Here is a 57,671-nt window from a genome sequence, read left to right as displayed (position 1 = left end):
GATTCGGCCTCTGGCTTCACGAACGAACACCCGCTCGCGACGCCCGTCGACAAGCAGCCAGAAGGGCGCCTCAATAGCGTGGTCCGCGATCTTCAGATCAGGAAACGGTTGTGCCGCGGTGCGAATGCCGTGTCGTTTCCGATACTCAGCGAGGACCGAGTTATGGACGTGGGCAAACCGTCCTGCGTCCGAGATCAACGCGGCGGCGAACTCGAGATACGCGGCAGACCGGGACAGCGAAGAGACGGGCAGTTCGAGATAGGTGTTGCGGTCCCCTTCGTACCTCCTTCTCGTGGCGGTCAAAAACGATCCCATGTCGCCGGCGCTCACACTGGCGGCATACATTGCGCCGCTAAAGCGTTCGAGGCGTTGATGAAGAGCTGTCGCCTCAGGAAAAGTCTTCAGCGTCGTGCGCGCCTGCGCTAGAAACTCCGCGATCGAACGCTCGCCGGGAACGGATGTCGCGCGAGGATACGTCCCAGTGGTCGCGCTGCAGAGTCCGATCGCGGTTCGAGACACTTCCCCATCCGCACGCGGCAGGGTGGCCGAGATCTGCTTGACTGAGTCCGTGTCGACAACGAGGTCTATCGCGATGGCACCGGTCTCATCGGAAACGCGTTGAATCGCAAAGTACTTCACCCACACTCCGGGATGGACAAAGCCGGGCTGGTGTCCGGCAACCACTATGGGCGCCCCGGCTGCGAGGGCGGACTCTGCTCCCTCACTACCACCGCTTTGAACGACTCCGAGACCACTTGAGTACGAAAAGGCAAGTTTGACGAGTTCCAAGCGGGCGTCGGCAATCGCCTCGGTTACCGGGCGTCCGCACACCTCGAAACCTGACGATCGGGCGGCAAGCAAACCCTCGCTCGCACGCGCCCCCCACGTCCCAATCGGCGGAACCGCGGCAAGCTCGCCGTTGGCCGCGGGGACCTCAGGAAGCCGGTCCACATCCACCTCACACGAGCGTCTCGATCGAGCGTACCCCGATCAGCTCTTCGCTGAAGAACGGCTCACCTGCCGCCACTCCAATCATTGCGCCCCACGCCCTCGCGGCGGCCTCGATCGAATCGATCGCACCAGCATTGCGCTCGTTGGCGACAAATTGAGAGCGATAGGCACGCAGCGCGAGAAGCTTCGCGTCTAGGTGCGCCGAGACGTCAAACACAAACGCTGGCGCACGAGCGAGCCGCAGGTGGACCGCCAGGTAACGGTAGAGCCGCGGCACATAGTGAGGCTCGCCTGTCATCGACGTCTTGGTGAACTTGGCATAGAAGCGGGCACCGTCCACGATCGCCGCCGCCGCCACATGGTCGGGATGAGCGTCAAGGGGATACGGCGCGAACACAACACGAGGCCCAAGTTCGCGTAACACCTCGGCAAGCTCGATCCGGGCCTCCACAGAGTCGAACACATAGCGGTTGGGGAGCGTGAGCGTCCGCCGCTCCGTGACGCCGAGCAGACGCGCGGCCTCTTTCGCCTCGGCGATTCGTGTCTCGACAGAGCCAGCCGGAGTAGGCTCACCATCGGTGAGGTCGATAAGCGCGACCTCGTGACCTTCGGCGACCAGCGCCGCGATCGTGCCGCCCATCCCTATCTCCACATCGTCGGGGTGTGCCCCGATACACACGATGTCGACCACGCTCATCCCCCTTCTCCGTCATCGCCGAGAAGCGCTGTGTTCCACACGCGCATGTAGTACTCCATCCGGGTTCGAGGGTCGTCGAGCGCACCTCCAAACGACCGGCTATGGTCACGGTAGATGCGAGCGATCGGACGCTCGGTGACTCGCAGTCCCTCCCGGTACGCCTTCGCCCACAACTCGATAGGCATGGCGTACCCCGGTTCCTTGAGAGAAATCGAGGCGAGTGCGCTAAGCCTGTAGGCCTTGAAGCCACAGAACGCATCGGTGAGTCCCCACCCGGTTACCCGGTTGATCACCTCGGTCACCTTCTCATTGACGGCGCGCCGCTCCGCAGGAGCATGCCCGAAAGCCTCGCTTCCGGGCAGATACCTGCTGCCGGAAACCACATCGTAGCCTTCATCGAGCACAGACAGGAACTCCCGTATATGTCCGGGCTCATGTTGACCGTCACAGTCCATTGTCACGACCCGGCTCACACCGCGCGCTCGGGCCACAGATATCCCCTCGGCGAGAGCACGGCCATAGCCGAGATTTTCCGGGTGCGTGATGACCGAGATGTCCTTCCTTCGTCCAAGGACTTCGACTGTAGCGTCAGTCGATCCGTCGTCGATGACGAGGATATCTCCGTCGAAGTGACAAGCGACAGCGTCCAGAACCGAGTCGACCGTCAGCTCCTCGTTATAGACCGGAAGCACAACAGCATCAGACATCGCGAAACAGTCCCGGCCTCCCCGTGATCACTGCTGCACGGCTCCCTCGGCCAGCGCCTCCCTGATCTCGAACGTCGTCGTCATTCCGACCTGGGGTCCAAACATGCCCTTGACCGAGCAGTACTTCTCCTCTGAAAGCTCGATGGCGCGGCGCACCGCCTCAGGGGCCACGCCGTAACCCGTCACCACAAAGTGGACTTCGACACGCTCGTAGTATCGCGGATACTCCTCGGCGCGCTGGGTGCCGTTCACGCGCACCTCAAGCCCGGTGATCGCCTGGCGCTTCTTCTCCAAGATCGACACGACGTCCATGGCGGTGCACCCGGCTAGCCCGTACAGGACCATCTCGATGGGCCGCACCCCCGTGCCTTCACCAGCGTACTCGGCGGTCGCGTCCATAACCACCCCGTGACCAGCCCTATCCCACGCGACGAACTGCCGGTTCCCACTCCAACGCGCGGTAATCGTATCCATGACGATCTCCATCCTGCCGCATCGCGTTGCCTCCGAGGAGCGGGACAGCGTCCGCGCACGGCACCGTATGACGGCTACAGCTTGCGGCCAACCATCTGCGCGAGCTCACGCGGACTCTGCGCCTTCGCGATGGCCTCCTCGAATGTGATCCTCCCCGCCTGCAACAAGTTCTTGAGGTGCTGGTCGAGGGTTTGCATACCAAGTGACGCGCCTCCCTGAATAATGGTGGGCATCTGGTGAGTCTTGCCCTCACGGATGAGGTTCGAGATCGCCGGAACGCCGAGCATGATCTCCATCGCGAGCACGCGAGTCCTCCCATCAGTGGAGCGGAGCAGGACCTGCGACAACACGCCCTCCAACGTGCTTGAGAGCTGCATCCTGACCTGTTGCTGCTGGTGTGGCGGGAAGACGTCGATAATGCGATCCACGGTCGCCGGACCGCCGGTTGTATGAAGTGTCGCAAGCACAAGGTGGCCCGTCTCGGCAGCCGTGATCGCCGCCGAGATGGTCTCGAGATCGCGCATCTCACCGACGAGAATCACGTCCGGGTCTTGACGCAGCACACGCTTGAGCGCCGCCGCGAATGACCGCGTGTCCTCGCCGACCTCACGCTGATTGACGTATGCCTTCTTGTTCTTGTGCATGAACTCGATAGGATCCTCAAGGGTGATGATGTGTACCGCACGGTGCTCGTTGATGTGGTCGATCATCGCAGCGAGCGTGGTCGACTTCCCCGAACCCGTCGGACCGGTGATGAGAACGAGCCCGCGGGGCCTCTCGGCCAGATATCGGGAAACCTTGGGCAGCTGGAGCTCACTGATGGTCGGGATTTTGAGCGGGATCACCCGGAAGACCGCTCCGAGCGAGTTGCGCTGCTGGAACACGTTAGCTCGAAAACGCGACACTCCCGGAATGGTGTAGGCGAAATCGAGCTCGAGTTCGGTCTCGAACTTGCGACGCTGGTCCTCAGATAGCAACGACAGGATCATCTCGGTGGTATCGCGCGGCTCTAACACCTTCGTGTTCTCAACAGGAACTATCTCGCCCCTGAGACGGATTCCGGGTGGGCTTCCCACGGAAACGTGGAGGTCGGAACCGTTTCGATCGATCATGAGCCGGAGCAAGTCGTCGATGTGCGGAGCGCTCGAGACGGCCGGTGCGCCAGGGCGCGTCACTCCCGTCGAAGCCGGTGTGGACGCTACGCGATCTACCGAGACAGGAACGCCGTATGCGCCCTGAGGCGAAACCTGTGGGGCGGGAGCCGGAACGGATGCGGCGACGGGCGGCGTGATCTCCTCACTTCGCGGCGTCGGCGTGTCATCCGCTCCGGCCGCGCCCATCGGTGAAGCGACGCCGGGCCGCGGTTCCTGTGGGATAGCGGGAGCGTCTGGGGCACTCGCGGCCCCATTTCCATCCGTTCTGAGCAATTCGAGAAGCTTGGCGGAGAGGGTGCCGTATGGAGCGGTCGACGGCAGGTGTGCCGCCGCGCCTACTTGCCTGGCCCTGAGCGCTGAGGACTCACTCGGTGCGAGCGCGACGATGACCACGGGAGTCGCCGCTCCCGCCGGGTCGGACTTGATCTGACTGGTGAGCGCAAAGCCGTCCATCCCCTCAAGGTCCGCGTCTACCACTATCACATCAGGCTTGTGCGTACCGAGCAGGCCGAGCGCACGCGGACCCGAGAGTGCGCTCATGACCTCGGCCTCGGATCCCGCTACTCGCAACGCTCCTCGGACTTCCTCGATGAATCCGGCATCATCGTGCACTATCAAGACTCTGTTGCCTGACATGCCACGGCCCCTCTCGGATCATCGGGCGGATCTTCCACCCCTCCGCTCAACACCACTCGCAAAGCAATACATCTATAACTATCGGCACGTTGCGCAACGCGTGCAAATACGTGCACCTTTGTGTGATGCTACCATGCTCGCGACGCGACCGCCGCTCACCCGCACGCACACGCATCTGCGCGCCACGTCCTTCGGAGCTTCCAGTGATATCGGTAATCATCGAAAGTCTTGCGTACGGTGGCGACGGGGTTGCCCGCCTGCCCGGAGGACGAACCGTGTTCGTCCAAGGAGCGTGTCCTGGAGACGAGGTCGCGCTGGCCGAGATCGAGGAACACCAGAACTGGTCGCGCGCCACAATAGATCGCGTCATCGTTCCCTCACCTGACCGGATCACTCCTCCGTGCCCGTACGCCGGGGCGTGCGGAGGATGCCAGTGGCAACACATTGCCTACGAGCGCCAACTTGATGCCAAGCACCGTATCGTGGCCGACGCGTTTGAGCGCATCGCCCGCCTGGATGGCGTCGTGGTCGATGAAGTTCGCGCGTCTCAGTCTCCACTCGGCTACCGCAACAAGATCGAACTCGTCTGGGACGTTTCCAGCGGCAGGGCAGGTCTGGGATACCATCGACCCCGCTCCGAGGAGATCGTCGCAATTGACAGGTGCATGCTCCTCCCTGAGCGCGCGCAGGGACTCCCCCGATCGTTGACCGGAGCGCTCCGCTACCTTTCAGGTCGGTTCGGGGACCTCGGCATACTCCGTGTGGGAGTGCGCGCGGCCGCGAAACGCGGCGACCTCGAAATCGCACTATGGACGCGTCCGGCGTCCTTTCCGCGAGCAGCGGTTGGAGCCACACTCACCGACGCGGCAGGGGCAACAAGTGTTGTCCGTGTGCTAGCTCGAGACACTGAGGCTCGCCGCCGTATCGCGGGCGTCGAGGTTCTTACGGGTCGCGGAAACTGGGTTGAGACACTCTCGGGATTTGACTACGCGATTTCAGCTCCATCGTTCTTCCAGGTCAACACCGCGTCAGCGAACTTTCTTGTTGAACTCGTCATGAGCGGACTCAATCCAGCCGCGACCGACCGCGTAGCCGACATGTATGCAGGCGCTGGCACGTTTACCCTGCCGCTCGCTCAAGCCGCCGGTGAGGTGGTGGCATTCGAGGGCTCACGCCATGCCCTTGCCGACCTGCGCCGTAACCTTGATCGCGCCGGTCTTCCCGCGGACATCGTGGGAGGGGACGCCGCGCGTGAACTCTTGACTGCCGGAGCGTTTGACCTCGCTGTCGTCGACCCGCCCCGACAAGGCCTCAGCCCCGAAGCGCTTCGCGCTGTGGTCTCGGCAAACCCGCGCGCCATCGCGTATGTGTCGTGCGACCCCGCAACGCTCGCGCGTGACTCCCGGGAGCTGGTAAACCGGAACTACCGGATCACACGCGTCACGCCAGTTGACATGTTTCCTCAGACGTACCATGTCGAGACGGTCGTGATCTTCAGGCAAAACGGCGAGCGGCTACCTTAGACGACTGTTCCTACTACGGGAAAGTCCAATATGTGCTCGTCGTGCGGCGCGTCTTCGTGCTCGCCGGTGAGATCGGCACCGGCGGCATGCATCGCCTCGTGGTCACCCTCATCCCACATCGCGCTCTGCGTGAGATCGTAGACCGTACCCTTGTATGCGACGAATGCGGGCTTGCCGTCCTTACCGTTGAACGCTGCGAGTTCTTCGAGTGTGAACTCTTTCATGAATCCCTCCTGGCCTCGGCGACACTGCCACATATATCCCCAAACGCGTCAGCGATACATGGCGCGCGCGACATGCGGCAGTGCGGCATCACGACTCGTGCAACGGCGTGAGTTAGCCTTTCCCGCAGTCAGGCGGAACCCATGCGCTCGCGCAGCGCTATCACGTCAACGACGAGCGTGCGACCTTTCGACCGTATGATGCCGTCTTTGGTGAGCGCCGAGATAACCCGGCTCGCCGTCTCGCGGGACGTTGCGGCCAAGGTGGCGATGTCGTAGTGCGTCATCCCCTTGACCATTGGGATACCTTCCGTCTCATACCGGGCGGTGGCGATGTTGAGCACAACGCGCATGACGCGAGCGGTCGCGTCGTTGAACGCGAGGTCCTCAAGCCTGTCGACGAGCTCGCGAATCCGCCGCGCTTGCGTCGCGATGAGCGAGAGCACAAGCTCAGGTTGCACCCGCACGGCCGCTACAAGGTCCTTGGCGTCAAGCGCAAAGGCCTCGACATCCGTCATCGCGATCGCATCGAATGACCGGACTTTCTCGTCCACGAGCGCCATCTCGCCAAAGTGCCCGGGTGCCTCCATGTGCTCTAGCACAATCTCCTTGCCGTCCGGCGAGGCGACCGAGAGCTTCACCCTTCCCGATACAAGCAGGTACATGCATGTGCCCGGATGACTCTGCGTGAGGATGAACGAGCCCTTACGGAACCTGCGCAACACGACGATCCCCGCAAGAACTTCAAGTTCATGGCGCTCTAACGCGGCGAACAGAGAGTTCGCGCGCAATCTGTCTTGGGTTCGTATGTCCACCGTCGTTGACTCCATACGCAAGATATCGGCCCGCCTCGACTGTGACTTGAGACACACACGGCCACATCGATCGCCTCATCGATCGCCTCGCACGCACAGTCGCGCTCAGGTACCATCGTGTACGGATGAGGTTCTCACGCCGTCTGTCGCGGCGCCACCCACCATCGGAGGTTTGAACCCCTCATGCAAGGCATCTTGTTCGACCTCGACGGGACACTGCTCGACATCGACCTCAGATCATTTATCGGCCGATACTTTATTGCCCTCAGTAACGCGATGCGGCGTATCGGCCCACAACACGGCACCGGTGAATCACTCATGCGCGCAGTACACGAAGCGACCGAGGCCATGATGCTCCCACACCCCGGTACAACGAACCAGGAGAGATTCAACCAGGAGTTTGAGCGGCTGACCGGGGTCGATCTCAACGAGTATCGCGACGTGTTCGATCAATTCTACGATGAGGAGTTCCCCGCGCTGCGCGACGGCTATGGACCGATGCGTGGAGCGCACACCGCCCTGCAAACGTCACGCGAACTCGGGCTTAGAATCGCCGTAGCTACAAACCCCCTGTTCCCCCGCAGGGCCGTCGAACACCGTCTGGCATGGGCCGGACTTGATGGGTTTGAGTTCGACGTTGTCACAAGCTACGAGACGATGCACGCGTGCAAGCCGTACGCCGAGTACTTCAGGCAGACCGCCGAAGCGCTCGGCGTCGAACCAACCAGCTGCCTCATGGTCGGCGACGACCGCGTCCTCGACCTTCCCGCCTCCGATGTCGGAATGAAGACGTATTACGTAGGCACGGATCCTGATGCGCCCGCTGACTACCGAGGCGACCTCGAAACTCTGGCTATCACTCTGCCATTCCTCATCGAGCGCAGGTAGACACGCTGCCACCGGCAAAGCGGCGCTGTCACTCCGGCTTGCGTCTGATGAGTGCGACCCATGCGCCGTCAGTGCGCCGATCATAGAAGTACTCGAACCTCCCGCGAGTCTCCTTGCGCAGGTCGATTCCGTAACCAAGAGCTACCGGCTCATGATCACAGATCACCACGAGACTATCTCTGGCATCGAGCTGGAGTAGTTTGTCAACGATGCACACGACAATCTCTCGGCGAATGGCGGGAGAGCACCCGCGAACATCGACAACGAGCCTGCTTCCCACGCCATTAGGGGGCGAAACAGAATCGTGCAACACGTCGGGGCTCCATTCACCGGTTCACGCACGGCCAAAATCACAGTGGTATCGTGGCTAAGGCCGCTCACATCCGTTAATCTATCATATACCGTGGCCAACTTTGGCGGGCGCAAGGGTTGCGGGTAGAATACCAGTATCGGGACGGGGGTGTTCTCGCGAACGCACGTGTTCTCACTGCATAATGCTGACTACTTTCCGCTCGTCCCGGGGGGAAGGAGGTGTGGCCCTCTCGTAGCCTGGGGATTACCGCGACAATGCGCGCGATTACTCCCCGGCGTAATCTGTTCGCACTCTATCGACGGTACAAGGAGGTGTATAGCATGGCGCATGAGGACCACGACGCGATCTACGATCTCCTGGCAGCACGGGGGGTGTCGCGTCGCGATTTCCTCAAGTACTGCGGATCGATCGCAGCACTACTCGGGCTCTCGGAAGCATACGTCCCCCAGATCGCTGCTGCGGTCACCAAGGGCGCAAAGCTTAAGCCTGCGGTCTGGCTCCACGGTGGCGCATGCACCGGTTGCACCGAGTCGGTCGCTCAGGCTGACACGCCCGATGTGGCCACCATCGTGCTTGAGCTGCTCTCGCTGAACTTCTCGGCGACGCTCTCGATGGCGCAGGGTCAAGACGCCCTCGACGCGGCGGAAGCAGTATTCGAAGAGCCTGGCTACATCTTGATTTACGAGGGCTCGGTCATGAAGGGCTTTGACGGCAACACGCTGCGTGTCGGCGGGAAGACCGGTCTTAAGGAACTCGAGCTCGGCGCACCCAACGCGGCGGCGATCATCGCCGTCGGTTCGTGTGCGGTTGACGGCGGATTCGTGATGGCTCGCCCCAATCCCGCAGACGCAACAGGCGTGTCGATGTACCTGGAGGAGAAAGGCATTGCCACCCCGGTCATCAACCTGCCCACGTGTCCAGTAAACCCCGAGTGGGTTGTCGCGATCGTTGTTGACGTCCTTCTTCTTGGTTCGCTCGAAACTGGCGCGATTCTGAACAAGCTCAACCGCTTCGGCCAGCCTAAGTACATCTTCGGGCAGACCATCCACGACAACTGTCCACGTCGCGGCCACTTTGAGAACGGAGCGTTCGTCTCGGAGTTTGGCACTGAAGAAGAGGCGCTCGGCTACTGTCTATACAAGGTCGGATGCAAGGGGCCGCAGACATTCACCAACTGTCCGATCGTTCGATGGAACCGCCGTACGAGCTGGTGCGTCGAATCTGGTGCTCCATGCATCGGCTGCGGGAGCCTGAACTGGGTCGACGTCGGCGCCCCCTTCCTCAACCGCCACCGCGACCTGCCGTTGCCAAACATCGGCAACACACGGCCGGTTACTATCGCGGGAGCTGTTGCCGGTGTCGCCGCGGCTGGCCTCATCGCTCATGGAATCGGGATGAAAGTGGCCGGACGTATGGGCGACGGAGCGCCGTACGAAGCGGCGAAGGAGCACGATGCGAAGCGGATGAAGAAGGGAGGCGGTAAATAGTGGCCCGCGCGGTAATTGATCCGTTGACCAGAATTGAAGGACACCTGCGTTTCGAGGTCGAGGTCAACGATGGCGTCGTAACCGACGCTTGGGTTTCCGGCGGACTATATCGCGGACTGGAGACCATCCTCCTCGACCGTGAACCCGCCGACGCATTCTACATATCACAGCGCATATGCGGCGTGTGCCCGATCTCCCATGGTCACGCGTCAACCATGTCGACCGAGAAAGCGCTCGGAATCACCATCCCTAACAACGCCCGGATTATCCGCAACCTGATCGAGGCGGCGCAGTACATTCACAGTCACATCCTGTGGTTCTACACGCTCGCCGCGCTCGACTACGTGGACCCCGTAAAAGCGCTCACCGCTGACATTGCCGACACCTACGCGCTTGCGCATGAGGCTGGTACCGGCGTGTCGGACTTCGGAGCGGTGGCCAGGCGTCTCCAAGCGTTTGTCGACAACGGCCAACTCTCGATCTTTACCAACGGCTGGTTTGGCCATCCGGCCTACGCACAGGACATGCCAGCGGAGCTGCACCTGATCGCAGTGGCGCACTACCTTGAGGCACTTGAGATGCAGGCCGTCGCAGCTGAGGTCATCGCCATCATGGGCGGCAAGTTCCCACACTTCATGACTTCGCTTCCGGGCGGCACGACATTCGTCCCGACCGAGCAGAAGCTCGACGACATTCTCTTCCGTCTTATGCGCCTCAACGACTGGGTCACCAACACAATGATCCCTGACACACTCGCGATCGCCCCGTTCTACGCAAGCGCGCTCGAGTACGGCGGCGGCCATGGCAACTTCCTTGCCTGGGGTGTGTTCAACACCGAATCACCTGAGCTTACGGACCGCTACATGCCAGGCGGTGTTGTAGTGACCAGCAAGGGCCTGACGGTGGAAGACCCGGACGAGACAAAAGTCGCCGAGTACATCGAACACGCGTGGTACGACTCCCCCACCGGTCTTAACCCGGCAGTGGGAGAAACAAATGCCATGTTTGACGAGTACAACACGGACGCACGCTACTCATGGAACAAGGCGCCCCGCTACGACGGCCTGCCTATGGAAGCTGGCCCCTTGTCGCGGATGCTTGTGGCGTACCTAAGGGGCGTCTCTCCCGTTCAGGACATCATCGACAGCACGCTCACCGCGCTCGGCGCTCCTGGCAAGCCCGAGGTACTCGTCTCATTGCTCGGCCGTGTCGCGGCACGCAACCTTGAGACGAAGGTTGTCGCCGACTGGTCGCTCCAGTGGTGCCACGAACTCATCGCCGCCATTGCTGGCGGCGACTCAAAGTACTTTGAGCCCAGCAACGGCGGCGATGGTCAGGGCGGTGGCCTGTGGGAGGCGCCTCGCGGCGCGCTCGGTCACTGGATCGACATCAAGGGCGGGAAGATCGACCGCTACCAGGTCGTGACCCCGTCGACGTGGGACGTCTCCTCGCGTGACGCTGACGGCGTCCGCGGGCCGATGGAAGAAGCACTTATCGGCACCCCGATTGAAGAAGTCGAACGGCCGCTTGAGGCGTGCCGCGTCGCACGCAGCTTCGATCCTTGAGTAGGGTGCGGGGTTCACGTGTTTGAACCCAAGACCGGCAAGGAAGCCACCGTCTACACCAAGCCGATGGGGGTGAGGTAGAGATGGCTCATCCCGCGCACTACCGGGAGGCGCATCCGTTCATCTTCGTGATGACTCATTGGATCAACCTGATCTCCATAGTAGCCCTCGTAATTTCGGGCTTCTACATTCACTATCCGTTCGTCGACGGCTTCATGGGTGTCGCCCGCGGTATGCACTTCGTCTTCATGTTCGTGCTCCTCATCAACCTTGTCGTGCGCATCGTCGCCGCCTTCTTCGTGAAGACAGCCACACGTCTCGGCTCGCGTGAGATGGACACGGACATCAAGAACTGGCTTCCACAGAAGCTCAATAGACACCAGTTCATCCCGTGGCTCAAGTACTACCTGTTCCTGAAGAAGGAACACCCGATCGGAGCCAAGTACGGCGTGTTACAGAAGATCGCCTACATTGCGACCGTTCCACTGACGCTGGCGGCAGCCTACACTGGCTTTGCAATCTATGCGCCAGTGATGAACTGGGCTATCTTCACGGTTGGCACGGACGCTGTAGGCGGACCGATGCACATGCGCATCATCCACTACTACATCATGTGGGCGTTCATCGTGTTCACCGCGATCCACGCGTACCTGGCCAACGTCGAAAGCAGGGATCCCTCCAAGCTGATCTTCTCCTGGAAGGAGAGTGAGGGCCTTCAGTTCGACGCGGAGGGAAAGGTCATTGGCGGTAAAGGCCACTAGCCCTGCGCGCTGAGCCCTACCGTAAGCAAGAGAGGCCCCGGAGCCACATGGGTCCGGGGCCTCGTACGGGCCACTGCCGGAGACACTTGCCCGCACACCGGATGAACTTTCCAACAAGAATGTGAGAACTGCATGATCTCTGAACGGTTGATCACCGGTGCCCTCCGAATCCTCAACCCGCGCTACCTAGAACTGAAACCCGATTCGATCACTTCACTTCCCGGACCCGTCGAAGGCCGGGCGTACGTGCTCTACGCGCACGTACCGTTTTGTGAGCGCCTCTGCCTGTACTGCTCGTTTAACCGCTTCCTCTACCGGGAGGACCGTGCGCGCACCTACTTTGGCGAGTTGCGCCGCGAGATGCGCATGGTCGCTGATCTCGGATACGATTTCCCATCCCTCTACATCGGCGGGGGCACACCAACGGTCCTGCTCGACGAACTCGCTGAGACTATCGATCTTGCTCGTAGCCTTTTTTCGATCCGCGAGGTGTCGTGCGAGACAAGTCCCAACCACCTCGGTCCGGATCTCGTTTCAGTCTTGTCCAAACGGGTGCAGCGCCTCTCCGTGGGAGTTCAGAGCTTCGACGATGGACTCCTCCGGCAGATGGACCGATACGAGAAGTATGGGGACGGACGCGCCACGCTCGACCGGCTCCGTTCTGTCGCCGGCGAGTTCCACTCGCTCAACGTGGATATGATCTTCAATTTTCCATCCCAAACTGAAACCATCCTCGAGCGTGACATCGCATTTGTGAAGGCGAGCGGCGCCAACCAGACGACGTTCTACCCGCTCATGGCCTCACCCGCAACACGCGTCGAGCTCGCCCGCGCGGTAGGACATATCGATTACGCAAGAGAAGCCCGCTACTACCGCCTAATCGCAGATCGTCTGGCCGGTCACTACGTTCCCGCATCAGCATGGACATACTCCCGCGATGTCGATGCAATGATCGACGAGTACATCGTTGATTACGGGGAGTACGTTGGAATCGGTTCTGGCGCGATCTCTTTTCTCAACGGAAGGATGTATGCGAATAACTTCTCGCTCAAAGAGTATTCTCGCGCAATCACCGAGGGCCGAATGTCGGTGTGCAAGTCTGGACGACCCTACTCTGCGACCGCGCGCCGACGCTATCGTTTTGTCACCGATCTTTTCGGGCTCAAACTTGACAAGGAACGTTTCCGCCGCGACTTCGCAATGCCTGTCGAACGGGCGCTCGCCCCGGAACTGGCATTCATGTTCGCAGCGGGCGGAATCGCCGGTGACGACGGGCGCTATATCACGCTCACGGAAAAGGGCCGCTACCTGCTTATGGTCATGATGCGGGAGACGCTCGCATCCTCAAACGACCTGCGCGACAAGGCCCGAGAAGCGCTACCTCTCGAAGAGCGGCTACTCCTGTTGGAAGGCGAGACCTGCTACTCACCAACGACCGAGCGAGCCGCAGGCTAAACTAGGACCGATGCGGATAGGGAGTTTTGATGACTGAGCGTACCCTCATTCTTGGCATTGGCAACCCGCTAATGAGCGACGAAGGGGCTGGCGTGCGCGTCGCGGAACTCCTCATGAACGGTTTCGACTTCCCAGATGGTGTCGAAGTCGTAGACGCTGGCACGATGGGGCTTGGCATGCTCAACATGTTCCGGGACACCCGGCTCATAGTGGTGGTAGACGCAATTGATCGCACAGGACACCCCCCCGGGACGGTCGTGCGGCTCACGCCCGAGGATCTCGCACCCAATCAAATCATGCACTCGCTGCACGACATCCGTTTCGTCGATGTCCTTCAGGCAGCCGAGTTGTGCGGCCTGAAACCCGACGCCGAGTGCGTCGGCATTCAAGTCGGCAGCATGGAGCAGTGGGTCACCGAACTGACACCTGAGGTTGAAGCCGCGCTTCCAACCGCGGTCGATGCGGTCATCACCATTCTGGCCGAGCGGGGAGTATCCGCGCGGCAACGCACGAGCCCCGCTGCGACCGATGATGGCGCGATCATCAGCGCCATCAGAACGAAAGATCAGATGCCCAGCGCTTGATTCGGTGGGCGCTACCGTTTGCCCAGAGCGTCACGCACGGTCCTTGCGATCCCCTCGGCTGACATGCCAGCCGTCGCGAACAGATCGCGTGCCGGACCGCTCGACTTGTATGCGCCGTGACCGATTCGAATTAAGGCACGCGCATGGCCGCGCAACGCCAGCCACTCCGCCACCGAACCTCCGAGGCCGGTCCTGACGTGGTGGTCCTCGACGGTGACGAGAAGTGGGGTGGCAAGCGCGCGCTCCATTCCAAGATCATCGAGATCGAGCGGTGAAGACACGCACTCGACTGCGATATCGAAGCCTTCCTCACGGAGCTTGTCCGCGGCCAGCACCGCCTCGCCGCATGGAGTGCCTGCCACCAGGATGCATGCTGCGGCTCCTTTGCGCGCTGGAGTCATGCGTCCATACTCGAACTCGCGCAAACCACCAAACAACGGCGTCCCCTCGCGGTCACAGATGACCGGAAGCCTGCTTCGCCCCATCGCAATCGCGACGTTACCTGGGACGCGAGCCATCCAGCGTATCGCGCGGTCAGTCTCGTTGGGGTCGGCTGGAACGATGACGCGCCATCCAAACATGTTACGCAGCAGCCCGATGTAATCAAGGCAGTGATGGGTCCGGCCATCCTCGCCCACGTCGACACCGCAGTGGGTGAGGACGAGCTTGAGCGCGGCGCCGTTGATGTCGTTTAGCCGCTGCTGGTTGTAGGCTTCATCGATCCCAAAGACGCCAAAGTCCGCCCAGAACACTAAGGTGCCGCTCGCCGAGGCTGCGCCAGCCGCAGTCGCGGCGTTGTGCTCTCCCACGCCGCATTGCACGAACCGCCGAGGAAAGCGTGATGCAAACGCCGCGGTCTTGACCGACGCCGCGAGATCACAATCGAACACGAGCATCGGCACGTCCGGATTTGCCTCGGCGATATCGAGCAACGCCGCTCCCCACGCTGAACGATTGTCTGTCAGATCGTCAGGTGAGTACTCCCTTGGCGGACCGGCCGCAAGATCCGGCGGCGCGACGTGGTGAGACACCTCCGAGACCTCGAGCGCGCAATCTCGCCGAGTCTTCGCCACGGCGAGGCGCGACGGAAGCCCAAGTTGAGCCATCGCCCGCTCATACTCTTCGTCCGTCAGGCCGCGACCGTGGTACTCCTCATCATCGAGCATAAAGGAGACTGGCCACCCGATTCGCGTTCGAGCGAGGATCGCTACCGGCCTACCGGAGTCAGATACCGCCTGGGAAATCGCTGAATGAAGAGCGGCAATGTCATGGCCATCGACCTCGATCACTCCCCATCCGTCCGCCTCAAAGCCCGCTTTGATGTTTACCGGCATGACCTCAGCGGTTCTGCCGGAAATCTGAATGCCGTTGCAGTCGATGAGAACCGTCACGTCCGATAGCCCCTCGCTCACCGCAAGTCGGCGAGCCTCAGCAATCTGACCCTTGTTCTGTTCGCCGTCGCTCATGACCACGAAGGTATGCCAAGCGTGCCCGGTTACCCGTGCCGCGAGCGCCATCCCTATGCCAGCGGACAGCCCCTGTCCCAGATTGCCCGTGGACCACTCCACCCCCGGCACGCTGTGCTCGATGTGACCCTCAAAGATGCTGCCAGCTTGACGGAAGTGTGCTTCGACCTCGGCTGGATCGAAAAAGCCCGCCTCGCCGAGCGCGGCATACAGTCCTGGTGACGTGTGACCATGACTCACCACTATTCGGTCACGTCCGTCCCACTGAGGCCTGTCCGGCCGCAAACGTGCGCATCCCAACAGGACGGTGTAGAGCTCCATTGAAGAAAGCGAACCGCCCGGATGCCCGGAAGCGGCGACCGTAGTCGCCGTCAGCGCAACACCTCGCGATCGTAGGGCGCGGGCCGAGAGTTCCTCGGCCGCCGCGGGTGTGAGTGAGTGGGCGAATCCGCGGTTAAACATCCGCTACCTCCATGACCTCAGAAACAGATAGACTGAGCAATCGACCCCGCTTGCTGCAATCATTGCGCCTTGCGAGCAGGAACACAACGATCTTAAGGCCTTCATCCATAAGGAGGACGTGGTGCAAGAGGAGCTCGCAGCAGTTATCGCGGCAGCTACAGCGGGGGCTGACGTCATCCGTGCCGCCGACTCGGACAGGAAAGTGACGCGTTCGAAGAGCTCATCTATCGACCTCGTCACTGAGACGGATATCGCCGCAGGTGTCGCCGTGTGGGAGGCGATCGTTAAGCGCGACTCTCAGGCGCGCCTCGTGATCGAGGAGGAAGAAGTATACGGACTCGCGAGCGCCCGTCGTGGTTCGCTCGACGACGACGAGGTCTGGTGTGTCGATCCACTCGACGGAACGACATCGTTTGTGCATGGCTTTCCGGCGTATTCGGTCTCGGTCGCCCTGCTCCGACGGGGAACGCCCGTCGCGGGAGCGGTGGTAAACGTGCCATCTGCCGAGATCGTTGCGGCCGCCGCCGGCATCGGTGCCACCCGCAACGGGGCACCGATCCAGTGCTCTGCAGCTGGCGCGCTCGGCGAATCGCTACTCATCACCGGCTTTCCCTACGACCGCGGTGCGCCTCTCGACCGTCAGCTCGCAATTCTGGGGGCGTTCCTTCGCGTTCCCGTGCATGGGATCCGGCGTACCGGCTCCGCGGCAATCGACTGCACTCACGTTGCAGGCGGACGTGCGGATGGATACTGGGAGTTTGGCCTCAAGCCGTGGGACATGGCCGCGGGGGTCATCATCTGCGAGGAGGCAGGCGTACACGTCACCGGCATCAACGGCGAGCCGTGGTCGGTCGCGTCAACCGGAATCATCGCTGCCAACCCGAGTCTCCACAAACGGATGACCGCTGTCATCCTGGGGGGCTGAAGACCGCCGCGCGACGCCCGGAAACGACTGCCGCTAGTAGTAGCGCTTGGGCTCCTCAGAGTCCTCGGCCATGCTCATATTCCACTCGCCGAGAACCTTGCTTACGCCCGCCTCGCCGCCCTCGATGCAGTTGGGAATACCCACGCCCCGGTACGACCCGCCACCGAGCCACAGTCCCGGAATCTCGCGGGCACGCGACTCGATCGTTTCGACGCGGTCGAGATGGCCGATCGTGTACTGCGGCATGCCAAGATGCCACCGGTAGACTCGGCTAAACAGCGGGTCGCCCTTCACCCCCAGGATGTCACGCATCTCTGAGAGGACTATCTCGACGAGACGCTCGTCGCTTTCCTCCATGATCGACTGATTGTGAGGACCACCCACAAAGCCGCGCAACAGCACGCGACCGGCGGGCGCGCGACCCGGCCACTTGGTCGACGAGAACGAAGCTGCCATCATCTGACGGTTCTCCACGATCGGACAGAGTAGTCCAAACGCGTTCATGTCGATGCCGACCTCGTCTTCCTTGAAGCCAAGCGAGATCGTCGCCGAGGAGGACGACTCTATGCCGGCAAGCGCGTCGGCGATCTTCTCATCGACGGTACGCATGAGGGGCTCGGCAGCCCAACACTCAGTGGCCACAATGACGGCGTCGCCTTCGACGCGCTCACCGTCTGCCAAGGTCACAACCCACCGATCACCGTTTCTTTCGACCGCAACGACCGCCACGCCGATCCGCATAGAGTCGCGGCCAGCGCGGTCGGCCATGACGTCAGTAAGGCGCTGCATGCCAGAGTCAAACGAGGTAAAGAAGGTGCGTGGCTTTGCGCCTGGCTTGGGCGGGTACTTCATTCGAATCTCTTCGACCTTCTTGCGTGCCGCAAGAAAGCCTTTGATCATGCCGCCGTACGTCTGTTCCATATCAAGCAGCCGCGGGAAGGTGGCTGCAAGACTCATCTTGGCCGGATCGGACGCATGAACCCCGCCCACGAGCGGTTCGGCGATACGGTCAAGACACTCACGCCCCATCCGGCGCACGACAAAACTCTCAAGTGTCTCATCCCTGCGCTCGCCCACCGGCCATGTCCTTCGGGGGATGAACAGGTCCAGGCCCATTCTGATCTTGCCCGGCCACGAAAACAGTTCTGTCGTCGCGAATGGGACCAGTTTGGTTGGCGCGAACATCATCACGCCGTCAGGAAGATCATGAAGCTGTCCGCGCGAAAGGATGTGGGTTCGCTTGCGTGCGTCATCGGTCGGCAGCTCCTCGTCGAAGATGCCAGCAAGCTTGGCGATACGGTGCACTCCGGGCTTCTCGGTGAGAAAGCAATCGGGGCCCCCGTCGACTATGAAATCGCCCGCACCCTCGGGGTCAGCGACCATTTCCGAAGCGATCTTCCCGCCAAGACGTGGATCCTTCTCGATGAGTGTGAAGGTCACGTCGTGGCCTTCCTCGGCCGCACGTTTGACCTTGTACGCCGCGCCAAGACCCGCAGCGCCCCCACCGATCACAATTATGTGCTTCATGGACGCCTTCTCCTTCACGCTCCAAACGGTCGGCCGTCTTCGATCACTGCCATTCCGCTACACGAGCGGCTCCACCATATCCGTGATCGCGTCGAGAATCAGCGGATCATCGTTGGGAAGGGCTGCTCTGCTGTACTCGATATCCGCTCCGAGAAGACGATCGGCAGAGGCGACATCGAGGTCGTACCGAGTCTCCATGTTGTCGATCGCAAACCCTATAGGACACAGCGCGACACCCTCAAAGCCCCCCTGTATGGCGGCACCTATCACATCATCGAGATCTGGGCCGAGCCAAGGACCTGGCTTACGACCCTTCGACTGATACGCGAACACCCAAGGCTGCGGATCGCCGAGATTGCCGTACGCCTCGATGCCCGCAAGCTTCTCCGAAGCGCCATCGAGCTCAGTTCCCTCGGCCATCAGGAGTCCGGAAACGATCCTGTTGAGCACGCTCCGAAGCTGGACGACGTACGAATCGTCGTCATCGATGTCGGACACGGGCAGACTGTGCGCCGTGAAAATGACGAGTTTCGAAGCAACGTCCTTGAGCTCATGGATCGCGGCGGCAGCTCCGCCGATGAGTAGTCCGCTGAATGCGGGAAGCGTGTGCAGCAGCTCGGTGGAGATCACTTCCATGTCTGCCAATTCCGCACACGCATCGTCGATCGCATCACGGCACGCACCCGTCGAGATCGCGGACTCGTACGGAGAAAGCGACACCGTGACGACCTTGCGAACACCCCTCTCGTACATGGCGCGAAGAACATCTCCGATCATCGGAGGAGCGTAGCGCATGCCGATAGCCACCGGAATTTCGTGACCCCGTGTGAGAAGTCTCTCTTCGACGCCCTGGGCGATCAGCTGAGCGATCGGAAGCATGGGGGAGCAACCGCCGATCGTGAGATATCGCCGCTTGACCTCCTCTAGGAGCTCCGGTTCGGGAGTCCTCCCCATGAGCCGGGCGATGAAGGGCTCGACCGCGTCGAGGCAGTGGGGACCTCCGTAGCCGATCAACAGGACCGCACTCGTGGACACACTTCCGTCAGCCGCTATCAACGACCGCTCCTGATACGATCGGAGTGCTCGTGCACGAAGCGAATCATAGAGCGGGCCTTCTCCGGATCGCTCGTCTTGTGGATCCCATGGCCGAGGTTGAAGATGTGACCAGGCCGGGTTCCGACCGCCTCGAGAATCTCGACCACCATCTTCTCAAGCTCATCGTCGGGCGCGAACAGTCCAACCGGATCGATATTGCCCTGGATGCCAAAACTCGGATCGATGATGTCGACGGCCTTCCTCATATCGATTCGCCAGTCAACACCGATGATATCTCCGCCAGCCTTCTGTGCGAGATCGAGCATCGAAGTGGCGCCGTTGGGAAAGTGGATGACCGGTACGCCTCCGTCAACCACCGCGTTACCGTGCGCCTTGACCTCGGCGAGAACCCGCGCGGTATGAGGCAGCACGTAGCGTTCGTAATCTCGCGGAGCCATATATCCGATCCAACTGTCGAACAACTGCACCACTTGGGCGCCGGCGTCGATCTGCGCCTTCAGATACGCGATGGTAGTGTCGCCAAACTTGGTCATGAGCAGGTCCCATGCGGCCGGTTCACCCCACATGAGTGCCTTCGTGTACTCGTAATCACGCGTGCCGTGACCCTCGATCGCGTAGCTTGCGAGCGTGAACGGGGCACCCGCAAAACCGATCAGGGGCACCTTGTGCTCGAGCTCGCGCCTGAGCATCGTGATCGATTCCATCACGTAGCCGGTCGCTTCGTAGGGATCGGGAACGACGAGCTTCTCGACGTCGGCGACACTGCGGATGGGGTTGTGGATGACCGGCCCTTCTCCCTTCGCGAACTCGAGGTCCAAACCCATGCCCGGGAACGAGACCAGGATGTCGGAGAACAGGATCGCCGCGTCGACACCCACGAGATCGACAGGTTGCAGCGTCACTTCGACCACGAGGTCGGGCGTTCGGCACATTTCGAGAAAGCCATACTTGGCGCGAATCGCTCGATACTCCTCCATGTACCGGCCAGCCTGACGCATCATCCATACCGGGGTGCGCTCGGTAGATTCAAGACGTGCAGCACGCAAGAACAGGTCGTTGAACGCCATAAGGGAAGTCTTCCTTTCGCATCGCGAAACTCACGTAAAGCCGCACGAAAGTCTATCACGAACCGAATAGCCGTGGGTGTGGTACGCCGCACAGAACGCCGCACAAAACAGACCCCGGCGCGCCTCACGGAGGAGGTACCGCCGGGGTCCGTATCCCGCTGACTTCGACTACGGGTTACTCAGCGGGACGCGTGTCGAGAATCGTACGCACGATCGCGGGATCAGCAAGCGTCGAAATGTCACCAAACGCTTCCATGTCCGTCTCCCCCGCCGCGATCTTGCGCAGGATCCGCCGCATGATCTTTCCGGAACGGGTCTTGGGCAACTCGGGGACAAAATGAACGTGGTCGGGACTCGCGATCGGCCCTATCTCTTTGCGAACGTGGCCGATGAGAATCTTTCGCAAGTCTTCCTCGACGGCATCGACTCCTCCCTTGAGAATGACGTACGCGTAGATGCCCTCACCTTTGATCTCGTGCGGAAAACCAACAACCGCGGCCTCGGCTACCGTCTCATGGCTCACCAGCGCGCTCTCAACCTCGGCGGTGCCCATTCGATGACCTGACACATTGATGACGTCGTCGACCCGGCCAAGGAGCCAGTAGTAGCCGTCTTCGTCCTTTCGAGCACCGTCTCCCGTGAAGTACATGCCGGGGAACGTCGAGAAGTAGACCTCCCGAACCCTCGCGTTCTCAGGATCACCCCACGTGCCTCGCAGCATGCCAGGCCACGGGTACTTGATGCACAGGCGTCCGCCGGATCCCGCCGGAGTCTCGCTCTTGTTCTCATCGAGTACGATCGGCTGTATCCCGAAAAACGGACGAGTAGCCGAGCCGGGCTTCATCGGGGTCGCACCTGGCAGGTTCGTTATGACGTGACCGCCTGTCTCGGTCTGCCAATACGTGTCGACGACCGGAATCCGCTCACGGCCTATGTTGCGGTAGTACCACATCCACGCCTCGGGATTGATCGGTTCACCCACCGTGCCGAGAACTCGCAGACTCGATAGATCGTACTTCGCGGGCCACTCCTCGCCTAGCTTCATCAAAGCTCGAATCGCAGTCGGCGCTGTGTAGAACTGGTTCACGCCGTGCTTCTCAACGATCGCCCAGAACCTGCCGGCGTCCGGGTACGTAGGAACACCTTCAAACATGAGCGAGGTGGCCCCGAGGCTCATGGGACCGTACACCACGTAACTGTGTCCCGTGACCCACCCGATGTCGGCCGTGCAGAAGAATACATCCTCATCGTGGTAGTCAAAGGTGTACTTGAACGTGATCGTCGCGTAGAGGAGGTATCCGCCGGTTGTATGGAGCACGCCCTTCGGCTTTCCGGTAGATCCCGACGTGTAAAGGATAAAGAGCGGATCCTCGGCGTCCATCCACTCGACGTCGCAATGATTCGAGATGTCGGCCGCATGAACCTCCTCGTGGTACCAGTGGTCTCGACCGGGCTCCATGTCAACACGCGTCTGTGCTCGAGAGACAACGATGACCGACTCGATCGATGTGCACTCCAGGAGCGCTTCATCGACCATCGCCTTGAGCGGGACAACTCGGCCACCTCGGATGCCTTCGTCAGCGGTTACCAGCAGCTTCGCCCCGCAATCCTGAATTCGATCACGCAGCGCCTGAGCGGAGAATCCACCAAAGACGATCGAGTGGATCGCTCCGATGCGTGCGCACGCGAGCATGGCGACCGCGAGCTCGGGAATCATGGGCATGTATATCGCGACGCGATCGCCCTTCTTCACTCCGTGCTTCTTCAACACATTCGCGAATCGGCATACTTTGTAGTAGAGCGACTGGTACGTGAGAATCTTCGAGTGACCTTCATCGGACTCCCAGATGAGGGCCGCCTTGTTACGCCGCCATGTCTTGAGATGTCGATCGATGCAGTTGTACGCAACGTTAGTCTTACCGCCTTTGAACCATTCGACCCGAGGCGTGTCGAACTCCCACTCGACGACCGAGTCCCACTTCTTGTGCCAGTGGAGGTACTCCTCAGCCATCTGAGCCCAGAACCCTTCCGGGTCTTCGACGGAGCGGGCATACATCTCCTCATACTCTTCCATGGACTTGATGTGCGCCCTCTCGCGAACCCAGTCAGCTGGCTCAACGACGCGCAGCTCCTTCATCAACGATTCGATCGAAGTCTTCTCATCAGACATTCCTGAACCTCCCTGTCATCAGTCAAATCGCACGCATGAACTTGATTCCCGGCCGCAACCCTTACGCCGGTTCAGCGGCTAGGACGGTCCTCGGCGATCGACGCAGATATGTGCCCAGCAATCGTAACGGTTCATTGGTCGCGAAATACCCTTCACATCAGGTAGACGGCCCTGATCGTTCGGTGGGCGGCGATCAAACCGAAATCGCACACTCCTCAGACGGGACAGCGAACGATCGGTGCCATGGTAACAGGCCCAGAAATCGAAAGAATCTTGTAACAAATGTTGCAGTGAATCCAATCATCAGGTACATTTCGCTCAGAACGGTTTCCCTTCCCAGCAATGCTCTTCGGGGGATCCGAAGAGCGACAAGAGGCGGGCGTCGGCGACCGGCATCCCGATTCGCGGTGGACAACCAGGCTGTTGACCGTGGTGGCCCGCAGAGACTCAGGGGTAAGCAGGGGAAGGAATGTGAAGATCCCGGCCCGAAGGCCGGGATCTTCGTCTATTCCGGCATGTACGGCTTGAGCTGGAGCGCCGACATAAACGCCGCCGAGAAGCCCTCACCCGCGGCAAGGTCAACATGTTTGGCGGTCTGCGCGAAATGCCGCGCCGCCTCAAGAGCACAGTCAGACACGAGCATGGCGGCCGCTCCAGACAAGACGGCGTCTGGCATGACCACGATGTTGCCCGCCACGCTACTCGGCAGCAATCCCAGTCTCACCAGTACCTCACTGTCGATCGCGGCGCCCAACGCCCCCGATACTATGGCTCCTTGAGCAAGCTGGTGTTCTCCGGCGGCGTCAAGCACCCCCGAAACCGCCACCGCGACCGCCGCTTTTGCTGACTGAACGGTCCGAATGTCAAGCTGCGTGAGGTAGATGGACCTGTCTTCCGGCTCCTCTCCCAGCGCAATCGCCCGAATCCCATCGCTGGCAAACAGACGGTCCGCGAGCGGTCCGCGAGGCCGCAGAGTGCCGTCGGCGTCAAGCTGCCCGCAACTTCGGAGTGCATCAAGCGCGGACAGCATTCCAGAAGATGTGAAATGAGTCGCGACGAGACCTCTCGTCTCAAGGGCTATGCGGCTCCCGTCGATGCTGACTCGCGTGATACCACCCGGACCCGCGCCTCCGCCGCACGAGATCCCTACGCCCTCAAACGCCGGACCAGCCGGGGCCGAGGCGGCAAATGTCGCATGCGGAAGCGCAAACGCGACCTCAACGTTCGTGCCGATGTCAACGTAGAGCAATCCATCGGCCCCCTTGGTGAGTCCCGCCGCGACTGCGCCTGCCACAAGGTCACCGCCTACGAACGCGTCGATGGCCGGAACAACATGCGCTTCGGTGACTCGCAGTGATCGAGCAAGCGCCGCCTCGTCGCCATCTTGCAGCGCCACAACGAAAGGGTGTGCCGCCATCGTGCTCACATCGACACCGAGAAGGAGCGCCGCCATCGCGGGATTTGCCGCGATCAGCATTTTGTCGAGCAAGACGGTGTTGCCGTTAGGCACGTCCATAGCAGCCGCCAGCGCCGACATGATAGAGCTCCTCGCCGCTTCGGCAAGCGGCGCCGCTTCGCCCGAGATGGCCGCCTCGATGCGGCTCACCACGTCCGCACCGTATGCTGCCTGGCGATTCGGCGCGTCACCGTCAGCGAGAACACTCCCGGACCGCATATCGATGAGACGTAGAGAGACGTTGGTCGTCCCCAGGTCGACAGCAGCGCCGATCGCGCCGCCGACCCCGTGCCTCACTCGCGAAACCACCCTCGCGTCCCCCTGCGACAGGAGTGGCATCACTGTGACCGGGCGATTCCCTACGAGCGCTCGACACGCGAGCCGAATGCGCTCATCGCGTCGTCGAGTCTTCGCGAGGACCGCCGATTCCACGTCTCCGGGCGCATCTAGTTCCCCCTCCACGACCCGGACAGCGCACAATCCACACTGTCCACGGCCTCCGCACGGTGCCACGAGCGACACTTCGGCGGCTCTCGCTGCGGCAAGCAGCGGTGTTCCGGGTACGACGTCCACCGTCGAGCCACATGGCAGGAAGGTGACAGGCACTGCCTCGGACGGCACGCTTATTCCTCAGGAGGAAACACGGCCGCCCGGACGACGCCGGTGTGCGCAACTAACACCGAGCCGTTCTCGAGAAAATGAAGCGCACTCACGCCACATCGCTCTCTATCGCCACCGTCGTCTTGATCGGCTCCGTCATGGCGCAAGCTCAACCATGCCGTGCGACATAGGCGCCCCGCCGATCACATGAACGTGCAGATGGCCCACGGTTTGGTTGGCGTCTGATCCGTTGTTCACAATGACACGGTATCCGGACGCAGCAACTCCTTTGAGTCGGGCGACCGTGGGAACCGCCGCAAACAATGCCGTGAGCACCGAGTGCTCCACATCATCGGACAGGTTTTGATAGTGCGCCTTGGGTATCACGAGCGTGTGCACTGGCGCCTGCGGGGAGATGTCATCGAAGGCGAGCACGAGATCGTCCTCAAACACCGTTTCCGCAGGTATCTCTCTTGTTGCGATCTTGCAGAACAGGCACTCGGTCACCGCTACTCCCTCCCCTGGGTGAGGTCAGCTACACCCGCTGATCATCGCCTTCACCGGTGTCAAGCTCGCCGAGGAGCATGGTCACTTTCTGCTGGGCGCCTTCGAGCTTGCCCTGCAGCGCCTTGAGCAGCACAACTCCGCGCTCGTATCGGCTCATACTCTCTTCAAGTTCGAGTTGACCGCCTTCGAGTGCGCGGACAATGCCCTCGAGCTCCGAGAGGGCATCACCAAACGTCATCTCGTCCGGGCTGGGATGTCGTTCGTCACTCATGACAGAGTTCCTTCCTCGGTAGAATCCACGATACATCGTAGCCGTCCCTCACGCACGCGAACCCGGACGACATCGCCGGGAGCGACCTCGGCCGCAGAGCGGATCACCGTGACCTCGTCCGGCCCGAAGACCACGGCGTAGCCTCGGCCGAGAATCGCAAGGGGCGACAGGTCGTGCAAGCGAGACGCGTTGCGGCCGATGTCTTCCCCTGCTCGGTCAATGAGGCGGGGACCGATCCGGAAAAGTCCCTCTCGTGCGTAGCGCAGCCGGTCCGCATCCCGCTCCATCCTTATGGGAATCGCGCGAGCGAGGGAGGCCTCCGCCTGGTCTACGGCTTGCATCGCCGAGCCAAGAAGCGCTACCGGTTCACGAAACACAGGCCTGTCAGCGAGTAAGCGAACACGGTGCGCCACGTCACGCACCTTTCGCTCCAGCGCTCTAGCTAATTGGCGGGACACCGCGCCAAGCATCGACTCCAGCTCTTCACAAGAGGGCACCACCGCCTCCGCCGCCGCGGTGGGCGTCGAAGCCCTGAGGTCAGCGACGAGATCAGCGATGGTCGTGTCTGGTTCGTGTCCAATCCCCGTGACGACGGGTACCGGACACGCGACGATCGCACGAGCTACCGTTTCATCATTGAACGGCATCAGATCCTCGTACGAACCGCCGCCACGAACCAGCAATACCACATCGACGTCCGCGCGAACCGCTGTGGCAAGACCCTCGCAAATGCAGCTCGCCGCTTCTACACCCTCAATGGGCACTCCCGCGACGAGCACTTCAGCAAGCGGATACCGGCGCTTAAGCGTGCGAATCACGTCGTGTACAGCTTTTCCTCGCGGCGAGGTGACAACGGCGATCCGCTCCGGAAGTGCGGGCAGTTGCCGCTTTCTCACCACAGACATGAGGCCCTCTGAATCAAGGCGCCGGGTGAGCTCTGCCACGCGCATTCTGAGGTGGCCTTCTCCTGCCAGCGCAATCCTGCGAGCGACGAACTGCATCCGCCCCTTGGGAAGATACGCCGAGAACTGCCCGGTCAGCTCGACAAGCATCCCGCAGCGCAGCGTGATCCCGGAAGCCCGGTACGCGTCTTGCCACATGAGACAGCTCATCGACGCTCCTGCGTCGCACACCGTGAAGTAGGTCGCCTTGTAACCGGGCTTGTCCGAGAACTCCGAGACTTCACCGATGACAGTAAGCGTGATCGACTCGAGCGCCCTTTTCGCGACAGACATCGCTTCGGTCACGCTTAAAGTCCGCTCGTTCGTCACGCCCACACCTCCCCCTTGTGTGGCACGGCCGGCACCACAGAGGAAACCGAGTCGCGCACGACGGCTCTCCACGCGTTACGGCTAACGGCGCGCCAGACCCAAGAAATAGAGCAGCTGCAAGACCGCAATAAGTGTAGCCGCGACGTACGTAAGCGCAGCTGCGGTGAGAACCTTACGAGCGCCTCTGACCTGATCGGCTGGCAACACGTTGCCAGCCGTGAGGGAGCTGAGCGCGCGACGCGAAGCGTCGAACTCGACCGGCAGAGTCACCAACTGAAAGAGAACCGCACCGGCAAAGAGAAGCACGCCGAGCGACATCAAGCCAGGAATCGCCATGAACGCGCCGAGCAAGATAAGCGGAAGCGCAGCCTGAGACCCGATGTTCGCAGCGGGAACCAGCAGTTGACGCACGGCCGCAGGTGCGAACGACCGCGCGTGCTGTACTGCATGCCCAGCCTCGTGTGCCGCCACGCCAGCTGCGGCCACGCTGCGCCCGTCGTGCACATCCTTCGACAAGCGCAGTACCCGAGCACGCGGATCGTAGTGATCCGATAGGTGTCCGGACACCCGCTCTATTCCGACACCATGTAGCCCCTCGGCATCGAGCATCGCACGAGCCACCTCGTATCCGCTACGTCCCGTCGCGAGCGGAACCTTAGCGTAGCGCTTGAACGACGAGCTGACGTACCACTGGGTTAGCACGCCCAACCCAACAGCCAAGATCAATATGTATAGGTAAGAACCGAACATCCTTAGTGACCTCCGTAGACTCCGTACCCGGTAGCAGAATCGCCCCCCAATGCGGGGTCTCCTTCTACTGTGCAAACGTCCTGCCAGAGCCCGTGCGGAACGTCGGGCTACACAGCGTCATCACAACCCATTTCCTCTACCACAAGCTTTCCTTCTTCAAGGCGTAGAGCCAAACGCCCGTCGAGAAGGTCTATAAGTTCTTCCCCAACGATCGACCGTCTCCACGTCTCAAGCAACGCATTTCCATCGCGTTCTCCGGCGGCGAGGTTCTTGAGATCGTCGCGCGAAGCGAGCAGGGGCGCCGCGACGCCGTGTTCTTTCGCCCGGAGACGCACCAGGGCAGCCATAAGATCAACTGCGGCATCGATATCGAGCGGGCGGCGGCGGCGGCGTTCGATGTGCGGCAATCGCTCATCGGGCAGGGCGAGCCCATCGGTGACGGCCTCAAGCACTCCGGGATACGAAGACTTCCCGAGCTTGTCGCCAACTCCGCGGATCGCACCGAGCTGAACGGCGTCAAGCGGCACCCTGCGTGCAATCTCCACCAGGCTCTCGTCGCCAATGATCCAGCGCCTGGGAACGTCCCTGCGCCGGGCCTCGTTCTCTCGCCACGCGGTCACGCACATCAGCACGCCAAGCTGCCGAGGGGTGAGCGACGCGACGCGCTTCACCCTTCTGAACTGCTCCTCAGGCAGTAGATCGTACGTCGCTGGGTCGACCATGCGATCGAAGTCGGGTTCGAGCCATGAGAGGCGATTCTCTGTCTCAAGGCGTCCGCGCAGCTCGCGATAGATCATCGGAAGGTAGCGCACATCGTTGAGAGCGTATTCGATCTGATTCTCCGAGAGCGGACGGCGAGACCAGTCAGTGAATGTGTCTGATTTGTCGAGCTTGACACCGAGCATATTTTCGACGAGCGCACCGTACCCAACCTGTGTCGGGAAACCGGCGAGAGTAGCCGCGACTTGAGTGTCGAACACAGGAGCCGGAACCCGCCCCATAAGTTGCCAAAATATCTCGAGATCCTGCGAACCAGCGTGCAAGACTTTGGTCACGTGAACGTCCGCCAAGACGGAGAGCAGGGGAGATAGCTCACGCACCGCCAGGGGATCGATGATCGCCTGCATGTCGTCCGTGGCGATCTGGATCAGGCACAGGCGCGCATAGTACGTTCTATCGCGCATGAACTCGGTATCGAGCGCGATGAACGGCGAACTCTGAATGCGGCCAATGCATTCGCGCAACCCCGCCGCGTCACGTACGTACACGCCTCACCTCCGTTTCGGGTACATCCAACGATAAATCACAGGTCTGACACGACACGATATAGCATGTAAGGCCAGAGCGCTGGCAAACACACCACGCGCACTCGACAACTCGGAGGACGATCCCGTGAGAGTACTCATGGTCGTTAACCTCAGGTCCGGCCAAGGTGACGCCGGCTTGTACGACTATGTGCGAGCCCTCGGGCGCGCAGACGTGGAAGTAACCATGCGCTTCCTGGGCTTGGGGGCGGACCTCGCACACCTGCTCAGGGACGCTGACGCGTTCGACCGCGTCGTCGCCGCTGGAGGCGATGGCACCGTCTCCGCCGTCTGTTATCGCCTTGCCCGCACAGGCATACCAGTCCTCGCTTATCCGGCTGGAACCGCGAACCTCTTGGCCTTGAATCTCGAGATCCCGTCTGATCCCCTCGAACTCGCCCGTGTCACCGTGGAGGGCTCGACGACCGAGATCGATCTGGGAGAGATCACCTACGAAGACGGAAGCACTCCAACCGGTTTCATCGTCGCCGCCGGGGCCGGCTACGACGCCGAGGTAATGGCGACAGCCGAGCGCTACAAACCAACTCTCGGCCCCCTCGCGTATCTCGTTGGCGCCTTGCAGCACTTCGCCCCGACGATCTCGCACTTCACGCTCGACCTTGACGGGCGAACCGTTGAGAGCGAGGGCATGGCTGTCCTCGTGATGAATGTCGTCAAAGTACAGTTTGACCTCGCGCTTACTCGTTCGAGTGACCCGAGTGACGGCTTGTTCGAAGTCGTCGTGCTGCGAACACGCAGCGTGCCCGAGCTGATTCCTGCGGTCTGGGGAGCGTTTCTCGACCGCTTCATCGACAACCCCGACCGCTCCGCCGGACTCGAGGTTCACACCGCGAGCACGGTGCGGCTCGTCGCAAAACCAGCCCTGAAGATTCAGTACGACGGCGAAGCCGTCAGTGCTTCAACTCCGCTAACGGTACGAGCACTTCCACGTGCCACACGAATGATCGTGCCGTGATCAAGATCAAACCGGCATCACCGCGTGGTGGCTGAACAAGATCACTCGCCGAGGTAACCCGCTGTCGCAAGTATCTCAGAGAGTGCTGGCTCATTCGAGTACGACTGACAGTAGTTGATATCGACCCGCGGATCATCGACGTAGATAGTCACGAGGCCTACGCCTGTCGTCTGAGAAAGCGAGTCGAAGATGGTTTCGGCAACCTGTTCTATCGTTTGCCCTTCTGGAACCACCAGAGGCGCCGTGAACTCAGCGCACTCGTCGACCGTCGCCATCGTCCGGGAGATCTTCCCGTCGACAATGCGAACGGTGCCCGCATTAGTGCTAGCTATGAACACGATAGCAATGATCACAACCACGAAGGCGATCGTCGCTGGAACCATCGGAATCTTCTTCTTGGCAGGAGCGGCCTCCACAGGTTGTGACTGTCCGGACCCGTTTGTCTTACTCTTGTTCGAACCCACCGCACACTCCTATCTCGACGGATGACACATACGACACGTAACTATACCAGCATGGACTATGCCGTGTGTGGACCTCCTGTGATGCCTCCCTGGTAAAGCAGCACATTGACATCTTCTACAGTGATGAGTCCGTCACCGATCATCGCGGCGTACACCTCGGCGAGCGCGGTGATCCTGTCGGGGACATCTATCACTTGCACTACCACGGGGAGGTCAACGGACATACGCATGCCGTGCTTGGCGTGCTCGCGGCTCGTCGCGCCAAATCCCATCATGCCGCGCAAGACCGTCGCGCCGGCGCACCCTGCCACCCGCGCCGACTCCATCAACGCCTCGTACAGCGGCTTGTCATCGTACCGGTCAGCTTCACCGATATAGACCGCGAGCCGTTTCGCGGTGCCTGTCAGCGTCATGAGGTCGCTCCTTCCTGTTGCGCGCGTGACGAGCGTGTCGCGCGCCCGCCCGCCACCAGCGCGCTTAGCCGATCACAGATAACCTTCGCGAGCAAACGCTTGGCCATCTCTGGAACCTCCTCGACACCTTCCGCCGAAACGAGCGTAACCGTGTTGCGCTCCGAAGCAAACCCGAGTCCTTCAAGCGTGATGTCATTGGCTACCACGAGATCGAGCCGTTTGCGGACGAGCTTGTCACGCGCAGAACCGATAAGGTCGCCGGACTCGGCGGCAAACCCAACGAGTACACGCTCACCTTTCGATTCACCCATCGCGGCGAGAATGTCGACAGTCCTCTCAAGCTCGAGAGACCCTGCCACCTCGTGCTTCTTGAGCTTGCCGCTCGCAACGTGAACAGGCCGCGCGTCGGCCACAGCGGCAGTCGCGATCACGGCGTCGGCTACCGCGAACGCCGCCATCGCCTCCTCGTACATCTCGGCGGCCGTCTCGACGCGCACCGTGCGCACACCAAAGGGGTCCGGCAGTGAGGTGGGGCCAGAAACCAGTGTGACTTCGCCCCCCCTGCGCGAAGCCTCCTCAGCGATGTGGTATCCAGTCTTGCCAGACGAACGGTTACCGATAAATCGCACCGCGTCGATCGGCTCGTACGTTGGCCCGGCGGTCACGAGGAGCCGCACCCCGTCGAGGTCACGGACGCGGACCACCTCGGCAAGTATCGCATCGGTGATGTCGCTCACCGCCGCAAGACGCCCCTCTCCAACGTCTCCGCACGCAAGCTCTCCCGCGGACGGCGCCACTATGACGGCCCCCCGCTCGCGAAGCACCGCGAGATTTGCGCGCGTGGCCTCGTCACGCCACATGTGCGTGTTCATGGCGGGCGCGATCACCAGCGGCGCTTCAGTGGCAAGAGCGGTTGTCGTGAGCATGTCGTCGGCGATCCCATGCGCGAGCTTCGCGATAACGTTCGCCGTGCAAGGAGCGATGACGAAGACTCCGGCTTCCTCGGCAAGCGAGACGTGAAAGACGCGACCCGCGGTCGGCTCGTCCCATAGCGAGGTCGTGACCGGCTCGCCAGTTAGCGTGCGCAGCGTGAGCGGGCCGAGGAACTTAGCGGCGGCCTCAGTCATCACGGCCTTCACGCGCACACCGGAACTCGTGAGCGCGCGAACGATCTCGCACGCCTTGTATGCCGCTATGCATCCCGTCACGCCGAGCACAACCGTGACGCGTGGCTCTGTCATCGAATCCCTCTCTGTCCCAAGTGGGCGCGTGTGCCGCCATGCGCCGGCCCGATGAGCGCGACCACTTTTCCCGCCGATTATCGCACGCGGCGTCATCCCTCGACGAACGGGAATGAACCACACTGTATCCGTCCGGCGTAGCGCCGCATCGCACATCGAGCCACGTCCGGCGTCCACCAGCCCGCGCCCGGCAGGAAGGTACGACATGTCAGACCACGCGCCCGATACTCCTGAAGTCCGTATCAAGATCGGAGGGCCGGCGGGCTTCGGAATTAAGGCGGCCGGCCAGACACTCGCCCGCCTCTTCGTGAGGGCAGGATATGAGACCTTCGATCTGACTGAGTATCCGTCACTCATCAAAGGCGGACACAACAGCTATCATCTTCGCGTTTCGGCCGAGGAGATTCACAGTCACGTCGAGCCAGTCGACGTGCTCGTCGCCCTCGACAGGCAGAGTATCGAGCTGCACCTTGGCGAGCTGACCGAGGGCGCCGCAATTATCTTCGACCCTGGCGCGGTAGACATAGAGACGATCGCCGATATCCCCGAGCTTGTGTGTGTCGTCCCCGTGCCGCTCGACGACATCGTGCGAGAGTCTGGCGGCAAGAAGATCATGCGCAACACAGCGGCGCTCGGCGCTGTGCTCGGCTACGTCGGATTTCCGCTCGAACACCTTACCGACTCAATTAGGCGGCAGTTCGCCCACAAGGAACCTGAGATCGCCGAGCAAAACGTCGCGTGCGCGACAGCGGGCTACGTGTACGCCGCGAAAAACGAGTGCGCTTTCCCGTTCGCTCTCGCGCCGCGTGAGCGTAACGACGAACGCATCCTTGTCGATGGCAACGAGTCAGTTGGTCTTGCCGCGCTCGCCGCTGGAATAGGTATGTACTGCGCGTATCCGATGACACCCGCGTCCAGTCTTCTTCACTTCATGGCACACCATGGAGAGCGCGACGGAGTCATCGTCAAGCACACGGAAGACGAGATCGCAGCGATGAACATGGTCGTCGGGGCCGCCTTTGGCGGAGCGCGCGCCATGTGCGCCACTTCCGGCGGCGGATTTTCCCTCATGGTCGAGGCGTTCGGTCTGGCGGGCGTGAGCGAATCAGCGGTCGTTGTCGGGCTCTTCACCCGGCCCGGACCCGCGACCGGGATGCCCACGTGGACCGAGCAAAGCGACCTGCGATTCGCCATCCACGCTTCGCAAGGCGAATTCCCTCGCGTCGTGCTCGCTCCCGGCGACCATGACGACGCGTTCACCCTCACCTGGCACGCCTTCAATCTCGCCGACATCCTGCAAACTCCCGTCATCATCCTTGGCGACACATACCTGTCGGACAACCGGCGCTCAACAGCGCCCTTCGATGCATCGAACGTCGCAATCGACCGCGGCGAGCTCATCTGTGAGGGGGAGGTAAGCGATTACCTGCGATACCGCGTTACCCCGTCGGGAGTCTCCCCCCGTGCGCTGCCGGGGGTGCGTGGCGCTGAGCAGATCGTCAACTCCTACGAGCACGATGAGTCTGGCTACGGTGCCGCCGGAGAGATCCCTGAGAACCGGATCGCTCAAAACGAAAAACGTATGCGCAAACTTGCTCTAGCACGCACGCTCGTCCCGCCTCCAGCCACCTTCGGCCCCGAAGACGCGGACCTCTCGGTGCTCGTCTTCGGCACGACAAAAATGCCGGTTCGAGAAGCGATGCGGTGGCTTGAGCGTGAAGGCGTAACCGTGAATCTCATGCAAGTCGTCACCGTCTGGCCGTTTCCTGCCGATGAGGTCTCGGCCTTTCTCGGCAAGGCGAAGCGCAGCGCGATCGTAGAAGGCAACTACACGGGTCAGCTTCAGAGTCTCGTTCGCGAGCACTGCCTTACCGATGTCGATCACACGCTCCGCAGATACGACGGACGACCGTTCTCGCCCGAACAAATCGTCGCGTTCGTAAAGGAGGTGCTTGGCTGATGCCTGAGGTCAAGGAGTACGCGTCGCCCAACAAACCTACGTGGTGCCCGGGTTGTGGCAACTACGGCATGTGGGAGGCGCTCAAGCGAGCTCTCGCTCAACTTGAGATGGACTTCACCGACTACTCGATTGTGTGGGGGATCGGGTGCCACGGCAATGGCGCCGATTTCACCGTGACAGCTGGCTTCCACGCGCTGCACGGACGAGCACTGCCGGTCGCCTCTGCGCTCTCGCTTGTTCGACCGGATCTCAAGGTCATCGTCGAGATGGGTGACGGAGATGGGTACGGGCTCGGGATGGGGCACTTCGCGCACGCTCTGCGGCGCAACGTAGACCTGACCTGCATCGCTCACAACAACCAAGTGTACGGCCTCACGACCGGGCAGGCGTCCCCAACTACCGAACACCTGATCAAGACCGTCTCCACTCCCTCGGGCGTTCTCGAACAACCCGCGAACCCGATAGGACTCGCGCTCTCGCAGGGCGCGCCGTTCGTGGCCCGCGGGTTTGCAGGTGACATTCCTCACCTCACAGAGCTCTACCGCAAAGCACTCAGCTACCCCGGCTTCGCCCTCGTCGACGTGTTTCAGCCATGCGTGACGTGGAACAAGCTGAACACCTTCAGCTGGTTCCGGGAGCGTGTTTACAAGCTCGAAGAGAGCGGCCACGACGCCTCTGATCGCGTCGCCGCTCTCACGCTTGCGATGTCTGCGTTCGACGAGATGACGTGCGCGCCCGACGAGTGCCAAATACCGATCGGCATCTTTTACTTCGACGCGGATGTGCCGAGCTACAACGCTGGAGTGCCCGCCGCGAGTACATCCGCATGGAAGCGTGCCGAAAGACCACGCGACATCGCTGCTGTCATCGACACGTTGCGGTAAGCGAGAGTGATTCTCGCGGCGAGGTGGAGAAGCAGCGCGCCGCCCGGATCACGCCGCTGGAAAGGCATGACGCCCACGCGGCTCGGGAGGGTGTACGGCTCGACGGACCACCGCGATGAGGGCTTCGCCGACGACCGGATCGAACTGGGTGCCCATTCCCAAATCGATCTCTTGCACCGCCGCATCCGCCGAGAGGCGCGCGCGATACGCTCTCGGCGAGGTTATGACATCGTACGCGTCACACGCCGAGATGATTCGCGACTCCAGCGGAATCGCCCCTCCAGACAAGCCGTCGGGATAGCCCGTGCCATCCCACCTCTCGTGGTGGGAACGTATCCATGGCGCGACATGCGCAAGAGCGGTGGAGGCAACAATCCGCTCACCAAGAACAGGGTGCTCCTGTACGCGAGCATACTCCTCGGCCGTCAATCGACCCGGCTTGCCGAGTATCGCGTCGGGCAGTCCGATCTTTCCTATATCGTGCATCAGCGCCGCTTGCTCAATCAGCCGCACGCGCTCGTCGTCGAGCCCTAGATCTCTCGCGACCAACACCGCGAGATCGGCGACCCCTTGGGAGTGGTAGCGCGTGTCAAGATGGCGGGAGTCCACGGCCGCCGCAAGCGATCGGACCGAAGCGACGTGGGCGTGACCTTCGGGGACAGCGGCCTCGCTCGACGGCACGACGGTCTTGCGTTGATCTTCCGAGAAAAACTCTACCCTGTCTTTTCCGTGAACCTTCGCCCATCGAAGCGCCGATGCGCACGCATCGACCAACTCGGCGGTCGCAAATCCATGCTCGGGGAAGACCGCCACGCCCACAGAAACCGTCATCGCAGACTCCTCGCGGACAGCGGCCCTGATCGACTCCGCGATTCGATGCCCTCCCCTTCGCTCGATGCCAGGAAACACGCACGCGAAGAGATCGTCTTCTAAGCGGCAAACCCGGTCCAGGGAACCGATGACCTCTCGTATCGCTTCTGCGACCTGCCGTAACAAGCGCTCTCCGCACTCCGCACCGCTTGTCTCCACGTATCGGTGAAAACCATCTATGTCAACGAAGAGGACACTCAGAGGGGCGCCGTGACGGTGAGAAAGATCGAGCTCGCGGGCGAGCGTCTCGTGAAAGTGCGCGACACTGTGCGCGCCGGAGACGCGATCGACGGTGACCGCCCGCATGATTCCGGCAACTTCGTACCCGCACATGATGAGCCATGCGCCGAGAAGGACGAGCATGATGGTGGCGGCAGACGCATAGAGGGCCTCGTCGAAGGATCCGCTGGGCGCAAGGACCGCTGCCAGGGCCAAGAACCCCGCTACGGCAATCGCGCCGCAAGCGAAGACCGTGGCTATCCACACACGCCCGTAACCTGTTGGGCCGTATCGAATGAGCGGCGCGTGGTCCCTGCCGTCCCCCAGACGGGCGACCGCGGCCGCGAACACGAGTCCCGGACCGACCATGAGCAGCGTTTCGTGAAGCTGTGAGTACGGAGACGGGGCGAGACGAACGACTACGTTGTAGATTGGCGTAAGCGCGAGTGTAGATCCGTAGACGGTGAACGCGGCGACAAACAGCTTCTCCCATGGTCGCCACGCGGATACGTTTAGCCACATCACAGTCGCTGCCGTGCCCAGGAGCATCCCCACACCGATACTCCCGTGCAAGCTCAACCGCAGCACGTGCGTGACCTCGGCGGACTCCCACGCGCTGAAGAGCGGACGGACAAACATCACTAGGTAAGCAACAAATACGGCGGTGAGCACGATCAGACCGCCGACGATGAACTTCAGACGCGCTGGCCAGGCAAGCTCGTCCATCCGCGTCATCGTTGCAATCAGGATGAGAAACAGCGTTGCTGGAAGAATCACGAGGAATAGTGATGCGGTTGTGCCGTCGGTCGGCGGAGGGTTCCCTTGCCACACGGTGAAAGTCCACGGCAGGTCGTATACGAGCACGAACGTGCAGGCAAGGGTCAGCAGCGACCAGAACAGTCGATCCGACACGACGCGCAAAGCGGCGATCCCTGCGCCTACGACCGCAAGCGCCTGTGCGATCGTGTAGAGCACGAGCTCAAACCGGCTCCAGGCAGACCCGTACGCAACGTCGAAAGGAACAGCGATGTGAGCGGCTACGAGTACCCCCACGCCGAGCAAGGCAGCCGTGACAGGCGCTCCCGACGCGTGCCGGTCAAGCGGCCCAGACTTCGTCACATCACCCGCCTCTCCGCGCGAGCCGTCACACTCCGCCGCGAACGGCGCGCGCGGAGCACAAGATGTGGTACTGACCCGCAGTATACGACAACCGAAGAGCGCTGCGCGGCATTGTCACGCGATCAGACCGAGTGCTGAGCCAGCCTCTGCAAACGCGTCGAGCGAATGTCTGATGTCCTCATCCGTGTGCGTCGCCATCAAGCACGTACGCAAGCGATCCATCCCGCGCGGGACAGCCGGATGGACGATGGGGCACACGAACACCCCTCTGTCGAAAAGCATCCGGGTCAGATCCATCGTTTGCGCCTCATCGCCAACCAAAACCGGCACCACGCACGTCTCGGAATCCATCGTGTTCCAGCCTTGCGCTTTCAGGCCGACGCTGTAGCGACGCGTCACGTCATGAAGTCGCGCAACGCGCTCGGGTTCATCCTCTATGACGTCGAACGCTGCAAGTGCGGCGGCGGTTTGCGCAGGCGGAAGGGCCGCCGAGAAGATGAAAGGCCGAGACATGTGGCGCTGGTAGTCCACCAGATCTGATGCGCCAGCAAGGTAGCCTCCAACACTCGGGATCGACTTGGACAGTGTGCCCATCTTGAGGTCGATCGAGCCCACCATGCCGAAGTGTTCCTCGATACCGTGACCGGTAGCTCCGAGTGATCCGATCGAGTGGGCCTCATCAACCATAAGGCGAGCACCGTAGCGATCACACAGCGCCCGTGTGGCAGGCAAGTCCATGATGTCGCCGTCCATCGAGAAGACCGAATCCGCAACGACGAGAACCGTGTTGTACTCGCCGGCGGAGTCCGCAAGCAACTTCTCAAGGTGCGCCATGTCGTTGTGACGATAGGTGCGCCACTTCGCACCCGAGAGCAGGCATCCGTCAACGATGCTGGCGTGATCGAGCTTGTCCATCAGCACGAGGTCTCCGGGGCCGGTGAGTCCCGTGATGATCGCAATGTTTGTTACGTAACCGCTCGAGTAGACGCACGCGTCCTCACGGGCGCAGAACCGGGCGATGCGCGCTTCGAGCCGCTCGTGAAGATCAGTCGTGCCTGTCAGCAGGCGCACACCGCCAGCCCCCGTGCCGTAGGTATCGATCGCCTCCCTGGCGGCGGCCTCAATACGCGGATGTCCGATCAGCCCGAGGTAGCTGTACGAGGCGAGCTGGACCATCTCGCGACCGTCCACCATCCGCACCCGATGATTGGTGCGTCCGGTCGTCGCCTGCAGATAGAAGTAACGATCGGCGTCCTTGAGCGCATCACGACGCTCAACAAACGCGTCTACTCGGGCGTTGATGCCGTCGCTGAGCGCGATCACGGAGTCCGACATCGGGCGTCCCCTCTCTGTGGCCTCGGCATGCCGCTTCGCCATGACGGCGCGCGGTGTGTACAACATTGTGCACAACTATACCGTAACCCGACGCCCTTCGGAACACACGTACGCACACAGCGGGTGCGTTAGCTAACTACCGCTCCCTCCGGCGAGATACTCGATCACCCTCGCACGGTCATCGTCGGAGATCTCCAACCCGTTCGACTCCATCCGGGTAACGACGGCTTCCCAGCCTGCCCGGTCATATTCAGCGGCCCACACCTGCGCCAGATCGTGACAGCCGGAACAGGTGCTCTCGACAAGTGTCCTGTCGGGATTTGTGTCCATCGACTCAGAGTCGGCATCATCTTCTTCCTCAGGTGCCGGCGACTCCTCCGTCTCGGGCGACTCCGGTGCGGCGTTCTCCCCTCCACCCTCGGCACATCCCACCGCACCCAATACAAGCGCCGCGGCAAGACTCATAAGCAAGACCGTGCGGATCCTCGACACATACACCACAGCCACCACCCTAATTCCGGCTCACGACTCCTTGATAGCGTGAGTTACCGTTTCGCAGTTTGTACCCACGCCAAGGCGTGAGAACCGCTTCGAATCTGACGAAGTGCCACGCGCGTGCAACAAAAACCGCCCCGTTCGAACATCTCTGCGGATAATCCGGGGCTTCCTCTCACGGCTACTCTCACAGCCAGTGCGGCGCGCCCCAGGCCGCAGTTGTGAGCGATGATCGCGGGTCAGCCATCCGCCGAGTGAGCCCACATGCGTCTTATCACCGTCGCGCACACCGCTCGGCGAAGGTGGCTACCCGCCGAGTGACAGCAGCTGGCACGCTCCTGTGCGGATGACCTCACGGTCTTCGGTGATGAGTTCGCAGTCGAGTTGCAGCGCGAGAGCGACGAACACTGAGTCGTAGACGGTGAGGCGATGCTCGGCGGCGACGTGCGCCGCATGCGACGAAAGCTCGACCGTCAGATCGAACCACGCAAGGGCGAAGTCATCGAGCGTAGCGGCAATCATCGCGAGATCGGCCGAAGTGGCTTTGCGCTTCCAGAACCCGTTGAGTACTTCGAGGCGCAGGAGGGTGGGCGCAGCCAGCGTGATCGTCTCTGCCCGATGCCGACCGAGCAGAGCTCGGGCGGGGTCAACCCCCTCCTCGGCGGCCTGAGCGAACCACTTGAAGGCAACCGAAGAGTCGACCACCACGAAGGCGCTCACGTGTCGGCACCCACGCGCTCGTCCCGGTCGCGGTCTTCCCGGACTGATGCCATCGCATCGAATGAGCCGAACTTCTCCCCAAGAGCCGCTGCCTGCTCCAGTGCCCGATCGATGCGCTTCTGTCGCTCGGCCCGAGTTCGCTCCTCGGTCAACGTCGCCACGTACCGTGCGGTTGCCTCGGCAACGAAGCCGCTCCGGGATCCATGCAGCTCGACGGCGATGGCGTCGAGCTCTTTGAGCAGGTGGTCAGGAAGACTGATGTTGATCTTGGCCATGTCAGTAGCTCCAGATAGTAGTGCCGACTAGTAGTGCTACCGAGTAGTCTACCATAACTGTCCGTGCGCGGACGGAGACGGGTGTGCGTGGACTCCCGGGCGACCGCAGACGTCTTTGCCCGTCATGTTGCCCCAGGCAGCTTGGGCGAGGATGTCGACGATCTGGGCCTCGGTGAACCGTGCTTGTTTCAAAGCGGTCCCTTTGAACGCAGAGCTCACCGACTGCGCTATCGGCTCCTGCCAGCTAAAACGCCCCTTCGAATATCTCCGCAGAGATCCCGAAGGGGCGTTTCATCATCCATGGTGGGCGATAGAGGATTTGAACCTCTGACCCCTTCCGTGTCAAGGAAGTGCTCTCCCCCTGAGCTAATCGCCCATGGCACGCCATCAAGCGCGACGACGGACATTGTACCAACTCCCGGGCAGAGCGCAACGCGAATCACGCAACCGCCAAGCGCCGGCAGGGTCGCTCGGTGGGATGTTTACTGACAAGACGCTCGTGGTGGTCCGCCAAACGGCAAACCTCGCTCCCAGAAACCAAAGCCCTCAAGCGGCGGCGTACCAGCACGAAACCTGCACGAAAGCGGCTTGCCTCGCCGGGGGGCGATTGCTAGACTACCCTTTGCGCGGACGTAGTTCAGTGGTAGAACACCACCTTGCCAAGGTGGGGGTCGAGGGTTCGAATCCCTTCGTCCGCTCCATCGATTCCATACGAAGGCCGGTCCTGGAGGCTTCATAGCGACACACGGGGTCGGTCTTTTCGGTAGTACGATGTCGCTGGACATCGTTGATGGCGACGTGGCCAAGTGGTAAGGCAGGGGCCTGCAAAGCCCTCATCCCCGGTTCGAATCCGGGCGTCGCCTCCAGAACAGCGATCAGGCCGCCCGGAGTGGGCGGCCTGTCTCATTACTGGGTGACCGGGTCAATCTCAGGCGGAATACTTGATCTGAATCCGCCTCGACTGTTCAAGCCTGAACAGCCCGCGCTCGACGTCACGCGGATCGGCGATGTTCTCGATCGCCCACTGGATGATCTCGGCGGGCACAAGCGGGAAGCGCTTTCGCGCCTGCGACAGGGTCATGCTGCCACCTCCATGCTACGACTAATGCTGCGACGTTTAGTGCTACTGCGAGTACTGAGCGACTTCTATTGGACCCTATGATCGAATATTCTGACGCGATGAGCCTGCGCGAGTCAAGTTGCTCGCGCTCATCCACCCCAACGATCGAACAGCTTATGTTCGATGCCAAGCACGTCGAACACTTTGCCGACAACAAAATTCACCTGATCGTCGAGGGTCTCAGGCCGATGATAGAACCCCGGTGAAGCGGGCGCGACGATCGCGCCAGCTTCCGTCAGCACGGTAAGGTTTCGCAGATGCACGAGCGAGAATGGTGTCTCACGCGGCACAAGAACCAGAGGGCGGCGTTCCTTGAGCATGACATCGGCGGCCCGTTCGGCAAGATTCGAAGCAATTCCCGAGGCAATCGCCGCGCAGAAACCCATCGATGCAGGAATGACCAACATCCCGTCAACCCGGTAAGAACCCGACGCGATCGGGTCGAACAAGTCCTCGCAGCTCGCTACCCGTAGCAGTGCCGCAGACGGCAGCTCAAGAAAGCGTGCCAGAGCCGTGCCCGCGTCCTCAGCCGGCAGCTCGAAACCCGTCTCGTAAGCGGTGACCTCCCGGCCCGCTTCGGTCATAAGAAACGTGACCTCATGGCCCTGTTCGAGCAGTCGCTCGACAGCACGAAGACCGTACACACTACCTGATGCCCCCGTGATCGCCACCGTATACCGACCCATCACACTCCCCTTCCAAAGACTCAGGCGATGAGCCGATCGACAAGCACTCCCGCAAAGATGACCATCGCAATCACACCGTTAAACGTGAAAAACGCGGCGTCCACTCGTGACAGATCCTTGGCCGAGACGATCGAATTCTCGTATGCGAGCAAGACCGCCGCCACGGCGACCGCGCCGAAGTAGGGCCAACCCGCCCCGACCATGACTCCGGCCCCTACAAACACTACCACGGTGAGCACGTGCAGGGCGCGTGTCATCAACAACGCCTTACGGATACCCAGATTTGCCGGCGCGCTGTGAACACCGTCGCGAACATCACACTCGTAATCCATCGTCGCGTAGATGATGTCGAAGCCAGCCGTCCACACCATGACCGCGAGGCCAAACAGCCATGGTGCGGGGTGCGCGATCGGCGCACCGAGCGCGACCCAACCGCCCACGGGCGCCAGCCCGAGACATAGCCCAAGCCAGTAGTGGCACGCCCACGTGAAACGCTTCATGTAGGGGTACGCGATGAACGCCACAAGGGGTATGGGCCAAAGCACGCGTACGATAGGATCGAGCTGCCAGACCCCTGCCAAATACGCTGCGAGCATCACGGCCGCAAAGGCCCACAACTCTCCCGCTTTGATAAGTCCAGCGGGCACTGCGCGGCCGGCGGTTCGCGGGTTGCGCGCGTCGATCTCCTTGTCAACCGCCCGGTTTACGACGAATGCGAACGCTCGCGCACCGACCATCACTACGGTGATCCACCCAAGCGCGGCTACCGGCGGCCATGCCGCCGCGGTGTGTGCCGCGCCGTATACCGCGCCAATATAGGCGTACGGAAGCGCAAACACCGAGTGCTCGAACTTGACGAGTTCGAGCAGCATGCGCGTCTTCTCGGCAAGTCTACCCAAGGCCGAGTTCGTCCCACATCGCGTCTACCCGAGCCTTGACCGCAGGCGACATCTCGAGCGCCTCTGGCCACTCTCGCTCGTGACCTTCCCCGGGGAGCGGTTTGGTAGCGTCGATGCCCATTTTGTAGCCAAAGCTCTCGAAATTGCTCGCGTGATCAAGTTTGTCGAGCGGCCCTTTGCTTATGAGAATGTCACGACTCGGATCCACGTTGTTAAAGCAGCGCCACGCGACTTGGCTGTAGTCATGGCAATCGACATCCTCATCGACCACTATCACGTACTTGGTGAACATCATCTGCCCCATCGACCAGGCGAAGTTCATGACGCGAAATGCCTGGCCAGCAAACTCCTTCTTGATCTGGAATATCGCGCAGTTGTGGAAGACTCCTTCGAGCGGAAGATCATAATCGATCACCTCGGGCATCATCGCGCGAATGACCGGAAGAAATATCCTCTCGGTCGCCTTGGCCATGAAGCAATCTTCCATTGGTGGACGGCCTACGATGGTCGTGGGATAGATTGCGTCGCCGCGCATGGTGATCGCCTCGATGTGGAACACGGGGAATTGGTCGGCAAGCGAGTAGTACCCAGTGTGGTCGCCAAATGGACCTTCAAGCCGAATCTCGTGGACAGGCACGTAACCCTCCAGCACGATCTCTGCGTGAGCGGGCACGAGGAGGTCGTTAGTCACGCACTTCACCACCTCCACCGGCTCTCCACGCAAAATGCCGCTAAACAGGTACTCGTCGATCATGGGCGGCACGGGAGCGGTGGCCGAGAAGATCGTGACGGGGTCGGCACCAAGCGCGACGGATACCGGCATGCGATCGTGCCCCGCCGCTGTCCACTCGCGCAGGTTCTTCGCGCCGTCGTGGTGCTCATGAATGTGCATTCCAGTTGTCTTGCCATCAAAAACCTGCAACCGATACATCCCCAGGTTGGGACGGCCTTTGAGGCTTCGAGTCACCACGATCGGCAACGTGATGAACGGGCCGCCGTCCCCGGGCCACGTGGTAAGTACCGGCAACTTTGTCAGATCAACATCGCCGCCACGTAGCACGACCTGCTGGCACGGAGCTTTCCCCTGCCTGATCTCCTTGGCGCCCGCCCCCGCGAGGTCCTTGAGCCCCATGAGCACGCCCAGCTTGTCCTTCATCGAAGCGGGCATATCAAGGGGCAAGAGCTCCATGAGCTGACGACCCTTCGCGTCAAGATCGCGCCACGTACCAGTCCCGGCGTCGACCCCAAGCGCCCAGGACATGCGGTCGTAACCACCCATAAGATTGATTGCGACCGGATGGCCGTAGCGGCGACCACTTGCGCGATCGACGGGGTTTTCAAAAAGCAGCGCCGGCCCGGCCGCCTTGCTCACGCGGTCGGTGATCTCACCGATCTCAAGCAAGGGATCGACCTCGACTGAAATCCGTTTGAGCTGCCCTTTCGACTCAAGCAGTGCAATGTACTCTCGCAGGTCTCGCAGAGCCATGGTGCCCCTTTCTTGGTGCGATTTCACCCCGGAGATACGCCGCGCGCACTGCCGATACCCTGCACGTCGAACTATACCGGCAGTTCGGCAGGTACATCCACCCAACCCAGCGAGTACTCGAGCAGATCGAGCGTCGCAAGCGCGCTGCCGTGACGGTCGATGCCGTGACGGTCGATGAGGACCGGTCGCAAGCCTGCCGCACTCGCCCCGATAATGTCGGCGTAGTGGTGGTCGCCGACATGAACAGCCTCGTGGGGCAGGACACCAAGTGCCTCACACGCGTGCTCGAAGATGCGCGGATCGGGTTTGTGCAGTCCAACAGCCGCCGATGAGACCACCACGTCGATCATCCGCCCAAGACCCAGTTCCGCAAGTATCGACTCAAGTCTGCTGTCCCAGTTTGAGATGATGCCGATGCCAACACCGCGCGCGCGTAGGCGCTCAAACGCCGACGCAACATCGGCATACGGCATCCACCTAGCAGGATTCCCGAACTCACGATATATCCGATCCGCGAGGGCGGCCGCCACGGCCTCATCTTGTATCCCGAGTTTTCGCGCGAGGAGTGAATACATCCCGATCCACACCTCAGCGGTTCGATTCTCATCGGCCCAGAACGTGTCGTCGCGTCCGTACGCGTCCTCGTAGTACTCGTCGACGAGAGGCATCAATCCCTCGATGTCGGTACGCTCCCGGTCGTGACCAGCGTCGGCGAAAACCTCGCGGCACACCTCGGCCACGCTCGGGTACGGAAAGAGCAAGGTGTTGCCAACATCAAAGAAGACTGCGCGGACCATTCGATCAGTCGAGATACTCGGCGATGTCGCTCTTGTGCGGAGGCGATACAGGCTCGTGTTCAGCGCTGTACCCGAGTGCGATGATCGTGACGATCTCGTGGTCTTTCGGCACGCCAAGGTGTGAAGCAAGCTCGTCGCGCACCCAAAATGCGAACGTGATGTTGCACGCGGCAAGCCCGATGGCTGTCGCCGCGAGCAGGACGTTTTGAATCGCGGCACCCACAGATATCTGCTTGTTGAGTCGTCCAAACGGATCGTCGGCTTTGGGCATCGCGCACACTATGACGACTGGAGCGTTACCGAGCTCTGAGTACCACCGGACCGCTTCTGACATCCGTTCGGGTCCGATCAAGTCTACGTACTCCTCAAGATGAGTGGTCGACTGCGCCATGATCTCGCCTACCCGCCGGCGCGTCTCGCCACTAGTCACATAGAAGAGCCACGGCTGCTCGTTGAGAGCTGACGGAGCGAGAGCGGCGGCCCGCATGATCTTCTCGAGCGCCTCACGCGGTACCGTGTCGGACCTAAAAGCGCGTACGGAGTGCCGCTTCTCTATCGCCTCGAACAACTGCATCGTATCTCTCACCTTCACTTTGTCTCTGTCCGCACTTCCGCGAGAACCCGCTCACAGATCGTTTGGGACGCCGCTGGTTTGCCGAGCGCCCCGGCGTTGTCTTCCATCTGCTGCAGACGTTGCGGGTGTGTTGCCATGAAACGTACCTTCTCGACCACGTCGTCTTCGTCTCGGCACATCAGGCCAGCGCCGTAGTTAACGAGGAAGTCAACATTGTAGAGTTCCTGCCCTGGAACTGGATTGTATATCAGTAACGGAAGCTTCAACGCGAGCGCTTCGGAAACCGTGAGCCCACCCGCCTTTCCAACCAGTATATCGGCGGCTTGCATGACTCTGTTGATATCTTCCACGTAGCCGAACACTCGAACGCGGCTGCCGCCTCTGGCGACGGCATCGAGGCGTTTCTTCAGGCGCTCACTGGATCCGGCCACCGCGAGTACCTGAACCCCCAGATCCTTAAGTGCAGACGCGAGGGATACCGCGTCTGATGTTCCCCCCGCTATGGGAGCGAGCATCACAGTGAATTCCTCGGCTAAGCCAAGCGACGCTCGCGCGGCGCTCTTGCCAGCCTGTTCGGCGAAGCGCTCCCTAATCGGTATTCCTGACACGACAACCCGCTCGTGCGCGATGCCCCGGGCAACGAGGTCATCGCGCACCTCGGAACAGGCCACAAAGTAGAGGTCGGTCGCCGGGTGAAGCCACGTGCGATGAGCTCCAAAATCCGTGATGACCGTCGCGGACACGATCGGCCTGGTCTCCTTCAAATCGGCCACCACACCTCCGGCGACCGGGAACGTAGACACCACCGCGTCGGGATCCCACGAGTCAATGAACTCGGCGGCGCGGGCAAGTCCCATGATACGCAGTTCGTGGACAACAGGGTTTGCCGGAAGTTTGTTCGACAGATCGAAAAAAGTTCCGTATGCCACTGGCAGGAACTGGATGGACTGCTGGTACGCGAATTTCGCGAGCACGTTCAGGCTCGGCACAAACTCCTCGAAAAAATCGATGACCTTCACCTCGACGGAGTCACCATGATGCGTAGCGAGATACTCCTGTACCGCCCGCGCGGCGGACCAGTGACCTCCTCCAAAAGAGGCGCTCAGCACAAGTACGCGTTGTCGACGAGGCACGTTTTGGACTCCTTCGCAGGTCGTTAGACGCCCACGCTACCGTAGAGCACTGGGCGCGTCGACCGCACGATGCTTCACGAGACGCACGGTAGTCCCTCCACCTTCGGCGGAAGCGAAACAGACTGAATCCATGAGCGCCCTCATGAACATGACCCCCCGTCCCCCCACCGCATACAGATCGTCACTGCACGTGTGTTCACCGTCGAACCCGCTACCCATGTCCGTGACTTCGAAGACAACCCTATCGGTGTGAACTGCAATCGCAACAGTCACCACCGCACCATCCTGTCCGCGCGAACCGTGACGCACGGCGTTAGCGAGCGCCTCGCCAAGGGCTACCTGTATATCGAAGAGCGCTGAGTCGGAAAAATCGAGATCCCGGATCAAGGCGACAATCCGTTCTCTGGCTTCGGCGAGACGCTGCACGTCGGCCGCGATACTTAGAGAGTGTCCCCGCTCGACCTCGGTCGTGTCCGAGACCGTGTCGAGGCACGCCATGGCGCTCGCGAGATCATCGGTCTCCTCGAGACATCCTGTAGCCAGGAACAAGCCTGAGAGCTCGAAGATCCGCTCGACATCGCGATTCGCACCCGCCAGAACCGCCTTGCCGCTCCGCGGCTGCAGCTGATGGTCAAGCCAGACCAGCAAGCCGAGAGCGGAACTGTCCGCGTACGTCACGCCGGTCAGATCGATCACGACATTTGAGCACCCGGTCTCTATCACCTGGTCGAGTGCCTGGCGTAACTCAGGCACCGCTCCCAAATCGATGTCGCCATCAACTCGTACCACGCACGCGTGATGCTCTTCTCGGCGGTCGATCGAGTAGTCCATGTGCTAGCCGTCCTCGTGAGTCTAACCTTCGCCGGGCGCGAGCTTCGCGCGGATACGCACGGCTAACACCGCCGCGTCGTCACGGATGGTACCCGGCACGAACCTGTCGAGCGCGGCGAGCAGCTCCTGAGTGACTCCATCGGCATCCCTGCCCCGCTTGAGCGCTGAGCGTACTCTGCCCTCGCCAAAGAACTTATTCCCACGGCGAGCTTCCGTCACTCCATCGGTGTAGAGGAGTAGCAAGTCTCCCTCCTCCACCGCGACGCTCTCTTGTTCGTACGGTGCCAGAGCCATGGCCCCGAGAAGCGGACCCGTTGGCGGCAACCTCAAGATCACACCGTCGGCTTTGCGAAGCAGTGCGGCAGGATGACCGCCGTTCGCGTAGTGAAGCACCCTATTGTCTGTGTCGATTGCTCCTATCCACAATGTGACAATGTCGCTCGGATCACCACTGCTCGCAACCGCCTTGTTCACCTCACTGAGCACGCGCGCCGGCCCGAGTCCCGCGGCCACGAGTCCACGGACCGTGTACTTGATCATCGATGTCTTGGTTGCGGCGGCGACACCTTTCCCGCACACGTCTCCCATGACCGTAAAGATCGATCCCTCTGGACCGCAAAACAGATCATAGTAGTCACCACCGATGTCAGCCTCCACGCCTGCTGGCAGATAGACGCTGCTCGATTCAATTTCTTCAAACTCCGGAAGCGTGTCAGGCAGGATCGATGCCTGGAGCACGGATGCCACCATGTGTTCCTTGCCGTACAGCTTAGCCGTGTCGATCGCCAGCGCGGCCTGAGACGCAAACGTGTGCAGGAGGCCCATGTCTTCGTCCGAGAATGCGCCTTTGGCGGTTGAGAATACGGTCAGCACGCCTATGCTGCGGCCCCGGGCGAGCAGGGGTACTGAGATCAAAGAGCGCATCCCCTGCTCATGGGCGAGGGTGCATACTTCACCACCGTGGGTGATGAGGTCATCGACACGCACTGGCTCCCCTCCGGAAAAGACCTGACCTACTAGGTCGGTCCCTGAATCGGCCGCGTATCGAAGGATCGCAGATGAGACGAGTCCGCGCGCCATCTCAGTACGTAGCTTCTGCGCGTCCGTGTCGTAGGTCATGAGTGAAACCGCATCGGCCTCAAACACCCGCTGCACCACATCGAGTACGCGGTTGAGAACGACCTTAGCCTGAAGCGACGAGCTAACCACCTGACTGATGCGGAAGATGGTCTCAAGACTTTCGGCCTTCGATCGAGCCCGTTCGTAATGAAACGCGCTCTCAAAAGCCAAAGAGACCTGGCTCGCGATCGCGGCGGCGAGCCGATGGTCCCGCGCTGTGAATCGGCGCTCGCCGCGGCGGGCAAATGCGAGAACCGCGCACGGCTCGCCATCGAACTCCACCGCTGCGACAAGCGCTCTTGATGCCTCAAACCCGTCGAGGAATGTGTCGCTTGGACCGGCTTCGCCCCGTTCGAGAACTACCGTCGGGCGACCCGGCGTCGCAACCTGGCGCCACGCCTCCGTAAGCATCTGCTCACGGACGGTGTCACGAGCAGCGGGCAATCCAAACGCCGATCGCTTGAACACCGCCATCGCATCACCGGACGCGCCGAGCAGAATCGACGTCGGCTCCCGTACGCTCCTCAACGCCGCGCCGAGCGCCTGGGGTCGCGAAAGCTGCTCGGCAACCGCGCGAAGCACCTCGGCCTCGGTCCTGGAACGTGTCTCAATTTCGAAAAGGCGGGAGTTATGGACGGCAACCGCCGCCTGCGCGGAGAACGTGCGGATCATCTCGGTCTCCGCGTCAGTGAAGCCGTGACCGGCACTCTCGATAACCACTACCACGCCAAGCGGTTCAGTCCCCACGACGAGTGGGGCGGTCAACACGGTGACTGACCTGCCATACTCGCCGGGAACAAGGGAGGCCATGTCGGCACCGAGTGAGAGGCGCACCTCAGGACCGCTCGAATGCATAGCGTCGACTAGCCACGTGTCGGCCGCGAGGGGAATCGCGGGCGGGCTACCCCCCGCGGACGCGTTGGAACGAGCGAGCGACAGTGTCCCCGACTGGTCGTCAACGAGGAAGACAGCGACGCTCGCGCTACGAACAAGATGCCCGATCGTGGCTACGATCCCGTCGAGCACCTGATCCAACCGAGACGAGCTCGCGAGGAGCTGTGCGAGGTCGTGCAGCGCATTGAGCCGTACGGCAATCGCGTTGAACGCCTCGGCGAGACGACCGACTTCGTCGGAGCGATCACTCGCGAGCTGATGCACGTAGGCGCCGGTCACCGCTTCTCGCGCACGCTCCTCGAGTCGAGTGAGCGGCGAGACAAGTTTGCCTGCGAACACGGCTGCGAGCACAAGGGAGAAGAGTCCGCTCAACGCGAGCGCGACCACCGCAGGAGTAAGGGCGCGCACCGTCGCGAGCACCATTACCGATCGCGGCTCGAAGATCAGCGCACGCCACTCAAGACCTTCGTATTGCGCGATGTCAGCCCACCGCCCCCACACCACGGAACCATCGTCCACTACCGCTGAAACCGTGCCCGAATCCGCACCAGGCTCCTCGGGCGTGAAGACGACGCTTTCCCGCATCGGCGCAGCCATTCCGCCGCTTTGTGCGACGGTCACCCCGTACGGGGTGACGAGCATGACACTCCGTCCATCTGCGGCATCGGAGAACCGGTCGACGACAAGCTGGACGAAACCGCTACGAACACGCGCGAGCATCACGAGGTCGTCGTGTCCGGCCACGGAACGAGCCACCCACAACCACGACTCCAAGCTTCCCGGAACGCGCTCGTAGTGGTAGATGGGACGGTCTGGCACCGCCGCGGCGACGACCGGATTGTCGATTCCTTCGCGAGGCGCCTGAAACGCTGGGTGCGCACTGATCACCGTACCATCGCGTTGCACGAACATCAGCCTATCAACGTACTCGACGCCCGTGTCGAACTGCGCCGCTAGCGCTCCGCGGTCGATCGCTCCGTCACGGGGATCAACCGCGACAGATATCGCTCGAGACACGAGACGGCCTGCAGGATCGAGCCGTAGCGAAACGTCGCCAACAACCGCGTGCAGATACGCGGTGTGGCGCGCCGAAACCTCCCCTCGCGCCAGATCGTACACTCCTCCGAGCGCTGTGAGGGCACCCATGGTCACTGTCAGCGAGACCATCAGCAGTGTGAGCAGGATAATGTTCGAAGCGAGGGTTCCGCCGCTGCTACGCCGTCTGAACAACTGCTGTCGACCGCTCTCTTCAGGTTCGACTACGCATGCACATCGTACGTCACCTGAAGGGCAAGGCCAACCTTGGAGCGTTCACGAGCCGGTTAGGGGGTCAAACCGGGAAACGCCCTTGTGAGCACTGACACGAGCGCCGACATCGTACCGCTCACTATAAGCACACCCACGGCGATCAGTAGCGCTCCGGCCACCCTGTTGACGGTAAGCGCGTGACGATTGAGGCGCGTGAGCAGCGGACGCACGGAGCCAAACAGTAACGCCGTGGCTACGAACGGCGCCCCGAGTCCAACTGAATACGCAAGGAGCAGCGTCGCGCCCTGAGCGACATCGCCTGAGGTTCCCGCGAGCGCGAGTACCGCGCCAAGCACAGGCCCCACGCATGGCGTCCATCCAAATGCGAACGCGGCTCCCATCACAAACGCGGCTCCTCGTCCAAACGCACCAGCCCGGCCAAGATCGAACCGGGCCTCACCATACAACCACGGCACTTTAAAGATGCCGAGCATTAGAACGCCAAGCCCAATGACAGCAAGACCGGCAACTCGCTCGATAGTCTCGCGATGATCGACGAGGTACCCTCCGAGCACACTCGCTGAGGCGCCAAGAGCTGTGAAGACGACAGAAAAGCCGGCGACGAACAGCAGCGACGGGACAAGAACCCTTCGGCGTGCCTCGCCTCCAGACAGGTCACCGACAGCCATGCCCGTCATGAATGAGAGGTAGCCCGGTATGAGCGGCAGTACGCACGGAGAGAGAAAGGACACGACGCCCGCCGCGAACGCGGCGGCAAGACTCACCGAAGCAACATCCATGGGGCGAATTCCCTGTTCTGTCGCGAATTAACCGTTAGAGAGCTGTGGCATCATAACCGATCGACCTGACCGCCGCTACGATCCCGTCGATGTCGATCGCCTCCGGGTCGAAGGTGACTTCGGTCGTTCCGGATGCGTACTCGGTCTTGACGCTTCTCACGCCGGTCGCGTCCTCAAGTGTCATATCAATCAGCATCGCGCACGAGCCGCAGTGCATCCCTGTCGTGGCGAGGCGCACGGTCTTGGTCTCGGACATACGAGGTCACCTGTTTCTTAGAAGCGGAGTGTTCGCCCGGCATCTACCGGATGACTGACGTCGCGATCCAGCATCTCGCCGCAGTATGGACACAGACGCCACCCCGCCACAAGCGGCGCTCCGCACGAAGCGCAGGGGCCGCCGTCCAGATCAACCTCGAAGTCACCCCCGACAGGACGGGAGGCAAGGAGCATGAGCGTCGTCACGCCGACGAGCATCCCGCTCGCGAGCGCCGCGCCAAATGTGCCAATCTGCGCTCCGGAACACGGTCCAAGAGCAAACACGACGGCGAGAACTCCAAACACCGCCGCGCCGATCGCGGCGGCGGTAAGCAACGCTTGAGGCGAGCGAAACCAGCGAGACACGTGGGGACTCCTCGGAGGGGCTGTGTTTCTTTCATGGAGGTGCAAGGGGTGTGCCAAATTCGCTACACTCCGAGCCGCTGCATCCTGGCCTCAAGTGTCTTGGTTGTCAGCCCGAGAAGCTTGGCCGCCTTGGGTACGTTGCCACCAGCGCGATCGAGCGCCTGGCGGACCAGATCGAGCTCGACCTCCTCGAGATCAACACCCTCCTCCGGCAACGTGAAACCTCCCGAAGCGTCCGAACAAACACCGCTGTTGAGGCGAATTTCGAGCGGAAGGTCTTCAACTCCGATCTCTTCGCCGTGGGAGAGGATCACGATGCGCTCGATCGTGTTTTCAAGTTCGCGGATGTTGCCCGGCCACCGGTATGCGAGTAGGGCTTCCATCGCTTTTTGCGAGATAGTCTTGGCTCCCGCGTTGAGCTTCTCAAGAAAATGTGCGACGAGTAAGGGGATATCACCTGATCGTACGCGCAACGGAGGCAGGGTGACCGGAACTACGTTGAGACGGTAGAACAAGTCCTCCCGGAAGCCACCATCGGCAATGAGCTGTTGGAGGTCACGATTGGTTGCGGCGACCACCCGCACATCGACTTCGACCGTCCTGGTTCCGCCGAGGCGCTCGAATCGGCGCTCCTGAAGGACACGTAACAGCTTCACCTGGACCGCTGGCGTGATGTCACCAATCTCGTCTAAGAAGATTGTCCCGCCGTTAGCCATCTCAAAACGGCCGGGCTTGGCACTCACCGCTCCCGTGAATGCGCCCTTCTCGTAGCCGAACAACTCGCTTTCGAGAAGGGTCTCGGGCAGCGCGCCGGCGCTCACCGAGATGAACGGCTTGCCGTCTCGCGACGACAGGCTATGGATCGCCCGGGCGACCAGCTCCTTGCCTGTTCCCGACTCACCGTAAATCATCACGGTCGCGTTGGTGGGAGCCACTTTGCGCACGTTCTCAATGACCGCCATCATTGAGGAGTCGGCCGCGACGATCCCTTCAACGTCGTACTCCTTGTCGAGCTCTTCGCGCAATCTCTCGACCTCGGCCGTGAGATCACGGACCGCAAGCGCCTTCTCGATCGCGAGCTTAAGTTCCTCCAGATCGAAGGGCTTGGTCAGGTACTCGCTCGCCCCCGCCTTCATCGCCTCAACCGCCTGGGCCACGTTACCGTGCGCGGTGAGCATGATGATCGGGAAGGTGCTTCCCTGCGCCCGTAGCCGCCTTAGAACCTCCATCCCGTCGGGCCGGGGCATGCGATGGTCGAGCACCATCACGTCGGGTTCACCCTCCGCTACCGCCGCGAGCGCCTCCTTGCCGTCAGCCGCTTGCACGACCTCGAAACCTTCACCCTCGAGCGCCTGCGCGAGTACCCATCGCATGTTCTTCTCGTCATCGACGACCAGTACACGTCCTGTCACAAAAGCTCCCTTACATCCCCGTTGACGGAAATCGGCAGCGCCACAGTGAACGTGGAGCCACCCGCTCCGCTTTCGACCTCGATATGTCCGCCATGCTCATCGATGATCCGATGAACGATCGTCAAGCCGAGGCCCGTACCGTCATCCTTTGTCGAATAGAACGGGTCGAACACCTTAGACAATTCCTCGACGGGTATGCCGGGGCCTGTGTCACCCACCGACAGCGCCACGTAGTCACCCTCTCGACGAGCCGTCAGGGTGATGGTACCCGACCCGGCATCAGCCATCGCTTGGACAGCGTTGGTGACGAGGTTGAGAAAGACTTGCTTGAGTTGATCTGGGTCGGCCATGACGAGTGGAAGTCCCGCAGGCAGATCCTCTTCGATCCTCACGTCGGCCTGGCTAGCGAACCGCCCTGTGAATAGCACTACGTCCCGCAACACCTCGACTGGGTCGGTACTCATCATCGTAGGCTTGCTCGGCCTGCCAAAGTCTAGGAGGGCCTTGATGACTTTGTCGAGACGATCGATCTCGTGCTTGATGACGTCGGCGGATTGCGCGATCCTTCCGGCGTCACCTCCAGCGTCTTCCAGCAGCTGGACACTCGCACGGATGATGCCGAGCGGATTGCGCACCTCGTGGGCGACGCCGGCCGTCAACTCGCCCATCGCGGCGAGCCGGTCCGCCCTGATGAGCTGGTCGGTGAGAGCCTTGATCTCAGAGACGTCCTCGATCGTTACAACGGCGCCAAGAATGCGGCCGCCCACAGCCCGCATACGCGATGTAGACACCTGGACGTGCACCTCGCGACCGTTGACTGTAGTGACGGTCACTTCGCGCAGGGTCAGAGGTGCGCGCCCCGAGAGCACCTTGCGCACATCACCTTCTATGCCGCCGTCACTTCGGAAGAGTTGCCCGATAGGCTTGGGCACCATGTCATACTCGGACATACCCAAAAGACGTTCCGCCGCGGGATTTACGGTGGTCACCGATGCGTCTGGGCCAACAGTGAGCACTCCCGAGGTGATGGATCGCAGGATCGACTGCGTGTAGTCCTGAATGTTGATGAGCTGGATCGCGCGCTCCTCAAGCTTGCGATAGGCATCTTCAAGCCGAGTGCTCACCTGTCGTAAATCGTCAGCTTTACCTTCCTCAAGGTCACGCAGAGCTCCAAACAGCACGCCGACGACAAAGTACATGAGCACCTCGAGCCCGTTGTCCACCAGGCTCGATGGCGGTGTCACTCCAAGATCGACACCGACGTACATCACAAACGGCACGCTCGCCGCCAGCGCCGCCAGCGCGCCCCCCCGCTTGCCAAACACGAAAGCCGCGTAGAGGATCGGCACGTAGTAGAAGCGGCGGTACAGTTGATGGAGGGCCTCGGATGTGGTGTACATGTCGGCATGAAGGTGGAGAGCCGTGACAACCGCCAATAGCACCGTGATGATCGCGGTCGCGCGGACGGTGCGTGTACGCCGCGCGGCGGGAGCGCTCGCCGGAGTATCGCCGACAGGAATCATCTGCGCTTCCGCGCCCACGACGGCTCGATCCGCAGCTCCTCGCGGTACTTGGCGACGGTGCGCCTCGCGACGGTGACACCCTCGGCGGACAGAAGTTCTGCGAGTCTTTGGTCCGAGTAGGGTTTCACGGGATCCTCCTCGGCGACGATCTCCCTCAGGCGCTGTTTGATGCTCGTAGACGCCACGTCCATACCGCTTGTGGTCCGGTAGCCGCCTGAGAAGAAGTGCTTGAGTTCGAAGAGCCCGTACGGAGTGGCCATATACTTTCCAGTCACCCCACGGCTCACAGTCGAGAGGTGGACCCCGATCTCGACAGCGACATCTTCAAGACGCAGAGGACGCAATACCCCGGTGCCGTTCTCGAAAAATTCGTGTTGCACCTCGAGAATGATCCGAGTGATGCGGCTTACCGTGTCCTTGCGGCGATCGATGTTCTTGATGAAGCTCTCGGCGTTGCGGATCTTTTCTCTGAGGTAGCGCCGTGTCTGATCGTCGGCGCCAGATCCGCTCCTGAGCATGGAGCGGTAGCGTGAGTTGACCTTAAGGGTGGGAATCGAGTCGCTGTTGGGGATGATGAGCCAGTCGTCATCGAAACGCCGAATCGTCACGTCAGCAACGATGTAGCCCGGTGAGGGACCCGGCGAATACGCGCCCGCGGGACGCGGGTTGAGCGTACGAAGGATACTGACTAGGCGACGAACCTCGGACTCGTCGATCTTGAGTGCGCGCGCGATCTTGCGCATATGACTAGACGCCACATCGTCTAAGTGCTCGGCGATGATCCTTTCAAGCATCGGTTCGTCGAGTTCGAGATAGTCCATCTGGATGCGCAGCGCCTCGGCAAGATCACGCGCGCCAACGCCTGGCGGATCGAACTGCTGCACCACCCGCAGCCCCGCTTCCGCCTCCTCCCTGGTCACACCAGCGACAGCGGCTATCTCGCGGCAATCCCCGCGAAAGAATCCATCTTGGTCAAGCGATCCGACGACCGCGCTCGCCGCGGCGTACACAGCGGGCGTGAGATCGAGTAACGCCAGTTGGCCGTTGAGATAATCGTCGAAACTGACGATGCCTCCAACGAACTCCTCAGTGTTCGCACTCTCAGCGTCAGGATCTCTTGGACCGCTGAGCTCACCAGAATCAAGATCGTCGTACATGTCGAGCCACTCATCCCACGCACGTTCCTCTTCCGCGCGCTCGACAGGCTCTTCAGGGGTCTCACTGGAATCAAGATCGATATCGTCAAGCTCAAGTACCGGGTTCTCCATGAGCTCGGCCTCGACCAGCTGCTGAAGCTCAGCGACAGGCATCGCAAGGATGCTGAGTCCCTGGTACACCTGCGGGGACAGGGTGACCTTCTGGCGTAGCTCAGTCCTATGCCCGAGCTCCACTGCCGTCTCCTCACATACCGTTCGACCTGCGAAAACGCGTCGCACCTTAGCAAAGAATATACCACTCGCGATGAGTCTTCGCGCCTATGTCCCTGGTGGAACGTCAATAGGTCGTCTCTGCTCGGCCCTCCCCGGCGCCTGCACAATCATTATTGCGACGAGCACAAGTGCGCCGCCGAGCAGCTGGCTCGCATCGAACACCTCGCCTAACAGCGCAAAAGCGGTGAGGCCAGCGATCACTGGCTCAAGGGTCGCGACGATCGTCGCCCTCGTGGGATCGATGAAATGGAGCGCCTTCAGAAACGCTCCAAACGGCAGTATGGTGCTGACCACGGCGATAAACACCACAGCGGCCGCAGCTTCAGCAGAGCCAAACGCCGGCATCACGCCGTCGATACCTCTCAGATAGAGCAGCCAAAAGACGCTAGCGAAACCAAGTCCGTACGCAAGGAGTGTCCACGGCGAGTAGCGTGGAGCGGCGTACCGGCCCATCAGTGAGTAGCCCGCGAAGAACACCGCGGCGGCTAGCCCCCATGCAAGGCCTGCCCGGGAAACAGACAGGCCTCCCTCGCCCGCAACTCCGACGACAAGTGCGCATCCTGTGATCGAGAGCGCAACGCCCACGGGTAACGCCACTGTCAGCCGCTCCCTCAGGAACACGACCGTGAAGACGAGCACGAGGATGGGCGCCAGGTATTGAAGCAGGATTGCGGTAGCGACATTCGTGTGCGAGATCGCCTGGAAGTAGGTGATGTGCACGCCGGCAAGACCGACCACCCCGAAGACAGCAAGAAAGGGCACGTCCCTCGACGTGATCCGCAGCGCATCGCGCTTCATGAGCACGATGTAGACGATCAGGACCATGAAGGCCATCACGGCGCGGGCACCCGCTAGCGTCACAGGATCTACAGTAATGCCGAGCGGAGGCACCCGCCAGGCTAGCGTGTCAGGCCCGGCGGCCGTGAACATCCACTTAGCGGTAGTGCCCCCCATCGCCCACGCGATGGCAGCGACTAACGCGAGCGTGTACCCCTTCCACGTGTCCGTGCGGCGGTCCAAGCCAGAGCGGCCTCTACTCACCGGCCGACTCCCACTCGGCTTTG

General features: G+C 61.5%; 55 protein-coding genes and 3 tRNA genes (2 of these 58 cut by a window edge). 13 read left to right on the top strand and 45 right to left on the bottom strand.

The window, feature by feature from the left end; translation table 11 throughout:
- The 5 genes from KGZ40_07905 to KGZ40_07885 form a co-directional block, all read right to left on the bottom strand.
- Positions 1-951 carry the 5' portion of a hypothetical protein gene (locus KGZ40_07905; protein MBS3957435.1) on the bottom strand. 648 nt of this gene lie to the left of the window's left edge, so only the first 951 of its 1,599 coding nucleotides appear in the window; it begins with the start codon at positions 949-951; its stop codon lies beyond the left edge, outside the window.
- Positions 952-958: 7 nt separating this feature from the next.
- Positions 959-1,648 (bottom strand): bacillithiol biosynthesis deacetylase BshB1, encoded by a 690-nt coding sequence (bshB1, locus tag KGZ40_07900; protein MBS3957434.1) that lies wholly within the window; start codon positions 1,646-1,648, stop codon positions 959-961.
- Entirely contained in the window at positions 1,645-2,355 is a 711-nt protein-coding gene (locus tag KGZ40_07895; GenBank protein MBS3957433.1) for a glycosyltransferase family 2 protein, read from the bottom strand. The genes bshB1 and KGZ40_07895 overlap by 4 nt, the downstream gene beginning before the upstream one ends.
- Before the next feature lie 27 nt (positions 2,356-2,382).
- Positions 2,383-2,829: an OsmC family protein gene (locus tag KGZ40_07890; protein ID MBS3957432.1), complete on the bottom strand. Its 447-nt coding sequence runs from the start codon at positions 2,827-2,829 to the stop codon at positions 2,383-2,385.
- 74 nt (positions 2,830-2,903) lie between these two features.
- Positions 2,904-4,619, bottom strand: a complete 1,716-nt coding sequence (locus tag KGZ40_07885) for a PilT/PilU family type 4a pilus ATPase (GenBank protein MBS3957431.1) — start codon at positions 4,617-4,619, stop codon at positions 2,904-2,906.
- Positions 4,620-4,822: 203 nt separating this feature from the next.
- On the opposite strand from KGZ40_07885, the gene rlmD reads away from it, so the two are divergent.
- Entirely contained in the window at positions 4,823-6,142 is a 1,320-nt protein-coding gene (gene rlmD / locus KGZ40_07880) for a 23S rRNA (uracil(1939)-C(5))-methyltransferase RlmD (GenBank protein MBS3957430.1), read from the top strand.
- Here rlmD and KGZ40_07875 read toward each other — a convergent pair.
- Positions 6,139-6,366 carry a cytochrome B5 gene (locus KGZ40_07875; GenBank protein ID MBS3957429.1) on the bottom strand — a complete coding sequence of 76 codons (228 nt, stop codon included), beginning with the start codon at positions 6,364-6,366 and terminating at the stop codon, positions 6,139-6,141. The genes rlmD and KGZ40_07875 overlap by 4 nt on opposite strands.
- A gap of 128 nt (positions 6,367-6,494) precedes the next feature.
- A complete protein-coding gene (locus KGZ40_07870; GenBank protein MBS3957428.1) occupies positions 6,495-7,178 on the bottom strand; it encodes a Crp/Fnr family transcriptional regulator in 684 nt (227 codons plus the stop codon).
- Between the two features lie 183 nt (positions 7,179-7,361).
- On the opposite strand from KGZ40_07870, the gene KGZ40_07865 reads away from it, so the two are divergent.
- Positions 7,362-8,066, top strand: coding sequence for an HAD family hydrolase (locus tag KGZ40_07865; GenBank protein MBS3957427.1), 705 nt, complete (start codon positions 7,362-7,364; stop codon positions 8,064-8,066).
- Between the two features lie 28 nt (positions 8,067-8,094).
- Here KGZ40_07865 and KGZ40_07860 read toward each other — a convergent pair whose 3' ends face one another.
- A complete protein-coding gene (locus tag KGZ40_07860) occupies positions 8,095-8,379 on the bottom strand; it encodes a DUF2249 domain-containing protein (GenBank protein ID MBS3957426.1) in 285 nt (94 codons plus the stop codon).
- A gap of 320 nt (positions 8,380-8,699) precedes the next feature.
- Here KGZ40_07860 and KGZ40_07855 point away from each other — a divergent pair, with 320 nt between their 5' ends.
- From KGZ40_07855 to KGZ40_07835, 5 genes are all read left to right on the top strand, one after another.
- Entirely contained in the window at positions 8,700-9,866 is a 1,167-nt protein-coding gene (locus KGZ40_07855) for a hydrogenase small subunit (protein MBS3957425.1), read from the top strand.
- Between the two features lie 23 nt (positions 9,867-9,889).
- Complete coding sequence (locus KGZ40_07850; GenBank protein ID MBS3957424.1) at positions 9,890-11,431, top strand: nickel-dependent hydrogenase large subunit; 1,542 nt, start codon at positions 9,890-9,892, stop codon at positions 11,429-11,431.
- 83 nt (positions 11,432-11,514) lie between these two features.
- Entirely contained in the window at positions 11,515-12,192 is a 678-nt protein-coding gene (locus KGZ40_07845; protein ID MBS3957423.1) for a cytochrome b/b6 domain-containing protein, read from the top strand.
- Between the two features lie 132 nt (positions 12,193-12,324).
- Positions 12,325-13,647: a coproporphyrinogen III oxidase family protein gene (locus KGZ40_07840; GenBank protein ID MBS3957422.1), complete on the top strand. Its 1,323-nt coding sequence runs from the start codon at positions 12,325-12,327 to the stop codon at positions 13,645-13,647.
- Between the two features lie 29 nt (positions 13,648-13,676).
- Positions 13,677-14,231: a HyaD/HybD family hydrogenase maturation endopeptidase gene (locus KGZ40_07835; protein MBS3957421.1), complete on the top strand. Its 555-nt coding sequence runs from the start codon at positions 13,677-13,679 to the stop codon at positions 14,229-14,231.
- Positions 14,232-14,242: 11 nt separating this feature from the next.
- Here KGZ40_07835 and KGZ40_07830 read toward each other — a convergent pair whose 3' ends face one another.
- The gene (locus KGZ40_07830; protein ID MBS3957420.1) at positions 14,243-16,159 is read right to left on the bottom strand and encodes a transketolase; all 1,917 of its coding nucleotides are present in this window, start codon (positions 16,157-16,159) and stop codon (positions 14,243-14,245) included.
- A 121-nt stretch (positions 16,160-16,280) separates the two neighbouring features.
- On the opposite strand from KGZ40_07830, the gene KGZ40_07825 reads away from it, so the two are divergent.
- The gene (locus tag KGZ40_07825; GenBank protein MBS3957419.1) at positions 16,281-17,084 is read left to right on the top strand and encodes an inositol monophosphatase; all 804 of its coding nucleotides are present in this window, start codon (positions 16,281-16,283) and stop codon (positions 17,082-17,084) included.
- 33 nt (positions 17,085-17,117) lie between these two features.
- On the opposite strand, the gene hemG is transcribed toward KGZ40_07825, so the two are convergent.
- The 10 genes from hemG to rnd form a co-directional block, all read right to left on the bottom strand.
- Complete coding sequence (gene hemG / locus KGZ40_07820; protein MBS3957418.1) at positions 17,118-18,611, bottom strand: protoporphyrinogen oxidase; 1,494 nt, start codon at positions 18,609-18,611, stop codon at positions 17,118-17,120.
- Positions 18,612-18,668: 57 nt separating this feature from the next.
- Positions 18,669-19,667, bottom strand: coding sequence for a ferrochelatase (locus KGZ40_07815; protein ID MBS3957417.1), 999 nt, complete (start codon positions 19,665-19,667; stop codon positions 18,669-18,671).
- The gene (gene hemE / locus KGZ40_07810) at positions 19,664-20,734 is read right to left on the bottom strand and encodes a uroporphyrinogen decarboxylase (protein MBS3957416.1); all 1,071 of its coding nucleotides are present in this window, start codon (positions 20,732-20,734) and stop codon (positions 19,664-19,666) included. The genes KGZ40_07815 and hemE overlap by 4 nt, the downstream gene beginning before the upstream one ends.
- Before the next feature lie 175 nt (positions 20,735-20,909).
- Positions 20,910-22,904, bottom strand: a complete 1,995-nt coding sequence (gene acs / locus KGZ40_07805; GenBank protein MBS3957415.1) for an acetate--CoA ligase — start codon at positions 22,902-22,904, stop codon at positions 20,910-20,912.
- Between the two features lie 505 nt (positions 22,905-23,409).
- Positions 23,410-24,981, bottom strand: coding sequence for a DUF4445 domain-containing protein (locus tag KGZ40_07800; GenBank protein ID MBS3957414.1), 1,572 nt, complete (start codon positions 24,979-24,981; stop codon positions 23,410-23,412).
- 135 nt (positions 24,982-25,116) lie between these two features.
- Positions 25,117-25,467: a histidine triad nucleotide-binding protein gene (locus KGZ40_07795; GenBank protein ID MBS3957413.1), complete on the bottom strand. Its 351-nt coding sequence runs from the start codon at positions 25,465-25,467 to the stop codon at positions 25,117-25,119.
- Positions 25,468-25,495: 28 nt separating this feature from the next.
- Positions 25,496-25,705, bottom strand: a complete 210-nt coding sequence (gene xseB, locus KGZ40_07790) for an exodeoxyribonuclease VII small subunit (protein ID MBS3957412.1) — start codon at positions 25,703-25,705, stop codon at positions 25,496-25,498.
- Between the two features lie 29 nt (positions 25,706-25,734).
- The gene (gene xseA, locus KGZ40_07785) at positions 25,735-27,009 is read right to left on the bottom strand and encodes an exodeoxyribonuclease VII large subunit (GenBank protein ID MBS3957411.1); all 1,275 of its coding nucleotides are present in this window, start codon (positions 27,007-27,009) and stop codon (positions 25,735-25,737) included.
- Positions 27,010-27,090: 81 nt separating this feature from the next.
- A complete protein-coding gene (locus KGZ40_07780) occupies positions 27,091-27,759 on the bottom strand; it encodes a zinc metallopeptidase (protein MBS3957410.1) in 669 nt (222 codons plus the stop codon).
- A 107-nt stretch (positions 27,760-27,866) separates the two neighbouring features.
- On the bottom strand, positions 27,867-29,027 hold the full coding sequence (gene rnd, locus KGZ40_07775) for a ribonuclease D (protein ID MBS3957409.1): 1,161 nt from the start codon (positions 29,025-29,027) through the stop codon (positions 27,867-27,869).
- A gap of 124 nt (positions 29,028-29,151) precedes the next feature.
- On the opposite strand from rnd, the gene KGZ40_07770 reads away from it, so the two are divergent.
- Entirely contained in the window at positions 29,152-30,039 is an 888-nt protein-coding gene (locus KGZ40_07770; GenBank protein ID MBS3957408.1) for an NAD(+)/NADH kinase, read from the top strand.
- A 41-nt stretch (positions 30,040-30,080) separates the two neighbouring features.
- Here the strand turns inward: KGZ40_07770 and KGZ40_07765 are convergent, their stop codons facing one another.
- From KGZ40_07765 to coaBC, 3 genes are read right to left on the bottom strand one after another with little or no spacing between them, the layout of a single operon-like run.
- A complete protein-coding gene (locus KGZ40_07765; protein MBS3957407.1) occupies positions 30,081-30,503 on the bottom strand; it encodes a hypothetical protein in 423 nt (140 codons plus the stop codon).
- Positions 30,504-30,559: 56 nt separating this feature from the next.
- The gene (locus KGZ40_07760; protein MBS3957406.1) at positions 30,560-30,916 is read right to left on the bottom strand and encodes a DUF190 domain-containing protein; all 357 of its coding nucleotides are present in this window, start codon (positions 30,914-30,916) and stop codon (positions 30,560-30,562) included.
- Positions 30,913-32,157: a bifunctional phosphopantothenoylcysteine decarboxylase/phosphopantothenate--cysteine ligase CoaBC gene (gene coaBC / locus KGZ40_07755; GenBank protein ID MBS3957405.1), complete on the bottom strand. Its 1,245-nt coding sequence runs from the start codon at positions 32,155-32,157 to the stop codon at positions 30,913-30,915. The genes KGZ40_07760 and coaBC overlap by 4 nt, the downstream gene beginning before the upstream one ends.
- A gap of 205 nt (positions 32,158-32,362) precedes the next feature.
- Between coaBC and KGZ40_07750 the strand changes: the two genes are divergently transcribed.
- Together KGZ40_07750 and KGZ40_07745 are read left to right on the top strand one after the other, a co-directional pair.
- The gene (locus KGZ40_07750) at positions 32,363-34,117 is read left to right on the top strand and encodes a 2-oxoacid:acceptor oxidoreductase subunit alpha (protein MBS3957404.1); all 1,755 of its coding nucleotides are present in this window, start codon (positions 32,363-32,365) and stop codon (positions 34,115-34,117) included.
- Positions 34,117-35,001: a 2-oxoacid:ferredoxin oxidoreductase subunit beta gene (locus tag KGZ40_07745; GenBank protein ID MBS3957403.1), complete on the top strand. Its 885-nt coding sequence runs from the start codon at positions 34,117-34,119 to the stop codon at positions 34,999-35,001. Before KGZ40_07750 ends, KGZ40_07745 begins: the two co-directional genes overlap by 1 nt.
- A 48-nt stretch (positions 35,002-35,049) precedes the next feature.
- Here KGZ40_07745 and KGZ40_07740 read toward each other — a convergent pair whose 3' ends face one another.
- From KGZ40_07740 to KGZ40_07715, 6 genes are all read right to left on the bottom strand, one after another.
- Entirely contained in the window at positions 35,050-37,209 is a 2,160-nt protein-coding gene (locus KGZ40_07740) for a diguanylate cyclase (GenBank protein MBS3957402.1), read from the bottom strand.
- A 114-nt stretch (positions 37,210-37,323) separates the two neighbouring features.
- On the bottom strand, positions 37,324-38,544 hold the full coding sequence (locus tag KGZ40_07735) for a pyridoxal phosphate-dependent aminotransferase family protein (protein MBS3957401.1): 1,221 nt from the start codon (positions 38,542-38,544) through the stop codon (positions 37,324-37,326).
- 132 nt (positions 38,545-38,676) lie between these two features.
- Positions 38,677-39,045, bottom strand: coding sequence for a hypothetical protein (locus tag KGZ40_07730; protein ID MBS3957400.1), 369 nt, complete (start codon positions 39,043-39,045; stop codon positions 38,677-38,679).
- A 300-nt stretch (positions 39,046-39,345) separates the two neighbouring features.
- Positions 39,346-39,759, bottom strand: coding sequence for a type II toxin-antitoxin system VapC family toxin (locus KGZ40_07725; protein MBS3957399.1), 414 nt, complete (start codon positions 39,757-39,759; stop codon positions 39,346-39,348).
- The gene (locus KGZ40_07720) at positions 39,756-40,034 is read right to left on the bottom strand and encodes a type II toxin-antitoxin system HicB family antitoxin (GenBank protein ID MBS3957398.1); all 279 of its coding nucleotides are present in this window, start codon (positions 40,032-40,034) and stop codon (positions 39,756-39,758) included. The genes KGZ40_07725 and KGZ40_07720 overlap by 4 nt, the downstream gene beginning before the upstream one ends.
- 301 nt (positions 40,035-40,335) lie before the next feature.
- A tRNA-Val gene (locus KGZ40_07715) sits at positions 40,336-40,410 on the bottom strand.
- A 250-nt stretch (positions 40,411-40,660) separates the two neighbouring features.
- Between KGZ40_07715 and KGZ40_07710 the strand changes: the two genes are divergently transcribed.
- Both KGZ40_07710 and KGZ40_07705 read left to right on the top strand, forming a co-directional pair.
- Positions 40,661-40,735, top strand: a tRNA-Gly gene (locus tag KGZ40_07710).
- A 91-nt stretch (positions 40,736-40,826) separates the two neighbouring features.
- Positions 40,827-40,900 (top strand) — tRNA-Cys (locus KGZ40_07705).
- Positions 40,901-40,962: 62 nt separating this feature from the next.
- Here the strand turns inward: KGZ40_07705 and KGZ40_07700 are convergent.
- The 17 genes from KGZ40_07700 to KGZ40_07620 form a co-directional block, all read right to left on the bottom strand.
- On the bottom strand, positions 40,963-41,115 hold the full coding sequence (locus KGZ40_07700) for a hypothetical protein (protein ID MBS3957397.1): 153 nt from the start codon (positions 41,113-41,115) through the stop codon (positions 40,963-40,965).
- A gap of 128 nt (positions 41,116-41,243) precedes the next feature.
- Positions 41,244-41,840, bottom strand: a complete 597-nt coding sequence (locus KGZ40_07695; protein MBS3957396.1) for a UbiX family flavin prenyltransferase — start codon at positions 41,838-41,840, stop codon at positions 41,244-41,246.
- A 20-nt stretch (positions 41,841-41,860) separates the two neighbouring features.
- Positions 41,861-42,712, bottom strand: coding sequence for a putative 4-hydroxybenzoate polyprenyltransferase (gene ubiA, locus KGZ40_07690; protein MBS3957395.1), 852 nt, complete (start codon positions 42,710-42,712; stop codon positions 41,861-41,863).
- Positions 42,713-42,731: 19 nt separating this feature from the next.
- Positions 42,732-44,225 carry a menaquinone biosynthesis decarboxylase gene (locus KGZ40_07685; GenBank protein MBS3957394.1) on the bottom strand — a complete coding sequence of 498 codons (1,494 nt, stop codon included), beginning with the start codon at positions 44,223-44,225 and terminating at the stop codon, positions 42,732-42,734.
- 71 nt (positions 44,226-44,296) lie between these two features.
- The gene (locus KGZ40_07680) at positions 44,297-45,022 is read right to left on the bottom strand and encodes an HAD-IA family hydrolase (GenBank protein MBS3957393.1); all 726 of its coding nucleotides are present in this window, start codon (positions 45,020-45,022) and stop codon (positions 44,297-44,299) included.
- A gap of 4 nt (positions 45,023-45,026) precedes the next feature.
- Positions 45,027-45,596: a nitroreductase family protein gene (locus KGZ40_07675; GenBank protein ID MBS3957392.1), complete on the bottom strand. Its 570-nt coding sequence runs from the start codon at positions 45,594-45,596 to the stop codon at positions 45,027-45,029.
- A gap of 14 nt (positions 45,597-45,610) precedes the next feature.
- Positions 45,611-46,729, bottom strand: a complete 1,119-nt coding sequence (locus tag KGZ40_07670) for a glycosyltransferase (protein ID MBS3957391.1) — start codon at positions 46,727-46,729, stop codon at positions 45,611-45,613.
- A gap of 36 nt (positions 46,730-46,765) precedes the next feature.
- The gene (locus KGZ40_07665; GenBank protein ID MBS3957390.1) at positions 46,766-47,560 is read right to left on the bottom strand and encodes an anti-sigma factor antagonist; all 795 of its coding nucleotides are present in this window, start codon (positions 47,558-47,560) and stop codon (positions 46,766-46,768) included.
- Between the two features lie 21 nt (positions 47,561-47,581).
- Positions 47,582-50,803, bottom strand: coding sequence for a SpoIIE family protein phosphatase (locus KGZ40_07660; GenBank protein ID MBS3957389.1), 3,222 nt, complete (start codon positions 50,801-50,803; stop codon positions 47,582-47,584).
- Between the two features lie 92 nt (positions 50,804-50,895).
- The gene (locus KGZ40_07655; protein MBS3957388.1) at positions 50,896-51,621 is read right to left on the bottom strand and encodes a cytochrome c biogenesis protein CcdA; all 726 of its coding nucleotides are present in this window, start codon (positions 51,619-51,621) and stop codon (positions 50,896-50,898) included.
- Between the two features lie 34 nt (positions 51,622-51,655).
- Positions 51,656-51,877 carry a cation transporter gene (locus tag KGZ40_07650; protein MBS3957387.1) on the bottom strand — a complete coding sequence of 74 codons (222 nt, stop codon included), beginning with the start codon at positions 51,875-51,877 and terminating at the stop codon, positions 51,656-51,658.
- Between the two features lie 17 nt (positions 51,878-51,894).
- Positions 51,895-52,242 (bottom strand): zinc ribbon domain-containing protein, encoded by a 348-nt coding sequence (locus KGZ40_07645; protein MBS3957386.1) that lies wholly within the window; start codon positions 52,240-52,242, stop codon positions 51,895-51,897.
- Between the two features lie 62 nt (positions 52,243-52,304).
- Positions 52,305-53,654: a sigma-54-dependent Fis family transcriptional regulator gene (locus KGZ40_07640; protein ID MBS3957385.1), complete on the bottom strand. Its 1,350-nt coding sequence runs from the start codon at positions 53,652-53,654 to the stop codon at positions 52,305-52,307.
- Positions 53,651-55,177, bottom strand: coding sequence for a PAS domain-containing protein (locus KGZ40_07635; protein ID MBS3957384.1), 1,527 nt, complete (start codon positions 55,175-55,177; stop codon positions 53,651-53,653). The genes KGZ40_07640 and KGZ40_07635 overlap by 4 nt, the downstream gene beginning before the upstream one ends.
- A complete protein-coding gene (rpoN, locus tag KGZ40_07630; protein ID MBS3957383.1) occupies positions 55,174-56,568 on the bottom strand; it encodes an RNA polymerase factor sigma-54 in 1,395 nt (464 codons plus the stop codon). The genes KGZ40_07635 and rpoN overlap by 4 nt, the downstream gene beginning before the upstream one ends.
- A gap of 84 nt (positions 56,569-56,652) precedes the next feature.
- On the bottom strand, positions 56,653-57,648 hold the full coding sequence (locus KGZ40_07625; protein ID MBS3957382.1) for an EamA family transporter: 996 nt from the start codon (positions 57,646-57,648) through the stop codon (positions 56,653-56,655).
- Positions 57,641-57,671: the final stretch of a cation transporter gene (locus KGZ40_07620; protein ID MBS3957381.1), read on the bottom strand. It continues 914 nt past the right edge of the window; 31 of the gene's 945 nt are visible here — the last part of the coding sequence; its start codon lies beyond the right edge, outside the window; it ends in the stop codon at positions 57,641-57,643. The genes KGZ40_07625 and KGZ40_07620 overlap by 8 nt, the downstream gene beginning before the upstream one ends.

Source organism: Clostridiales bacterium (assembly GCA_018333995.1).
In the GTDB taxonomy this organism is placed as follows: domain Bacteria; phylum Actinomycetota; class Coriobacteriia; order Anaerosomatales; family SLCP01; genus JAGXSG01.
This window is presented reverse-complemented; position numbering and strand designations above follow the sequence as displayed.

What these genes read in the sequence shown, in the direction of transcription:
- KGZ40_07650 (MBS3957387.1), bottom strand. Translation starts at nt 51,877, where the DNA reads ATGTCCGAGACCAAGACCGTGCGCCTCGCCACGACAGGGATGCACTGC.
- KGZ40_07635 (MBS3957384.1), bottom strand. Translation starts at nt 55,177, where the DNA reads ATGATTCCTGTCGGCGATACTCCGGCGAGCGCTCCCGCCGCGCGGCGT.
- KGZ40_07780 (MBS3957410.1), bottom strand. Translation starts at nt 27,759, where the DNA reads ATGTTCGGTTCTTACCTATACATATTGATCTTGGCTGTTGGGTTGGGC.
- KGZ40_07675 (MBS3957392.1), bottom strand. Translation starts at nt 45,596, where the DNA reads ATGCAGTTGTTCGAGGCGATAGAGAAGCGGCACTCCGTACGCGCTTTT.
- KGZ40_07865 (MBS3957427.1), top strand. Translation starts at nt 7,362, where the DNA reads ATGCAAGGCATCTTGTTCGACCTCGACGGGACACTGCTCGACATCGAC.
- KGZ40_07760 (MBS3957406.1), bottom strand. Translation starts at nt 30,916, where the DNA reads ATGACGCTGACAGGCACCGCGAAACGGCTCGCGGTCTATATCGGTGAA.
- hemE (MBS3957416.1), bottom strand. Translation starts at nt 20,734, where the DNA reads ATGGCGTTCAACGACCTGTTCTTGCGTGCTGCACGTCTTGAATCTACC.
- KGZ40_07875 (MBS3957429.1), bottom strand. Translation starts at nt 6,366, where the DNA reads ATGAAAGAGTTCACACTCGAAGAACTCGCAGCGTTCAACGGTAAGGAC.
- KGZ40_07845 (MBS3957423.1), top strand. Translation starts at nt 11,515, where the DNA reads ATGGCTCATCCCGCGCACTACCGGGAGGCGCATCCGTTCATCTTCGTG.
- ubiA (MBS3957395.1), bottom strand. Translation starts at nt 42,712, where the DNA reads ATGCTGCTCGAACTCGTCAAGTTCGAGCACTCGGTGTTTGCGCTTCCG.
- KGZ40_07895 (MBS3957433.1), bottom strand. Translation starts at nt 2,355, where the DNA reads ATGTCTGATGCTGTTGTGCTTCCGGTCTATAACGAGGAGCTGACGGTC.
- KGZ40_07830 (MBS3957420.1), bottom strand. Translation starts at nt 16,159, where the DNA reads ATGTTTAACCGCGGATTCGCCCACTCACTCACACCCGCGGCGGCCGAG.
- KGZ40_07885 (MBS3957431.1), bottom strand. Translation starts at nt 4,619, where the DNA reads ATGTCAGGCAACAGAGTCTTGATAGTGCACGATGATGCCGGATTCATC.
- bshB1 (MBS3957434.1), bottom strand. Translation starts at nt 1,648, where the DNA reads ATGAGCGTGGTCGACATCGTGTGTATCGGGGCACACCCCGACGATGTG.
- xseB (MBS3957412.1), bottom strand. Translation starts at nt 25,705, where the DNA reads ATGACGTTTGGTGATGCCCTCTCGGAGCTCGAGGGCATTGTCCGCGCA.
- KGZ40_07665 (MBS3957390.1), bottom strand. Translation starts at nt 47,560, where the DNA reads ATGGACTACTCGATCGACCGCCGAGAAGAGCATCACGCGTGCGTGGTA.
- KGZ40_07855 (MBS3957425.1), top strand. Translation starts at nt 8,700, where the DNA reads ATGGCGCATGAGGACCACGACGCGATCTACGATCTCCTGGCAGCACGG.
- hemG (MBS3957418.1), bottom strand. Translation starts at nt 18,611, where the DNA reads ATGAAGCACATAATTGTGATCGGTGGGGGCGCTGCGGGTCTTGGCGCG.
- KGZ40_07750 (MBS3957404.1), top strand. Translation starts at nt 32,363, where the DNA reads ATGTCAGACCACGCGCCCGATACTCCTGAAGTCCGTATCAAGATCGGA.
- KGZ40_07735 (MBS3957401.1), bottom strand. Translation starts at nt 38,544, where the DNA reads ATGTCGGACTCCGTGATCGCGCTCAGCGACGGCATCAACGCCCGAGTA.
- KGZ40_07695 (MBS3957396.1), bottom strand. Translation starts at nt 41,840, where the DNA reads ATGGGTCGGTATACGGTGGCGATCACGGGGGCATCAGGTAGTGTGTAC.
- KGZ40_07700 (MBS3957397.1), bottom strand. Translation starts at nt 41,115, where the DNA reads ATGACCCTGTCGCAGGCGCGAAAGCGCTTCCCGCTTGTGCCCGCCGAG.
- KGZ40_07745 (MBS3957403.1), top strand. Translation starts at nt 34,117, where the DNA reads ATGCCTGAGGTCAAGGAGTACGCGTCGCCCAACAAACCTACGTGGTGC.
- coaBC (MBS3957405.1), bottom strand. Translation starts at nt 32,157, where the DNA reads ATGACAGAGCCACGCGTCACGGTTGTGCTCGGCGTGACGGGATGCATA.
- KGZ40_07655 (MBS3957388.1), bottom strand. Translation starts at nt 51,621, where the DNA reads ATGGATGTTGCTTCGGTGAGTCTTGCCGCCGCGTTCGCGGCGGGCGTC.
- KGZ40_07835 (MBS3957421.1), top strand. Translation starts at nt 13,677, where the DNA reads ATGACTGAGCGTACCCTCATTCTTGGCATTGGCAACCCGCTAATGAGC.
- KGZ40_07890 (MBS3957432.1), bottom strand. Translation starts at nt 2,829, where the DNA reads ATGGATACGATTACCGCGCGTTGGAGTGGGAACCGGCAGTTCGTCGCG.
- KGZ40_07720 (MBS3957398.1), bottom strand. Translation starts at nt 40,034, where the DNA reads ATGGCCAAGATCAACATCAGTCTTCCTGACCACCTGCTCAAAGAGCTC.
- KGZ40_07680 (MBS3957393.1), bottom strand. Translation starts at nt 45,022, where the DNA reads ATGGTCCGCGCAGTCTTCTTTGATGTTGGCAACACCTTGCTCTTTCCG.
- KGZ40_07840 (MBS3957422.1), top strand. Translation starts at nt 12,325, where the DNA reads ATGATCTCTGAACGGTTGATCACCGGTGCCCTCCGAATCCTCAACCCG.
- KGZ40_07685 (MBS3957394.1), bottom strand. Translation starts at nt 44,225, where the DNA reads ATGGCTCTGCGAGACCTGCGAGAGTACATTGCACTGCTTGAGTCGAAA.
- acs (MBS3957415.1), bottom strand. Translation starts at nt 22,904, where the DNA reads ATGTCTGATGAGAAGACTTCGATCGAATCGTTGATGAAGGAGCTGCGC.